The sequence below is a fragment of the Streptomyces sp. NPDC059477 genome, assembly GCF_042749375.1.
Lineage (GTDB): Bacteria > Actinomycetota > Actinomycetes > Streptomycetales > Streptomycetaceae > Streptomyces.
Window position 1 is genome coordinate 71,977 of sequence record NZ_JBHYUG010000012.1, and the last position, 44,559, is coordinate 116,535.

Consider the following 44,559-nt stretch of genomic DNA (forward strand, 5'->3'; position numbering starts at 1 on the left):
GGTCCAGGAACGAGTCGACCAGCGCGGACTCGTACTCCTCACCCAGCTCCCGGCGTGCCTGGAGGGTGGCGTTGAGTTCCTTCTTCAGGTCGGCGTCCTGCGCGTCCATTCCGGTCATGCGGACCACCGTAAGGAGCCGGGGGTCCCGGCCGCACTGGGGTTAGCCCCCGTTTTCCCCCGACCCGCCCCTGATGGCCCCCGACGGCCTCTGATGGCCCCCGGTGGCCCCCGATGGTGATGATGGGGTCATGACCGCCACATCGTTCAGCCCGCGTGCCCTGCTCGCCGAGAGCCGGCTCGGTGTCCTCGCCACGATCAAGTCGGACGGCCGCCCCCAGCTCTCACCTGTCATGCCCTCCTACGACCCGCGGACCGAGATCCTCTACGTCTCCACCACCGAGGCGACGGCCAAGACCGCCAACCTGCGGCGGGACCCGCGTGCCGCGCTGGAGGTGACCGGCCCCGACGGCAGGTCCTGGGCCACCGCCGAGGGCACGGTACGCCTCACCGGGCCCGGGACCGACCCCGAAGGCCCCGAGGTGGAGGCGCTCGTCGACTACTACCGGCGCGCAGCCGGGGAGCATCCGGACTGGGACGAGTACCGGTCGGTGATGGTGTCCGAACGCAGGGTGCTGATCGTCATGACGGTGGAGCGGGTGTACGGCGCCAGCATCGGCTGACAAGACATCGGCTGACGGCGGTCGCTCCTCCGGTCCCTCCTCCAGCCCTTCCTGTGCCCCCTTCTCCAGCGCTTCCTCCGCCCCCTTGTCCAGCCCTTCCTCCAGCCCTTCCTCCGGTCCTTCCGCCGTCCGCCCTTGCCCCGCTGTATAGCGTCATGCAGAGTTCTCGGTGCGTGAATACGTTGAGACCGTGCGGGCGTGCGAGCCCGCGCGCCCGGGTGGGTGAGGAGAGCGGGGCGTGGTGATGGCGTCGTCGAGCGGTGGGCCCGTGGGCGGGATCGTCGTGCTGGACGGGATCGGTCTCGGGGTCGAGGACGTCGTACGGCTCGCCGACGGGAGTGCGCGGCCGGTGCCGGGGACCGACGGGATGAAACGCGTCGAGGTGTCCTGGGACGCGGCCCGGCGGATCGCCGCCACCGGGCGGGTCTACGGCCGCTCCACCGGCGTCGGCGCCAACCGCACCGAGGACGTGCCCACCGACTCCGCCGCCGGACACGGCCTGCGGCTGCTGCGCAGTCACGCCGGGGCGATCGGCGCCGAACTGCCCGCCCGGCAGGTGCGCGCGATGCTCGCCATACGGGCCAATCAGCTGCTCGCGGGCGGCGCCGGGCTGCGGCCCAGTGTCGTCGGCGCCCTGTGCGAGGCGCTGGAGAACGGCACCCATCCCGTCGTCAATGAATTCGGCTCCGTCGGCACCGGCGACCTCGCCGCCCTCGCCCAGCTCGGCCTCGCCCTCGCCGGCGAACACCCCTGGCACGGCACCGGCGCCCCCGCGCCCCAGCCCCTCGACAACAACGACGCCCTCGCCCTGATCAGCAGCAACGCCCTCACCCTCGGCCAGGCCGCGCTCGCCCTGCACGAACTGCGCGGGCTGATCGCCGCCACGCAGGTCGTCGCCGCGCTGTCCCTGATCGCCGTCGACGGCTCGCACGAGGCGTACGCCGCCCCCGTGCACGCCGCCCGCCCGCACAAGGGCTCCCTCGACGTCGCCCGGCGGATGCGCGAGCTGCTCGGCGCCGCCGACCGGCCCACCCCGCCGCTCGGCCGGATCCAGGACCCGTACGGCTTCCGGTGCCTGCCCCAGATACACGGGCCCGCCCATGACGCCGCCGACGCGCTGGACGACGTACTCGCCGTCGAGATCAACTCCGCCGCCGAGAACCCGCTGATCTCCGCCGACGACCTCGCCGCCTACCACCACGGCGGCTTCTACCAGGCCCAGCTCGCCCTCGCCCTCGACCACTTCCGGCTCGCCCTCACCCAGGTCGCCCGGCTCTCCACCTCCCGCCTGTCCACCCTCAACGAGCCCGCCTACACCCGCCTCAAGCCGTTCCTCGCCGACCCCGGGCCCGCCTCCTCCGGCGTGATGATCCTGGAGTACGCCGCCGGAGCCGCCCTCGGTGATCTGCGCGCCTTCTCCGCGCCCGCCTCTCTCGGCCACGCCGTGCTCTCCCGGGGCGTCGAGGAACAGGCCAGCTTCGCCTCCCTCGCCGCCCGGCAGAGCCTGCGCGCGTGCGGCGCCTTCCGGCTGGTCGTCGGCTGCGAACTGGTCGCCGCCGTACGGGCGTTGCGGATGCGCGATCTGCGCCCGGACCCGGCACTGCCCGCCGGGCGGGCACTGGAACTGGCCGAAACGGTGCTGGACGCGGACCTGGCCGACCGGCCGCTCACGGACGATGTGACGGCCGCCGCCACACTGCTGGACCGGTTCACCGACATCTGGAGGGGCACCACGCCATGAACGCCGCCGAGAGCCGACCGGCTGCCCAGGGCCGCCATACCGCCGAGGGCCCCCGCGCCGCCGAGAGCCGACCGGCCGACACCGCCGCCGCACGGCTGCAAGTCCTCTTCGAAGGGCACCGGCTGACCCCCACCCAGCGGCGCATCGCGCACAGCATGGTCCGCCGCGCCGCCGACGTACCGTTCCTGTCCAGCGTGGAACTCGCCGAACTCGCCGGGGTCAGCCAGCCCTCCGTCACCCGCTTCGCCGTCGCCCTCGGCTTCGACGGCTACCCGGCGCTGCGCCGCCATCTGCGCGAGGTCGCCCCCGCCGGACCCGCCCCGGAGGGCACCGCCCCCAACGAGTACCAGCAGGCGGTCCAGGCCGAGATCGAGAACCTCCGCCATCTCGCCGAGGCCCTCGCCGACCCGCGTCCCGTGCGCCGGGCGGGCCGGATGCTCGCCGCCTCCCGCCCACTGCCCGTCCTCGGGCTGCGCGCCGCCGCCGCCCAGGCCTACGGCTTCGCCTACTTCGCCGCCAAGGTCCATCCGGACGTACGGCTGCTGGACGAGGGCGGCACCATGCTCCAGGACCGGATCACCGCCGCCGTCGACGCGGGCGCCTCCGCCCTGCTGTGCTTCGCGCTGCCCCGGCATCCCCGCGAGGTCCTCGACACCCTCACCTACGCCAAGGAGGCCGGGCTGAGCGTGGTCACCGTCGCCGATTCCGCGTTCGCGCCGGTCGCCAAGGTCTCCGACCTGCTGCTGCCCGCCGCCGTCGGCACCGGGCTCGCCTTCGACACCGCCTGCGCGCCGATGCTGCTGGGGCGGGTGCTGCTGGAGGCGATGTGCGACGACCTGCCGCAGGCGCAGACGCGGCTGGAGGAGTTCGACGCGCGGGCGGCGGCCCGGGGGCTGTTCGTGGAATGAGCCATCCTGCGGGCCGGGTGTTCTCAGACTCGTCTCAGCTTGTTTCGTTATTCTGCGCCGCCCGGAGGCTGTAGGCCGGGAGCAGGCCGGATGCAGGGCCAGGAAACAGGCCGGAAGCAAGCCAGGAGGAGGCGGCAGCACATGGCACACGCGGATCGCAAGGGCCAGGGCAGGGCTCAGGGTCTGGCCCGGGTGGCCGTCGTCGTACGGGCCGGGTCGGTACCGATGTGGTGGGCCGGGGTGTTCGCGGCCGGCATCGGGGTGCTCGTCCCGGGGATCACCGGGCGGCGGATCGGAGTGATGGCGGGGGCCGCGCTGTTCATCGTCGCGCCGGCCGTGATCGCGCTGCGCGGGCGCAAGCGGTACGCCGCCCTCGCCCGCGGTGCCTCCCGCGCGGGCAAGCACGATGTGCTCCAGGACCGGGCGGTGACCACCCGCAACTGGCGGCGCGGCCATCGCTGGTGGCTGCTGCTGGCGTTCGCCGCCGCGCTGGGCAGTTCGTTCGCCGTGCCCGCGGCCGGCGGGATGCTGCTCGCCGGGTGCGGGGTGGGGCTGCGGCTGAAGGCGGCGTGGCTGGGCCGGCGCGAACGGGCCGAGGACGCGCTGCTGTGGGTGCGCGTCGACTGGCTCGCCAAGAACGGCGGCCGTCCGGCCGGCAAGGCGGTCAGGGGGTTCCGCAGCACCGGCATCGCGGCGGGCGACGCGGCCCCGGGCGGGGCCCGCCGCCGCACCGCGGCGCTGGTCTAGGGGTCTAGGGAAGGGTCGGGACCGAGGGGACCTCGGGGGTGTCGGTCAGACCTCCAGTTCCTCCTCGATCTTCTTCAGCTGGTGGCGGGCCATCGCCAGGTTGGCGCGGCTGGAGTCCAGCGCCAGATAGAGGAAGAGCCCGTTGCCGCCGCGGCCCTTGAGCAGCCGGATCAGGTGGTACTGGTCGGAGAGCGTGATCAGGATGTCCTCGATCTCGCTCTTCAGCCCCAGGTGCTCCATGGTGCGCATCTTGGAGCGCACCACGTCCGTGTTGCCCGCGGCGGCCACGTTCAGGTCGAAGCTCTTGCTGCCGCCCAGCGTGCCCAGGGCCATGCCGCTGGTGTAGTCGACCAGTGCGACTCCGGTGGCGCCCTCGATGGAGGCGAGTGCTTCCTTGAGGGCGGTTTCGGTGTTGGCCATGATGTGGTGTCCTCTCAACTTTCCTTGTTGTGTGCCGGGGTGACCGGGTCGACCGGGCTGATCCCGGTGACCGGGGTGACCGGGCTGGCAGTGGTCTGTGGAGTGCGGGGGGCCCGGACGGCGCGGGCCGTCCGGGGGCGCTCGATCGGTGTGGCGGGGAGCGGGGCGGGGGGTGCGGCGGCCTGCTCGGCGGCGGCCGTGCGCGGGGGTGCCGCGGCGTCCACGAGTTCGCCGATCCGGGCGGCGGCCCGGCGGCCCTCCAGGTGCAGCCGCCCGACGTTCGCCCGGTCCTCGGTGAGCAGCGTCAGGACGGCCGTACGGCCCGCCGCGTAGGTCGCCACATAGCCGCGGGTGCCGCGCAGCAGCAGCTCGCGCAGCTCGCCCCGGCCGGTGGCGTCCGTCGTGCGCACGGCGACACCGAGCGCGGCGGCGGTGAGCGCGGCGAGGCCCTCGGGTTCGACACCGGGGGTGTCATGCGCGATCACCAGGCCGTCGACCCCGGCCGCGAGGGCGCCGGTGAGCTGGGGCAGCAGGGCGCGCAACCGGTGGAGTTCGTCCAGGATGGGGGGCTCGGCCGTCAACGGGCCGCTCCTTTCGGCGTCTGCGTCATGCGGTCGTCGGCGTTCAAAGGGCCTCCAGCGCATCCCTGAGCCTTTTCAGCAGGGTGATGTCGGGATCGGCGGCCTGGGGCGCGGTGACCTCGGGTACGGCGCCCCAGGGCAGGGCACCTTCCGCCTCGGGCGGGGCCGCCGGGCCGCCTGATCCGGGCCAGTCGGGCAGGTCCGGCAGATCCGGCAGGCCCGGCAGGTCCGGCAGGGCGTGCGGGTCGGACCGGTCGTGCGGGTCGGGCAGGCCCGGGATGCCGGAGACGCCGGAGGCGCCGGGCGGTGGCTGCGGGTGGACCAGTCCGGCCGCCGCGAGCCGCCGTACGTCCACCAGCGTGTGGAACGCCTGCCGCCGCAGCTCCCGGGCGATCTCCGGGGCCGTCCGCACCCCGTCGACCCGGTCCAGTACGGCTCGCTGCCGCGCGGTGACCGAACGGACCGCACCCGGCGGGTCCCCGGCGCGCTCGGCCCGTACCAGCGGTGCGGTGTCGGCCCGCTCGTCCGGCCAGATCCGGTCCAGCAGCGCCCGCCGCCGCACCACCGACCGCTCCAGTACGGCGACCGGCACCGCGCGCGGGCCGACGGGCGGCGCGGCGGTCACGTACCGGAACCGGCCGGGCGCGCTGCTCGGCGCGAGCGCGAAGTACGCGGCGTCGTAGAGGGCGCCCAGGCGGCAGAGTTCCAGGGCGCCCTGGGGCACGGCGGGCGGGGCGGGGTCCCGGGCCGGGGGCGGGCCCGGGGCGGGCGGGTCGGCGGGGGCGGGCCGGTCCTGGGCGTTCCCGGCAACGCCCTCCCGCTCCCCCTCACCCCCACCCTCTCCGTCCAGGTCCGCCCCCAGCAGTTCCTCCGCCCCCGGTGCCGACGGGCTCTCCGCGTACACCACCGCGCCGTCGGTGAGGTGCAGGATGCCGCGCTCGCGGTGCAGGACGCCGGTGGCCTGTTCGGCGGCCAGGCGGGTGAGCATGGGGGAGAGGGCGCCCGGGGGCTGGTCGCCGGGGGCGGGGCGGTGGCGGACCGGCAGGGGCGGGGTGGTGTCGACGGGGGTCATCCCAGCATCAGCCGTCCGGCTATCTCGCCCAGCCGGATCCGGGCGAGCGCGAGATTGCCGTCCGCGCGGCCGAGCCACACGTGCAGGACGACCGTGCTGTCGAAGGACGCCGGCAGGAACCGCAGCACGTGGTAGGCGTCCCGGCTGGTGACGATCAGGTCCTCCACGGGGGGACCGGCGCCGTCCGGGTCGCCGTCCTGGGGCGCGAAGACCCTCAGCTCGGCGGCCGGGCGGGCCAGCTCCGCCGCCTCGGCCGCCGCCGCCTCCGCGTCACCGCCCGGGAACTCCCCGACGACCCCGAGCGCCAGCCCGCTCGTCCAGTCCACCAGCGCGGCGCCCCTGGCCCCGGGCAACCGCATCGTCTCCAGCAGACACTCGTCGATTCCGGGCACGCCCGTCTCCCCTCCCGCCTGTCGTACGCATGTGTGCGCTAAAAACTACGCACAGTACGGGAGAAGAGTGGGGGTTCCGGCATTTTCCAGTGGAACATGCTTCCGGCGTACTAGTGTTGGCCATCCGACGTGTGTTTTACGCCAGTCGACCCGCGCTGTCCACTATCAGATGCCCCGTTTTTGACCGTTTGCTCCCGGTCGTCTGCCTCAGGGTGTCCGTTGGAGGGCATCAGATTCAGGACAGCCGCTTCCGGGTGTCAACGGCGGCCCGGTGCGTGCAGGGTGGTGAGCGCGTCGGCGTGCGCCCCGCCCGACTCGGCGACGATCTCCGCCAGTTGCTGCGGCTCCCGTACGGTCGCGAAGCTCACGCCACCGCCCCGGCCGTCCGCACCGCCCCCCGCGCCCGGCGCCGTCCCCTCCGGTACGAAGCCGTACACCCCGGGCCGGGCCAGCGAGTTGTAGCCGTAGTGGTGGGCGAAGTAGTACGCGCCCGTGTCCAGCGCCGCCGCGTGGTCGCCCTGCTCCAGCAGCGGCAGCGCGCGCGCCTCGGCGAGCAGGTCGCCCGCGAAGCACGCCGGTCCCGCCACGTCCTGCACCACCTCCGGCCCGCTCTTCGCCCGCCCCTTCGCGTCGTACGCGGCGATCCGCAGCGGCCACGAATCGGGCGCGTACACCGTCCGCGTCGCCACCTGCACGCCCGCGTGCGTCACCGCCACCGGACGGCCGCCCGCGCTCTTGGCGTACTCCACCCGCGCCACCACCGTCCCGTGCTTGGCCAGCAGCGACCGCCCGAACTCCGTCACCAGCCCGTACCGCCCGTCGAACAGCCCCGGCACCGCCCGCGCCAGCAGCCGCGCGTAGTCCCCGTACGTCGGGGTCTCGTCGTCCGAGCCGAAGTTCACCGGCAGCCCGCCGCCGATGTCGAGGGTGTCGATCTGCGGCCGGCCGATCCGCGCGTTGATCTCCTCGGCCAGTGCGTAGGTCTGGGCCACCCCGTGCGCCAGCAGCTCCAGCGGGATGCCCTGCGACCCGGTGTGCGCGTGCAGCCGGGTCAGCCACGGCCGCTCCCGGTAGGCCCGTACGACCCACTCCCGCGCGCCCTCGTCCCGCAGCGCCACGCCGAACTTCGAGGTCGCCGTCGCCGTGGACGTCGACCCGATCGAACCGCCCCCGACCTGCGGATTCACCCGGATGCCGAGCGGTGAGCGGCTGGGCGCCGAGGCCATGAGGGCGTCGATGCGGTCCAGCTCCTGCGGATTGTCGGCGTTCACCGCGATGCCCAGCGCCAGCGCCTCGCGCAGCTCGGCCGGGGTCTTCGCGGGGGAGTCCAGCACCGTCCGCTCCGGTGGCAGCCCCGCCGCCCGTGCCAGCGCCAGCTCACCCGGGCTCGCCACCTCCGCGCCGATGCCCTCCTCGCGCAGCAGCCGCAGCACCGGCACCAGCGGGGCCGCCTTCACCGCGAAGGCGTGCAGCACCGGCGTGCCCGGCGCGGTGACCTCGGCGAACGCCGCCCGCAGCGCCGCCGCCGACTCCCGGATGCCGATGACGTCCAGCAGCCCGACGATGGGGGAGCCGGGGCCGAGCAGCCCCTGTTCCACGGCCGCCCGCACGGCGTCGTCCCGCCGGGCCGCCCGCCCGCCGCCCCGATCACCCTCGTACGCCACGCCCGTGCCCGCGCCTATGCCTGCGTTCGTGTCCGTGCCCATGCCGTCCCCCGTCCCCCCGGTCCCGTCCCGTCCGATGTGCGAACCCATGCATCCAGCCAAACACGCCCGCGACGGGCCGCCTCCGGAGCCCCACCTATTGACTAGGGTTATTCATCGGATCAGGATGTGAATAATCGAATGTGGACGGGCGTCGCGCACGGCGGGCGGCCGTCCGTCCACGGGAGCGATCAGCCAGAGCGATCAGCCAGAGCGATCAGCCAGAGCGAACCGTCAGAGCGATCAGTCAGAGCGAACCGTCAGAGTGAACAGTCAGAGCGACCAGCCCAGGAGGCAGACCATGTCAGGACCCCGGCCCGTCCGAGCCCCGCGCGGCACGGAACTGAGCGCCCTGGGATGGCAGCAGGAGGCCGCCCTGCGGATGCTCCAGAACAACCTCGATCCCGAGGTCGCCGAGCACCCCGACAAGCTCGTCGTCTACGGCGGCACCGGCAAGGCCGCCCGCGACTGGCGCTCCTTCGACGCCATGGTCCGTACGCTGCGGACCCTCAAGCAGGACGAGACCATGCTGGTCCAGTCCGGCCGCCCGGTCGGTGTCATGCAGACCCACGAGTGGGCCCCGCGTGTCCTCATCGCCAACTCCAACCTCGTCGGCGACTGGGCGAACTGGGAGGAGTTCCGCCGCCTGGAGGCCCTAGGCCTGACCATGTACGGCCAGATGACCGCCGGGTCCTGGATCTACATCGGCACCCAGGGCATCCTCCAGGGCACCTACGAGACCTTCGCCGCGGTCGCCGCCAAGCGGTTCGGCGGCACGCTCGCCGGGACGATCACCCTCACCGCCGGGCTCGGCGGCATGGGCGGCGCCCAGCCCCTCGCGGTCACCATGAACGACGGTGTGGCCATCTGTATCGACTGCGACCCGCGTGCCATCGACCGCCGGATCGAGCACCGCTACCTGGACGTACGGGCCGACAGCGTCGACCATGCCCTGCGGCTCGCCGTTCAGGCCCGTGACGCCCGCCGCCCGCTGTCCATCGGCGTCCTGGGCAACGCCGCCGAACTCCTCCCCCAACTGCTCGCCATGGGCGCCCCCGTCGACATCGTCACCGACCAGACCTCCGCCCACGACCCGCTCGCCTATCTGCCCCTCGGCGTCGCCTTCGAGGACATGGCGGACGCCGCCGCCAAGGACCCCGCCGGGTTCACCACCAAGGCGCGCGAGTCCATGGCCCGGCACGTCGAGGCGATGGTCGGCTTCCAGGACGCCGGGGCGGAGGTCTTCGACTACGGCAACTCGATCCGCGGCGAGGCCCAGCTCGCCGGTTACGCGCGGGCGTTCGCCTTCCCCGGGTTCGTCCCCGCGTACATCCGTCCGCTGTTCTGCGAGGGCAAGGGCCCCTTCCGCTGGGCCGCGCTCTCCGGCGACCCCACCGACATCGCCAAGACCGACCGGGCGGTCCTGGACCTCTTCCCCGAGAACGAGTCCCTCGCCCGCTGGATCAAGCTCGCCGGTGAACGCGTCCACTTCCAGGGCCTCCCGGCCCGGATCTGCTGGCTCGGCCACGGCGAGCGCGACAAGGCCGGTGAACGCTTCAACGACATGGTCGCGAGCGGCGAGCTGGCCGCCCCCCTGGCCATCGGCCGCGACCACCTCGACTGCGGCTCCGTCGCCTCCCCCTACCGCGAGACCGAGGCGATGCTCGACGGCTCCGACGCCATCGCCGACTGGCCGATCCTGAACGCCATGGTCAACGTAGCCTCCGGTGCCTCCTGGGTCTCCCTGCACCATGGCGGCGGCGTCGGCATGGGCCGCTCCATCCACGCCGGCCAGGTGACCGTGGCCGACGGCACCGAGCTGGCCGGCGAGAAGATCCGCCGCGTGCTCACCAACGACCCCGGCATGGGCGTCATCCGGCACGTGGACGCCGGCTACGACATCGCCGAGTCCGTCGCCGGGGAGCGCGGCGTACGGGTCCCGATGCGGGAGGGCGACGACGCGTGACCCTGCGAACCGACTCCTTCCACGCCATGTGGCGGGACCTGCTCCCCCTCGGCCGCCACCCCGGCTCGGGCGGCTACCGGCGCTACGCCTGGACCCCCGCCGACGCCGACTGCCGGGCCTGGTTCCGGGCCCAGGCCGAGACACGCGGGCTCACCTACGAGGCCGACCGCAACGGCAACCAGTGGGCCTGGCTCGGCGACCCCGCCCAGGGCGACGCCGTGGTCACCGGCTCCCACCTGGACTCGGTCCCCGACGGCGGCGCCTTCGACGGCCCCCTCGGTGTGGTGTCCGCCTTCGCCGCCCTGGACGAGGTGCGACGCCGGGACGTGCCCCTCACCAAGCCCCTGGGCATCGTCAACTTCGGCGACGAGGAAGGCGCCCGCTTCGGCCTCGCCTGCGTCGGCTCCCGGCTCACCGCCGGGCACCTCACCCGCGACGCGGCCCACCGGCTCACCGACGGGGACGGCGTCACCCTGCCCCGGGCCATGGAGGCCGCCGGTCACGACCCGGACGGCATCGGCGCCGACCCCGAACGGCTGGCCCGCATCGGCGCCTTCGTCGAACTCCACGTCGAACAGGGCCGGGCGCTCGACCTCAGCGGCGACCCGGTGGGCATCGCCAGCGCCATCTGGCCGCACGGCCGCTGGCGGTTCGACTTCCGCGGCGAGGCCAACCACGCGGGCACCACCCGCCTGGACGACCGGCGCGACCCGATGCTGCCCTACGCCGAGACGGTGCTCGCCGCCCGCCGCGAGGCCCGCCTCGCCCGAGCCGTCGCCACCTTCGGCAAGGTCGCCGTCGAACCCAACGGCGTCAACGCCATCCCCTCCCTGGTGCGCGGCTGGCTCGACTCCCGCGCCCCCGGCCAGGACGACCTGGACACCGTCGTCGGGGCGGTGGAGAAGGCCGCCCGCGAGTACGCCGACGCCCACGGCGTCGACCTCGACGTCGTCCGGGAGTCCTTCACCCCCGTCGTGGAGTTCGACCACGCCCTGCGGGAGCGGCTCGGCCGCATCCTCGGCAAGGGAGACACCATCGAGAAGACCCCTCTCACCGTCCCCGTCCTCGGCACCGGCGCCGGACACGACGCCGGGATCCTCTCCGGCACCGTCCCGACCGCCATGCTGTTCGTGCGCAACCCGACCGGCGTCTCCCACTCCCCGGCCGAGTCCGCCACCGAGGACGACTGCGTGGCCGGCGTCCTCGCCCTCGCCGATGTCCTGGAAGGGCTGATCCGCACGTGAGCGGCACCTACGACGGCACCTACTGGCTGGAGCACGCCTGGCTCGGCACCCATGTCGAGCCGGGCGTCCTCGTCACCGTCGACAACGGGCTCCTGCACACCGTCACCCCCGGCACCGCCGCACCGCCGCCCGGTGCCGAACCCCTGCGCGGCCTCACCCTCCCCGGCCTCGCCAACACCCACTCGCACGCCTTCCACCGCGCCCTGCGCGGCACCGTCCAGGTCGGCTCCGGGACCTTCTGGACCTGGCGCGAGGTCATGTACTCCGTCGCCGACCGGCTGACCCCGGAGACCTACCACGCCCTCGCCCGTGCCGTGTACGCCGAGATGGCGCTGGCCGGGATCACCGCAGTCGGTGAGTTCCACTACGTCCATCACGCGCCCGGCGGCACCCGGTACACGGACCCCAACGCCATGGGCGAGGCCCTCATCGCGGCGGCGTCCGACGCCGGTATCCGCATCACCCTCCTCGACACCTGCTATCTCTCCTCCGGCTTCGGACAGCCGCCCACCCCCCACCAGTTGCGCTTCTCCGACGGCACCGCCGACGCCTGGGCGGAACGCTCTTCACTTCTCAAGGATCGCGATCACGTGCGGATCGGGGCCGCCGTGCACTCCGTACGGGCCGTGCCCGCGCGGCAGCTGGGGACCGTCGCAGACTGGGCCGAGCGGCGGCGGGCCCCGCTGCATGTGCATCTGTCCGAGCAGACCGCCGAGAACGACGCCTGCCTCGCCACCCACGGCCGCACCCCCGCCCGGCTGCTCGCCGACCACGGGGTCCTGGGCCCCCGCACCACCGGCGTCCACAACACCCATCTCACGGACGCCGACATCGCCCTCATCGGCGGCTCCGGCACCGGCACCTGCATGTGCCCCACCACCGAACGCGACCTCGCCGACGGCATCGGACCCGCCCCCGCCCTCCAGCGGGCCGGATCCCCGCTCTCCCTCGGCTCCGACAGCCACGCCGTGATCGATCTGCTCGAAGAGGCACGGGCGATGGAGCTGAACGAGCGGCTGCGCACCCGCGCCCGGGGCCACTGGACCGCCGCCGCACTGCTGCGCGCCGCCACCGCCGACGGCCACGCCGCCCTCGGCTGGGACCGGGCTGGCAGCATCGAACCCGGCGCGCTCGCCGACCTCACCACCCTCGCCCTGGACACCGTCAGAACGGCCGGGCCCCTGCCCAGGCTGGGCGCGGAGACCGCCGTCTTCGCCGCGACGGCAGCGGACGTACGGCACACGATCGTGGGCGGCCGACACGTCGTACGGGACGGGGCCCATGCCCTTGTCCCCGACGCGGCCCGCGCCTTGTCCACGGCCGTGGACGCCCTCCGAGGCTGACCCGCTCCCCCCACCACGAGGACACGATGAGCAGCACCACTACCGTCATCACCAACATCGCCACGCTGGTCACCAACGACCCCTCCCTGGGTGACGGGACCCCCCTCGGTCTGATCCAGGACGCGGCCGTCGTCATCGACGGCGACCGGGTCGTCTGGACCGGTGGGTCAAGCAAAGCACCCGCCACTGACAATCGGGTCGACGCGGGCGGCCGGGCGGTGCTCCCCGGCTTCGTGGACTCCCACTCCCACCTGGTCTTCGCGGGCGACCGCACCGCCGAGTTCAACGCCCGGATGTCCGGCCGCTCCTACAGCGCGGGCGGCATCCGCACCACCGTCGCCGCCACCCGCGCCGCCACCGACGCCCAGCTCGAAGCGAACCTCGTCCGCCACCTCCGCGAGGCCCTGCGCCAGGGCACCACCACCATGGAGACCAAGTCCGGCTACGGCCTCACCGTCGCCGACGAGGCCCGCGCCCTGCGGATCGCCGCCGCGCACACCGACGAGGTCACCTACCTCGGCGCCCATGTCGTCGCCCCCGAACTGACCGACGACCCGGCCGCCTATGTCGCCCTGGTCACCGGAGAGATGCTCGACGCCTGCGCCCCGTACGCCCGCTGGGTGGACGTCTTCTGCGAGCGGGGCGCCTTTGACGGGGACCAGGCCCGAGCGATCCTCACGGCGGGCAAGGCAAAGGGGCTCACCCCCCGCGTCCACGCCAACCAGCTCACCCACGGCCCCGGCGTGCAGCTCGCCGTGGAACTCGACGCCGCCAGCGCCGACCACTGCACCCACCTCACCGACGCGGACGTGGACGCCCTCGCGCACAGCCGTACGGTCGCGACCCTGCTGCCCGGCGCCGAGTTCTCCACCCGCGCCCCGTGGCCCGACGCCCGGCGCCTCCTCGACGCGGGCGTCACCGTCGCGCTGTCCACCGACTGCAACCCCGGCTCGTCGTACACCTCGTCCGTGCCGTTCTGCGTCGCGCTCGCCGTACGGGACATGGGCATGACCCCCGACGAGGCCCTCTGGTCCGCCACGGCGGGCGGTGCCGCCGCCCTGCGCCGCACGGACGTGGGCCGGATCGCCCCGGGCGCGTACGCGGACCTCGCGATCCTGGACGCCCCCAGCCACGTCCACCTCGCCTACCGCCCCGGCGTCCCGCTGGTGACGGAGGTCTGGCGCAGGGGCGTACGAGCCGCCTGACCGGCGTGCCACCGCCGCTCAGTCCTCGACGGTCAGTCCTCGCCGCTCAGTCCTCGACGGTCAGCCCCCGCCGCAGCCGCCCCAGCGTGCGGGACAGCAGCCGTGATACATGCATCTGCGAGATGCCCAGCTCGTCACCGATCTCGGACTGGGTCATGTTGGCGACGAACCGCAGGGAGAGGATCTTCCGGTCCCGGGAGGGCAGCTCGGCGATCAGCGGCTTCAGCGACTCGACGTACTCGATGCCTTCGAGCCCGTGGTCCTCGTAGCCGATCCGGTCGGCCAGCGAACCTTCCGAGTCGTCCTCCTCCGGCTGGGCGTCCAGCGAGGAGGCGGTGTACGCGTTAGCGGCGGCCATGCCCTCCACCACCTCGTCGGCGGAGAGGCCCAGATGCCCGGCGAGTTCGGCGACGGTGGGCGCCCGGTCCAGCCGCTGGGCCAGCTCGTCCCCGGCCTTGGCGAGGTCGATCCGCAGCTCCTGGAGGCGCCGGGGTACCCGTACCGACCATGACGTGTCCCGGAAGAAGCGCTTGATCTCGCCGACGATGGTCGGCATCGCGAAGGTGGGGAACTCGACGCCACGGGCCAGTTCGAACCGCTCGATCGCCTTGATCAGGCCGATGGTGCCGACCTGGATGATGTCCTCCATGGGCTCGCTGCGGGAGCGGAACCGGGAGGCGGCGAACTTGACCAGGGCGAGATTCAGCTCGACGAGCGTGTTACGGACATAGGCGTAGTCGTGGGTGCCTTCCTCAAGGCACTCCAGCCGCTCGAACAGGGTCTTGGACAGGGCGCGCGCGTCGACCGGCCCGATCTCGGCGAAGGGCGGGATCTCGGGGAGCCCGGCCAGGGGATCGGCCGGTGGATCGGCCAGTGGATCGGCCCTCGGGTCGGTCTCGTACGTCGACGGCGACGTCGATGTCGTCGCCGTCGGGGTATGCGATCCGTCGAGCCGGGGTGACATGGTCTCCTCCATCGTTCACGGCATATGGCTGCCGGTGCCGTCAGGTGCACTGCGGTGTGCGGCGCCTCCGAAGCCGGCCGTGTCGGTTACGTGTCCTTACTAGCCCTACCCGCTCCGCCATGCCGACTGCAAGTGTCATTCGTTGGCAAATGTCAATGTATGTCCGATTGTTCGGGTGTCGAAGGGCGTAGCGAGGGCGTAGGGTTTCGAGGGCGTACATCACATCGCGTCACATCAGTCAGCGGCCACGACCTCCAGGGGAGAGACGGCATGGACCACGGGATGCTCGGCAGCGCACAGTCGGGCCGGCTTCTGGTGGAGGTGCGCCAGCAGGGCGCGAGCGCCGTCGTGACTCCGGCGGGTGAGCTGGATCACCACACGGCCGATCTGCTCCGCGAACCGCTGGAGCAATGCCTCGCGCGGGGGCTGAGCCGACTGGTGGTCGACTGCGTCCGGCTGGACTTCTGTGACTCCACGGGCCTCAATGTGCTGCTCGGCGCCCGGCTGAAGGCCGAGGCGGCCGGTGGCGGCGTCCATCTGGCGGGCATGCGGCCCGTGGTGGCCCGGGTCTTCGAGATCACCGGCGCGGAGGCGGTCTTCACCCTCCATGACTCGGTCGAGGCCGCCCTGGCCGACGAGTCCACCTGAGGGGTGTTCCTCCCGAATCGTCGGGCAGAAGAGATCGTGGCGCCGGTACGAATGTTCGATGCGGATGTTCGTTCGATATGGATGTGCGGACCTCCGGCACCACGGAGAATGACCCTTGAATCATGAACTGGTGAATCGGTGAGGTGAAGCGCTGATGAGCACCACCCGGCCCTTCTCGCCGGGCTCTCCTGAGCCCAGTGGCGCTTCCGGCGTGTCCGAATCGGATAGGCCCGATGTATCCGATATGTCCGATACGGCTGAACCCTCCGGGCTGTCCGGTGGGCCGGAGGGTCCGGACCCGGCCGCCGTACGGCAGCAGCAGCCCGGCGTCGGCACGGTCCGCAGACTGACCTTCGAGGGACAGAGCGGGGTCGTGCCGCTGGCCCGTGACTTCGCCCGGCAGGCCCTCTACGCCTGGGGCTGGCTGCCCGCCACCGCCGCCGACCGGCGGGCCGCAGCCGAGGACGTCCTGCTGGTCGTCTCCGAACTGGTCACCAACGCCTGTCTGCACGCCGAGGGCCCGGACGAGATGGCGATCGCCTGCGACCGCAAGGTGATCCGCATCGAGGTCGCCGACCGGGGCACCGGCCAGCCGTCCCCCCGTACGCCCCACCGCGCGGGCCGCCCCGGCGGCCACGGCATGTTCATCGTGCAGAGGCTCTGCCTGGACTGGGGTGTCGTACGGACGCCGGGGGTGGCGGGCAAGACGGTCTGGGCGGAACTGGGCGCGCCGGCGTAGGGACCGCCTGCGCGCGAGCGTCCCGACCCGCAGTCGTGGACGTGGAGCGCGCGTGCGGGACACCGGTTGGCGACAGGGGGTGCTGTCCCGCCCATCGACATCAAGGGCGCTCCGGGAGCGGCGACCGCTACGAGATCACCATGTCCTGGCAGCAGGGCGTCTCCTCCAGCCCGGTCGAGCCGGACGAGGGGACGATGACGCCGAGCGTGACCATCGAGATCGGCGGCGCCCGTACTCGCAGTACGAGCCCGTCCGGCCATCAGTCCAGCGACGCCAGCGCGTCGGCGATGAGGGTGCGTGCTGCCGCTCCCCGTACGGCCTGCCGTGAGAGACGTCCGAAGGCACGGGCGTACAACTCGACCTGGCTCGGCTGGGTGAGCGTGGAGGCGGCTTCCAGGGTGTCGGCGTGCACCCGTCGGCTGTCGAAGATCGTGAAGGTCGGCATCGGCCACACAGTCCGCTGGACCGAGAACGGAACGATGCCCACGGCGACGTTCTGACGGTCCATGACTTCGAGCAGGTGGCCGAGTTGCGCCGCCATGGCCCCGGTGCCGCACAGCCGGTACCGCAGTACCGGTTCCTCCAGCACGAAGGAGAACCGGCGCCCGCCCTTGCCGAGCACCTCGTTGCGTTTCATGCGGGCTGCCACGGCGTCGCGCAGGTCATCGGGGGTCCCCCGGAGATCCGCGATGGAAGACAGCAGCGCCGAGGCGTACCCCGCGGTTTGGAGGAATCCTGGAATCACATCGGATACGTAGACCTGGAAGACCTCGGTTTGCCGGTACAGGTCGCCGGTGCTCTCTTGCAGGCGCCGCAGGCCGGTCCGTTGGAGCCGCTTCCACTCCACGTGGGCTTCGAAGGACTGTCTGTTGGCCGCGATCAGGTCGGGCGCCTGGTCGTCGGCGGCGCAAGCATGGCACCACGCCCGAATGTCCGCGTCGGAGGGTGGAGTCCTCGCGTTCTCGATCCGAGATGACTTCGACTCCGACCACCTGCATCTGACGGCCAGCTCCCGACCGCTGATCCCCGCGTTCAGCCGGACCTCGCGCAGACGGCCCGCAAGTCTCTCTCGGGCCTTCTGAACAGGTGACGAGGGGTGCGGAGGCATGAAGCTGGCTTTTCGCCCCTCAGATCTTGTATCGGTGGTGGGGGACTGCCCGCTCCCACACGGCTTCAAAGGCGGCGGAGCACAGCTTCACGGCTTGCGGATCCGTCGTGATCTCATCTTCCACCACCACGCCGTCACCCGAAAAGTGGTGGACCCGGAGCAGGGCGTCATCGAACAGCCAGAAGTCGTTGCCCGGCAGGGCGATGGTCGTGGCTCGCCTCCGGGGCAGCCAGCGGACCTGCTCCCCAGCCGTCACATTGGCGTGGGTGACGTAGTGCTCCCACCGGATGTAGTCCGACACCGGCTCGGAGACCACCCGGGCTCTGCGGACCACCACACCCCTGGCCACGGTGTCAGCGATCAACTGGTCATAGGGGTGCCACCAGGACTCGCGATCCTCCCAGTTGATCCGATCCCCGCGCTGCCACGCCTCGAACCGGTCCGTGGCGGCGTACGAGTCGCGCAGCTCCAGGTGGACGGCGGATCGCTCGCACTGGCCAAGCAGCTCAGCGAAGCCGGGCACGCTCGACGGCATCGCATGCCTCTCTGATCATCGGAATCATCCGGGCGGGAATCCTGACGATGGCCTCGCCGAGCGGTACCTGACCGTTCGCGGGGCTGGTTCCCTCGCACTCCGCCTGAGTCTCGGGGGTCGGCTTCCAACCCTGCAACAAGATCTCCTGAGCTTCCGGGTCCGCCCACACTGTGGGGCAGTGGTCACGGTCCGTGTCGGGGTCGATCCCGACGAACTCCACGGCCATGGCAGGCTCCTTGGGTTCACGTCCTTGCTCGGGTTTGCACCAGCGTTCCTGATCTGGTGAGGGGTCGTCAATATCGCAATGAGCCAAGCGAAATGGCGTGCAATCTCATGCAAGCCAGTGGAGCCTGAAGCTCCCCGATCTCTACGGTCACCACATCGACACGGAAACGATCCGGGGGCCCACATGCACGATGTACACGCATTGCTCACGCCTGCCGCGTTCGAGAGCGTCATCGCAACAGTCGTCGGCAACAACCCCGGGATGGAGGAGGCGACGGCCCGGCGGATTGTGGTGGAGACGCTCAAGTTCGTGGACACAGCCGCACAGTTCCCCACCATCAAGATCACCCCCTCCACTGTGGTGGACGAGGGATGGCACGCGCTGATTCTGCATACGAACCTGTACGACAGGCTGTGTGGACGCCTGGGGCGTTTCGTGCATCACTGGCCCGAGCGTCCCGATGCCGCGCGCCACGATGCTCACGCGCTCACCCGTACGGTGGCCACCATCGAGCAGGCGGGGCACACCGTGGACGGTGAGCTGTGGACGGGTCCGGGCAACGCCCTGGTGCCGGTGGCGGCCAGTTGCTCCCACACTCCTAAGCCGGGCGGCTGTGGTCCCATCAATCCGGGCAACTGTGCCTCGCACTGCTCGGGCGGTGATGGTGAATAGCCTGGCCTTGGTCGGAAGGGCGGAAAGGCGGCATCGTGGACGCTGAACAGGCTCGGCAGGTGGATGCTGTGTTGAGGCGGTTGGGGCTGCCGGGGGTGGTCGCCCCGGAGGACCCCGAGAACCCGGCCGGGGAATGGCGGGTGTACGACGTGGCCGACCCTGTCGCGCGTCGGGATGTGACCGCTGACGCGTTGGCATCCGTGGCTGCCAAGTTACCTGGGGAGGAAACGGGGTCGGGGCCGACGAGAGGGTTTGTCATCCCGCCCAAGGGCGAGTGACCGTCCGTCGGAGCCGACGCATGGATGCCCCTGCCGTGATCGGCGGGGGCTTTCCTTGCGCCGTCACAGGCAGCGCCAGATCGTCACGATGAGCGCGCTCACGCTGCACACCGTCAGGACCCCGCTCCAGAAGGCGTCGTCGAGCGGGGTCCGCCGCTTCACGGCCGGTGATCCAGGCGCAGATGCCGACGCATGAGTACGTTCGCGTCGACCAGCGCGCTCTCGTCCCCCTTGGCCCGTGCCGCCGCTCGCCGGGCCGCCAGCTCCGAGCAGGCCGGGCAGCCTTCCACGGCGGTGGGCGGATAGATGGGCGGGAACGGGTCGCAAGGAACCTGGGTCGTCCGACCCTCCTCGTGAGCGTCGGCCTTGGAGATCGGCATGGCCGTACTCCTCCTGTCAGTCGGATTCTGGTTCTCGCACCAGCAGTTCGTCACCGGCCGGGAAGCGTGCGCTGCCGCCCTCCTCCCAGACGACGACCACGGCCAGCCCGCCCATCGGGCCCCGGTCGGTGCTCGCCGCCTTCACCGTGCGCCACTCGCCCGCGTAGCCGATCACGTCTCCCCTGGTGAGGAGGGCTGCGCGTTTGGTGGGATGGTTCAACTGCTCTCGTCCACGGGACGGATGAGAGTCAAAGGGGCTTCCCATTCGAGGCCACCCCCCTTCGGCCGGAGGTAGGCGGTTCGGGTGAGGACCCTTCCGGTGTCCCTGAATCGTTCCTCGATCACGTCTTGCAGTTCGCCCTGACGATTCGTCCTGGTGTCCGCCATGAGCGTGCCGCGCGGATACGGCAATCTGCCGTGGCCGAGCATCGTCGGTGGCATGGCGTGTGTGCGTGTCATGGCACTCGTCACCTCTCGTCCCGCCTGGGCGTACGCGTCTCACCCAAGAGAACTGCCGCTGTGCGGGGGGAGCTTGCACACCCCATGCACAGCCCCGGGCACATGAGGTGCGTGAGTGCCACCATGGGACGTAACGGAAAGTCGAGCGGGGAAGACGCACAGATATGAGCGTGACCAGGAATCCCGGACCCGGTGCCAATGTGGCCCTCCGCCGTAAGACGCGCGGCTTGAGCCAGGTCGCCCTCGCCCGGCGGGCAGGCGTGTCGGTCTCGTTGCTGAGCAAGATCGAGGTGGGCGACCGAGCGCTGACCCAGGGCATCGCCGCCGCTCTCGCCCAAGCCATGGGCCTGACCCTGGACGAACTGCTCGGCACGGCTCCGGTCGGGCGGGCCGACGAGAGCAGCCTCACCGACCTCAACTACGTCGTCCGGCGGTTCGAGATCCCGGGCCCGCCACCACCGCACCCGGAGGATCTGCCGTACGCGCTGGCTGAACTGAACGCACACCGCCACCGCACCGAGCTGTCGGCCGTCCTGCGGAAGCTGCCGGGTGTGCTGGCCGACGTGACCCACCACGCGCACGCCACCCAGTCCCCCGACGCCTGGACCCGCGTCGCCGACACCTACAGCGTGGTCTACTGGCTCGCCGCCCGGCACCGCTGGATGCACCTCGCCGAACTCGCCGTCATGAAGCAGCGGTCGGCCGCCGAGCGCGCCCACCCGATCGCGGCCACCGTCGCGGCCCGTGACGAAGCCGGGGCCTTTCTCAACTCGGGTGACTTCGCCGGTGGGCTGGCCGTGGTGGACCGGGCGATCGTGGAGGCGCAGTCGGTGCTGCGGGGCCGCGAGCGCGCGTACGGCCTGGGCATCCTGCATCTGCGCGGGCTGACGCTGGCTGGACGGGTCAAGGACAAGGCGACTGCGGGACAGCACATCGACGCGGCATGGCGGGTGGCCGAGGAGTTCCCCGAGGACATCGAGGACCACGGCATCCACTTCGGACCCGAGAACACCGCCGTGCATGTCATCTCGACGGCCTCCGACATGGAGGACTACCGCGAGTCCCTCGACACGGCCGCTGATCTGATCCGGGGCGGGCTGACCCTCCCGGCCACCCGGGTCGCCCCGCTGCACATGAACATCAGCCGGTCGAAGCTCGCCCTGGGGGACCGTGACGGCGCCCTCGCCTCGCTCGAAGAGGCGTGGGACGTCGCCCCGGAGATGGCCAGGGTGCACCCGACGAGCCAGGAGCTGATGCGCGTCCTGACCTCCCTGCACCAACGCAGCAACCCCCGCCTCACCCGCCTCGCCATTCGCGCCGGGGTGCCCTTCTGACATCCGTCGGGCCGATGGCCGAGTGGCCACGATGCGGTGTGCGTGCCCTCGCCCCTCACCCCGTTCAAGTCACCGCTGACGGACCGCACAATGGCCACGCCACCCATCAGGAGCACCCTCACCCCATGAGCGACGCCACTTTTCGAGTCCGCGAACTGCACCTCTAGCGCCAGTACTTCGACCTCGTCACCGCAGGCACCAAGACCATCGAGGTACGGGTGAGATACCCGCACCTCGCCGACCTCGCCGTCGGCGACATCATCCGCTTCCGCATCAAGGGCACCGACGAGACGTACGAGGTCAAGGTCAAGCGCGTCACGGAGTACCCGGACTTCGAGGCCCTGCTCGACACGGAAGGGCCGGCCAAGGTGAACCCGACCGCCACCCGGGAGCACCAGCTCGCCAGCATCCGTGCCATCTACCCGCCCGAGAAGGAAGCCCTCGGCGCCCTCGCGATCGAGATCGGGCCTCTCAGCGTCGTACGCCGGAGCACAACCGGCCTCTGAGGGGTGCGGGGAACTGTGCGATCAAGCCCCACTCACCCGCACCCGGCCATCAACCCGCCGCCGCCCCCCGCGACCGACGAGGACGCGAAAGAGGACGCGAAAGAGGGCGCGAAAGAGGGCGCGAAAGAGCACGCGAAAGGGGGCCACCCCAGCACCACCAGGGCGACCTCCTCCCACGCCACCTACGCGGCAGCGTCAGCGCACCTCCCCCATCAACCCCTTCACCTTCCCCCGGTACATGAACACCGCCACCCCCGCCAACACGGCCAACGCCGCCTCCGCCGCCACCACACCCGTCTTGTTCAGGTCGACCCCGTACGTCGACAGCAGCCCCGTCACCGCGTCCCCCGCCGTCACCGCCAGGAACCACACGCCCATCATCTGCGAGGCGTACTTCGCGGGGGCCATCTTCGTCGTCACCGACAGGCCCACCGGGGACAGCATCAGCTCGCCCGTCGTCTGGCAGAAGTAGATCAGGACGATCCACCACGGCGAGACCGCGCCACCGTCGGCGGCGACCAGGGGGAGGAGGAAGACGAAGAACGAGATGCCCACCAGGACCAGACCCCCGGCGAACTTGACGATCGTGCTCGGCTCCCGGCCGCCGCGGGCCAGCGCCAGCCACACCGTCGCGAAGATCGGCGCCAGGGCCATCACCAGGACCGGGTTGACCGACTGGAACCAGGAGATCGGGAACTCCCAGCCGAAGACCTGGTTGTCGACATGCTTGTCGGCGAAGAGGGAGAGGGTCGAGCCGCCCTGGTCGTAGATCATCCAGAAGACGGCGGCGGCCACGAAGAACCAGATGTACCCCGACACACGGGACTGCTCGGCGTCGGTGAGGTCCTTGTCGCGCTTTATGCGGGCCAGGACCGCGATCGGGACGACCAGGCCGATGAGCATCAGCGGGACCATCACCCAGTTCAGGGTGTACGTACCCGTGCCGACCACGATCGCGTAGAAGACGACCGCGATCAGCAGCCAGATCATCGACTTGCGCAGCGTCGCGCTGCGCTCGGCGACATTCAGCGGCTTGGGGACGATGCTCGACTTCGCCGACAGATGGCGGCTGCCCAGCAGGAACTGGGCCAGGCCCAGCGCCATGCCCAGCGCGGCGAGCGCGAAGCCCAGATGCCAGTTGACCTTCTGGCCGACCGTGCCGATGACCAGCGGCGCGGCGAACGCGCCGAGGTTGATGCCCATGTAGAAGACCGTGAAGCCGCCGTCGCGGCGCGGGTCGGTGGGGCCGTCGTACAGCTGGCCCACCATCGTGGAGATGTTGGACTTCAGCAGCCCCGACCCTATGGCCACCAGCAGGAGGCCGAAGTAGAAGGTGCCGGCCGAGGGGAGGGCCAGGACCAAGTGGCCGGCCATGATGACCGACCCGGCGATGGCGACCGTCTTACGGGGGCCCCAGACCCGGTCGCCGAACCAGCCGCCCGGCATCGCCAGCAGGTACACCGTCGAGACGTAGACGGAGTAGATGGCGATCGCCGTACCGGCGTCCAGGCCGAGCCCGGCGGGGGCGACCAGGTAGAGGGGGAGCAGGGCCCTCATGCCGTAGTAGGAGAAGCGCTCCCACATCTCGGTCATGAAGAGCGTGGCCAGTCCGCGGGGGTGGCCGAAGAAGGTCTTCTCGGATCCGGATCCGGGGGTGCCCGGGAGGGCCGAGTCCTTCGTCAGGCTGGACGCCATGGGTCGTTCCTTGCTGTCGGGACGCGCCGAAGGAGCGGGGCGCGCCCGGTGGGGGAGCCGGCACCGGCCGGTCGGACCGTCCATCCCACGCCCACGGGAACTCCGCCCCGGGTCACGGGACGGCGGACGGCGACCACCGGGATCCACGCCTCTACGCGCGTCACTGCGCTATGAGGCCCGGCCACAGGTCATTCCTTTCGGGCCGGCGGTCAGCCGGCCCGCACACAAAAGAGACCTTCAGCGTCAAGTGCCGCAGAAGGTCCCTGTCGGTGCTACAGGCGTTCAATCACCATAAGGGAGCAGAATCTATGGTATGGGGGGACTTGAGACGCGTATCACAGGCTGTGCGTGTCACGGGGTTGTGTGTATCGCGGGTTGTGCGTATCACAGGCTGTGATGGAAACCGTAGCCAGCCATTCCGCTTGATGGTGCGTGACGTCACCGTTATGTCCGCCATGTGCCTCAGTAAGAATCCGTCCAGGCGATCTCACCTCGGTGTCGTGGCCTGCGGGACTACCATCACCACATGACCCGTGTACTGCTCGCCGAGGACGACTCCTCCATTTCGGAGCCCCTGGCCCGCGCACTGCGCCGAGAGGGATACGAGGTCGAGGTGCGGGAGGACGGACCCACCGCACTCGACGCGGGCATGCAGGGCGGCGTCGATCTGGTCGTACTGGATCTCGGCCTGCCCGGCATGGACGGTCTGGAGGTGGCCCGCCGACTGCGTGCCGAAGGCCACACCGTGCCCATCCTGATCCTGACCGCCCGCGCGGACGAGGTCGACACGGTCGTCGGCCTCGACGCCGGTGCCGACGACTACGTCACCAAGCCCTTCCGGCTCGCCGAACTGCTCGCGCGGGTGCGCGCGCTGCTGCGTCGCGGCGCCGCCGAGCCCCAGCAGCCCCCGGCCACCCACGGCGTACGGATCGACGTCGAGTCGCACCGCGCCTGGATGGGCGAGGAGGAGCTCCAGCTCACCGCCAAGGAGTTCGACCTGCTGCGGGTGCTGGTGCGCGACGCGGGCCGGGTCGTCACCCGTGACCAGCTGATGCGCGAGGTCTGGGACACCACCTGGTGGTCCTCCACCAAGACCCTGGACATGCACATCTCCTGGCTGCGCAAGAAGCTCGGCGACGACGCGGCCAACCCCCGCTACATCGCGACCGTGCGCGGCGTCGGCTTCCGGTTCGAGAAGAGCTGACCCCCACCGCACATGCGCCGCCGACTGATCCAATCCACGCTCGCCGTCGTGCTCGTCGTGATCGCCGTCTTCGGTGTCTCGCTCGTCATCGTCGAGACCCGGACCATCAGCGAAGCCGCCCAGGACCGGGTGGAGTCCGAGTCCGTGCGGCTGGCCAGCATCGTGGACAGCCGCATCCTCGGCCATGAGGAGATCTCCGCCGCGATACTGGGCGACCAGGTCGGTGAGGGACAGTACGCCGTCGTACGACTGCCCGGCCGGGCGCCCATCGAGATCGGTGAGCGGCCCACCGGCGACGTCATCGAGCACACCGCCCGCGGCGAGGAGGGCGAGACGGTCACCTTCCAGGAGCCGCGCTCCTCGGTGACCGACGAGGTCGGCCGTACGCTGCTGATCATCGGCCTGGTCGCCCTGCTCGCCGTCATCGCCGCCGTCCTGCTCGCCGTCCGCCAGGCCAGCCGGCTCGCCTCCCCGCTCACCGACCTCGCCGAGACCGCCGAACGCCTCGGCTCCGGCGACCCGCGCCCCCGCCACAAGCGCTACGGCGTCCCCGAGCTGGACCGGGTCGCCGATGTGCTGGACGCCTCCGCCGAGCGGATCGGGCGGATGCTCACCGCCGAGCGTCGGCTCGCCGCCGACGCCTCCCACCAGCTGCGCACCCCGCTGACCGCGCTGTCCATGCGGCTGGAGGAGATCACCCTCACCGACGACCCGGACACGGTGAAGGAGGAGGCCACGATCGCGATCGCGCAGGTGGAGCGGCTCACGGACGTCGTCGAGCGGCTGCTCACCAACTCTCGCGACCCCCGCACCGGCTCCGCCGTCTCCTTCGACCTGGACGAGGTCATCCAGCAGCAGCTCGCCGAGTGGCGCCCCGCCTACCGGCAGGCCGGACGGGCCATCGTCAGCTCCGGCAAACGGCACCTCCAGGCGGTCGGCACCCCCGGCGCGGTCGCCCAGGTGCTGGCCGCGCTGATCGAGAACTCCCTCATGCACGGCGGCGGCACCGTCGCCCTGCGCACCCGCGTCATCGGCAACCAGGCCGTCATCGAGGTCACCGACGAGGGACCCGGCGTCCCCGCCGACCTCGGGGCACGGATCTTCGAGCGCGCGATCAGCGGCCGGAACTCCACCGGGATCGGGCTCGCCGTGGCCCGCGACCTCGCGGAGGCGGACGGCGGACGACTGGAGATGCTCCAGGCACAGCCGCCGATTTTCGGCCTCTTCCTGTCCCGGAACGCACTGAAGAAGGCGTCGGGGGACGAGGGGCGGACGGTCCGCTAGGCCGTCCCTCCGGGGGAGCAGAAGGGGTCTGGGTCCGCTGGCCCGTCCCTCCGGGGGATCGACGGATCCCCTCCAGGAAGGATCCGATCCCCTTCAAGGGGTCGCCCGCCAGTCCCTACGGTCTCCCCGATCCCCCCCGGTACGCCGGATCACACCCGGGCGCGCGCCCGCTGCTGCCGTGCCCGCTGCCGCTGTCGTACCGTCTGCGGCTTCTCCAGGAACGATTCCGCGCCGCCCACCGCCTCCACCGTCCCGGCCGTTCCCACCGCACCCTGGGGCCCCCGCGCGGGCAGCGCCCGGAACACCCAGGAGCGGTACGACCAGAACCGGAACAGCGTGGCGATCCCGATGCCGAGGAACTTGAAGACGTTGTTCTGCATCGGGGTGTCCCAGCCGAGCCCGTACGTCGCCAGGTACAGCACGCCGTTCTCGATCACCAGCCCCACCGCGCTGAACAGCAGGAACAGGGACATCTCACGGGTACGGCGATTCTTGTCCCGGTCACGGTAGGTGAAGTACCGGAACCCGATGTAGTTGAAGACGATGGCCACGACCGTCGCGATCACGCTCGCGCGCACGACCTGGAGGTCGGTGACCGCCCGGACCAGGTTGAAGACCAGCAGATTGACCAGGAGGCCGACCCCGCCGACCGCGCCGAACTTGGCGACCTCGCGACTCAGCCGCCGCAGGCGCGGACGGAAACCGCTGGTGGGCGTCGTGCGGAGCCCTGAGGAACCACGTGCCATGGCGGAGAAGGCTCCTGTCGGGTCGAAGGCGCCTGTCGGGATGCCGAAGGCGTCTGTCGGGGTGGAGGCGTCAGTCGGGGTTCAGGTGTCTGTCGGGTCGAAGGCGTCAACTCCGCCATGCTAACCAGCCCCCTTCCGTGATCGCCCCCGGACTAGCTCACCGGTTCGGAAAGAAACGGTGAGAACGGGCGGATCCGGGTGGCCGATATCCTGTGGGTGTGACGTTCCCGGTAGTCGGCATGGTCGGCGGTGGCCAGCTCGCTCGTATGACACACGAGGCAGGCATCCCGCTCGGCATCAGGTTCAAGCTCCTCAGCGAGACCCCCCAGGAGTCCGCGGCGCAGGTCGTGAGCGAGGTCGTCATCGGCGACCACCGCGATCTGGAGACGCTGCGCGCCTTCGCGCGGGGCTGCGATGTGATCACCTTCGATCACGAACACGTCCCCATCGAGCATCTGCGCGCCCTCGAAGCGGACGGGATCCCGGTCCGGCCCGGCCCGGACGCCCTGGTGCACGCCCAGGACAAGGGCGTGATGCGGGCCCGGCTGGACGCGCTCGGCGTGCCCTGCCCGCGCCACCGGATCGTGGCCGACCCGGCGGACGTGGTGCGCTTCGCCGCCGAGGGGGCAGCCGAGAGGGCTGCGGAGGCAGGCGGGCAGGACGACGGCTTCCCCGTCATCCTCAAGACCGTCCGCGGCGGCTACGACGGCAAGGGCGTGTGGGTCGTCCACAACGCCCGGGAGGCCGCCGAGCCCTTCCGCGCGGGCGTCCCCGTGCTGGCCGAGGAGAAGGTCGACTTCGTCCGGGAGCTGGCCGCCAACGTCGTACGGTCCCCGCACGGCCAGGCCGTCGCCTACCCGGTGGTCGAGTCCCGGCAGGTCGACGGCGTCTGCGACACCGTGATCGCGCCCGCGCCCGAACTGCCCGAGGCACGGGCGCTGGCGGCCGAGGAGATGGCCCTGCGGATCGCCAAGGAACTCGGCGTGGTCGGACACCTCGCCGTCGAGCTGTTCGAGACCCGCGACGGCCGCATCCTCGTCAACGAACTGGCGATGCGCCCGCACAACTCCGGCCACTGGACCCAGGACGGCGCGATCACCTCCCAGTTCGCCAACCACGTCCGGGCCGTCCTGGACCTGCCCCTGGGCGACCCCCGCCCGCGCGCCAAGTGGACCGTCATGGCCAATGTCCTGGGCGGCGACTACCCCGACATGTACTCCGCGTACCTGCACTGCATGGCCCGCGACCCCCAGCTGAAGATCCACATGTACGGCAAGGACGTGAAGCCCGGCCGCAAGGTCGGCCATGTCAACACCTACGGCGACGACCTCGGCGACGTGCTGGAGCGCGCCCGTCACGCAGCCGGCTACCTGAGAGGCACGATCACCGAATGAGCCCTGTCGTTGGCATCGTCATGGGGTCCGACTCCGACTGGCCCGTCATGGAGGCCGCCGCCCAGGCCCTCGCCGAGTTCGAGATCGGCTACGAGGTCGATGTCGTCTCCGCGCACCGGATGCCGCGCGAGATGATCACGTACGGTGAGCGCGCCGACGGCCGCGGACTGAAGGTGATCATCGCGGGCGCGGGCGGCGCCGCCCATCTGCCCGGGATGCTCGCCTCGGTGACCCCGCTGCCGGTGATCGGCGTACCGGTGCCGCTGAAGTACCTGGACGGCATGGACTCCCTGCTGTCGATCGTGCAGATGCCGGCCGGCGTGCCGGTGGCCACGGTGTCCGTCGCGGGCGCGCGCAACGCGGGCCTGCTGGCCGCCCGCATCCTGGCCACGCACGACGCGGAACTCCTCGGCCGGATGCGGGACTTCCAGCAGGAGCTGAACGACCAGGCGACCGAGAAGGGCAAGCGGCTGCGCGCGAAGGCCGACCACTCCACCGGCTTCGGCTTCGGGAAGTGACGGAGATGACGGCGCCCTCGCAGTCCTCCTCCTCGCAGTCCTCCCCCTCGCTGCCGGAGGCCAGGGCCCTGCTCGCCGAGTTCCCCGTGGTGGACGGTCACAACGACCTCCCCTGGGCGCTGCGCGCGCAGGTCCGCTACGACCTCGCGGCCCGGGACATCGCCGCCGACCAGTCGGCCCACCTGCACACCGACCTGCCCCGGCTGCGCGCGGGCGGGGTCGGCGCCCAGTACTGGTCGGTGTACGTCCGCGCGGACCTGCCCGACCCGGTGCCCGCGACGCTCGAACAGATCGACTGCGTACGGCAGTTGCTGGCCCGGTACCCCGAGGACCTGGCCCCCGCGCTGACGGCGGCGGACATGGAGGCGGCCCGGCGCCAGGGCCGTATCGCCTCCCTGATGGGCGCGGAGGGCGGCCACTCGATCGCGTGCTCGCTGGCGACGCTGCGCGGCCTGTACGCCCTCGGCGTCCGCTACCTGACCCTCACCCACAACGACAACATCCCCTGGGCGGACTCCGCGACGGACGAGCCGGGGGTGGGCGGCCTGTCCGCGTTCGGCCGTGAGGTCGTCCGGGAGATGAACCGCACCGGCATGCTGGTGGACCTCTCCCATGTGGCCGCGACGACCATGCGGGACGCGCTGGACACCTCCGAGGCGCCGGTGATCTTCTCGCACTCCTCGGCGCGCGCGGTGTGCGACCACCCGCGCAACATCCCCGACGACATCCTCGAACGCCTCCCGGCGAACGGCGGGATGGCGATGGTGACCTTCGTCCCGAAGTTCGTCCTCCAGGCGGCCGTGGACTGGACGGCGGCGGCCGACGACAACATGCGCGCCCACGGCTTCCACCCACTGGACGGCACGGCCGAGGCGATGAAGATCCAGCGCGCGTACGAGGCGGCCCACCCGCGCCCGGTCGCCACGGTCGCCACGGTCGCGGACCACCTGGACCACATGCGCGAGGTGGCGGGCATCGACCACCTGGGCATCGGCGGCGACTACGACGGCACCCCCTTCACCCCCGACGGCCTCACCGATGTCTCCGGCTACCCCCACCTGATCGCGGAACTCCTGGACCGCGGCTGGTCCCGCCCCGACCTGGCCAAGCTCACCTGGCAGAACGCGGTACGGGTACTGGGCGCGGCGGAGGACGTGGCCCGGGACGCGCAGGCCCGCCGCGGCCCGTCGAACGCGACGCTGGAGTCCCTGGACACGCCCGAGCCGGCGGACGCCTGACGCACACCCGAACGACGTAGTCCCTAGTCCCTAGTCCGTAGTCCGTAGGACGTAAGCCGTAGTACGCACCTCGTGTCTCGTACTACGGCTTACGGGCTTACGGGCCTATGCGCTGCGGCCCCATGGGGCTTACGGGCCTATGGGCTTGCGGGGCTACGGGCTTACGGCAGGTTCCTCGCCATCACGATCCGCTGCACTTGATTCGTGCCCTCATAAATCTGCGTGCTCTACAGGCGACACGGCGTTGATCTGCACGAATACCCCTCTTGGGAGGGGCTTCCCCAGCATTCCCCCATGATCACCTTCCGTCCGTTGGACTGCTTGGGCACGTGGCCAAGTGGCTCTGAGTAGTGAGAAGCCCCCGCCCTGCGCACTCAGCAACGCAAGACGGGGGTTCTCTCTTCTCTCAGCGGGTGGTGTGGGCCGACCCGCTGAGAGGGCCTACGGGGCGTGCGGATGGAACCTGATCACCCGTGCCGCTTCGAACCTGGCCCATGTATCGCCGGTCCCCTCGGCTTTCTTCCTGAGTACTGCCGCTTCCCGGCATGTGGGGCAGTCGGCAACCGGCTTGGCCTCAAACAACCAGCCGTCTAAGGGGAGTTCGATGGGCGGTTCCGGGTAGCGTTTCGGCTCAAGTGTCACGCCCACCGCCTTGTGCGGGACTCAGACTGTTCGGCGGGGCCGTCCACTCGCAGCCGCCGTTTACGGGCCTCACGAACGCTGTGGCGACTTCCCTGCGTTCCTCGGGGAGCTTGGCAGGATCGCCCCATCGGGGGTCAATCTCCATGAGTACGCCCGTGCGCTGTCCGTCGGTGACGCGCTGGCCGATCATGCGCCTAGTGACCACCTTGATCACCCCCGAGACGTGCGCGCCACTTTGTGAAGGTGCCGCGTAACCCGACTGGCTTCAGCGCTGCAATCAGTTGGTCGACCTGAGCCCGCAACGCGATGTCGAAGGGGTTGAATTGCGCCCACTCGCAGGCGCCCGGGTGGTCACGGTAGATCGTGCAGATGTCGCCGGTCGGGTCCTCGCTCTCGCATACGGGGAGATCTTCGGCCCACTGGCCGGGCATGTCCTGGTGCCAGTGCAGGAACACGTCAGTGCTTGGTTCGCGCTGTGCGCCGTCCCGGAGAAAGGCGACATGGAACACGTGCGGCGCATCGTCGCTGACCTGGCACTGTACGGCGTCGACCTCGGCCCAATCCGGATCGTCAACGCGGGATTCGATCTTGATCGCTTGGGCGAGAGCGTCAGTGTCGGCAACGGTCGTGGCATCGCATCGCCCGATCATGTCGCCTCCCTGCTGCGGGCACAGTCGGCACAGCCGGGCACAGGGCATGGCGGGAGCGCGGTAGGCGGAGGGAAGGAGATCATGCCGGATGCAGGGTCGAGCCGTCCGCCGTACTCCTCCCACCAAGGGTCTTGGACTGTCGGCTGAGGGCCTGCCGGGGCGTCGCTGAGGCTGACTAGCTCCGGATCCGGTAGCACGCTCAGACGGGCGCTCACGCGCTTGGCGGGGGTCGTCATGACTCACGCTCCGTCAGACTCCGGTATAGCGCTACCTGTTCGACCACTGCGGCGCAGAGCTTGGTCCACGTCGGCGCATCCACGGTGGGGGCGAGATTCCATGCGGGTTGGTCTTTGTCGCTGGCCCCGTACTTCTCGCGCATGGCCAGGACCCGACCGCTGTACGGCGCGGTTGCGTACCAGTGCGAGGGCTCCTTGCTACCGGGCGCTGACTGGAAGGATGTCCAGCCCTCGGGGAGTTCGGCACTCATCTCACACCCCACCGCCCCACCGCACGCACAGGCGGTCTGCCGGATGGCTGGCTGTAGCTTTCGGCACTGTCGTCAACCCCTTGGTGGTTGGTGGCCACGCCCCCGGACGTTCGCCCGTCGCGGGGGTTCCTGCCGTCTCAAGAGCCTCAACCGCCTACGACGCATCCGGGAACGTCGAACGGGGAACCCCGCAAGCCCATTTGGGGAACCCCGCTGGGGTGTACGCGGATACCCTGGGAGGAGATCACTCCCCTTCTCACCAGGTGGCGTCCATGGTCGATCGAATGGCGAGCCGCACCGGCTACGTACTGACGATCCCTGATGGTTTGTTAGACAGTGATGCAATGCGCAGGGCCTGTGCGGCCCGTGACTTCCAAGAGATCTTCCGCCTCGTCAACCGGCGTACCGGCTCCAGCTATGCGGTAATTTCTTCGGCTGTTGGCAAGATGACCAGTGGTCGCGTAAGTGACATTGTTCGAGGCGTCCGGCGCATTCGCGGACAAGAAGTGATCGAGCGGGTGTGTGATGGCTTCGGAATCCCTGGGGAGATGCTGGGAGTTTCCGAGCGATCATGGGAGTCCATTCCAGCCCACGACTACACCTTGCAGGACAAGAAATGGAGTTCAGCTAAGAAATCAGAAAGCCTTGATCTGGTCACCGTGGCCAACCTTCGGCAGCAGATTCAAACTCTAGACTCACGGTACGCAACTGAGCCTTCCACTGTTCTGGTTGCCAGAACGGGAAGCCTCCTCGGGACGCTGGTTCAATGGCTCGATTACAGCGCACCGCACCCCGTGATCCGCGACTTGCAGGCTGCCGTGACCGAGGCTTCTACGCTCATGGGGCAATTGGTTTGGGACGCGTCGGGGAGAACCGACCACTCCACAGCACGGGGATATTTTGAACAAGCCGTCAGCGTTGCGCGAGAATTGGGAGATCCTGTTGCGGAAGGACTCGCGATGCTCCGCACATCGTTTGTGGCCCTCTACGGAGAGAAGAACCCATCCGAAGGGCTTCAGTTGACCCGGCAAGTAACGGCCAAGGTGGGAAAATCCAGCAGCGCCCTAAGTGGACTCGCTTTCCTTCATTCCGCCGAGGCTCACGCGATGCTTCGCCAGCGAAGCGAATGCGAGGAATCACTCCGAGATGCAGAGAGATTCTTCGACAGAGCTGGCGAAAATGATGCGGGGGCCTCCTTGCTTTCCCCAGGGCAGTTCGGTCGCCTAGCTGGTTCATGTTTCCTCTTCCTGGGTGACGCTCCTAGAGCCGAGACTCTTTTGCGAGAAACCGCTACCAGAGTTCTACAGGGGTCAAAATCTCAGGCGATCGTTCTAGCGAACCTGGCCTTGGCGCACATCCGGCAGGGAAAGATTGACGAAGCAGTCGGCGCAGTTCACAGGGCTATTGAGGTAGTTGAGGGTAACCGTGGGGGTGGGGGGTTCAGCCTGATCTTCAAGGCGGGGAAGGAATTGCAGAACTGGAATAGCTCTTCAGATGTGAAGAGCCTTAACAGTCGACTCTTCGGGCTGATCGCTGCCTGAGAAGGGAAGTGCTGAGTGAATTCCGACGCTATCCGAGAAGAAAAACAGAAGATCCGTGAGCGCGTATGGAGGCTACTCGAAAGCGAGAATGCAGTTTCGGCCAGCGTGACTGGTAGGATTCCTTCATTTGTTGGCTCCACTGCCGCTGCTTTCCGCCTCTCCGAGCATCCCGCATGGCGGGCATCCCGAATCATCAAGGCCGTTCCAGACAAGGCTCAGATGCCAGTGCGAGAGTTGGCGCTAAAGGAAGGGAAAGGGGTGTACATGGCTGCGCCGAAACTTGCCGCAAGCAAGCCCTTCTATTTCCTGGACCCTGAAGCTCTCACCATTACTCCCGGAGAGGCCGCAGAAAGACGTGCGGCGGAGGAGCACGCCTTGCCGGTAGATGTGCAAGAAATGCCGCCAGTGGATCTAGTTGTCTGCGGCAGTGTAGCCGTTAATGCCAAAGGTGCGAGATTGGGGAAAGGGGCTGGATATGCCGATATCGAGGTTGCCCTACTCCAAGAGGCTGGATTGATTGCACGAGATGTACTCATCGCGACTACGGTGCATGATCTGCAAGTAGTCGATTTCGAAATCCCGGAGTCTCCCCATGATTTTCGGGTCGATCTCATCGTCACTCCAGAGCGACTAATTGAGTGTCCGCCGCATGAGCGGCCTCAAGGAATTCTCTGGGAGTCCCTGAAGCCGGAAATGATCGCAGAAATCCCCGCGCTGGCGAATCGGAGGCCGTGAACTTACTCGCTATCCCCACAGCATGGAAAACCCCGGCTCTGTGGCCGGGGCTGTCCCAATTGTTTGTTAGAGGAGTGCGCGGAACGGGTTCTCTTGGAGTGGTGGGGGTTGCTTGGTCACGGGGGCCGGTGGCTGGACGGGTTTGAGTGGTTCGGGTGTGGTGGGTCGGTAGGCGTCCATGGCTACGACGTTGGCCGTGTTCTCGTCCGTTTCTGTCCGCTCGCCGGCTGCGTTGGTCTGCGGTTCCGGATACGGGGTGTGATCGGGACTGTCGGGGGCGAGTGAGAACACGACGGCCGGTCGGCCGATGCCCTGCCGTTCCTCGGTGACGACGATTCCGGGGAGTGCCTTGATCTGTGCGGCGGATGCTCCGACGTAGGGGAGGAGCTGGGAGGAGCGGGCGGAGCCGCCGAAGAGCTCCAGGCGGTTGCGTACCTTCTCAGCGAGGCTGAGCGGCTGTCGCCTGCTGGGCTTGCTGCGGCTGCCCGTTGCGATTGCTTCCACGGTGTCCATGGCATGGACCACCAGGGCGGAAGCCGCATGCAGATCATCGGCTGTGATGGCGGAGCGCAGATCGAACAGGGCGAGCAGTGCGGCGATCCGCCGTACCTGTTCGTTGCAGCGGGAGGCGAACGGCTTCAGTTCCGCCGACTCACGGGCCTTGTTCAGCAAGTCGTGCCGGATGGTGTCCGCCACGTCCAACGCGTCCTCGGTCAGGGTCACGGTGCCGACTCGCTGACCGAATCGGACGGCCCGCGCGAACAGTTCACCCGCTTCGGGGACCAGATGGGAGGGCATGCGCTCCCGTTCGCTGAGCCAGCGCACCTGAGAAACGGGCAGGGTGAGCAGCCGGTTGTAGGACCCTCCGTCACGGTCGGCACCCGACAGGTTCGCCGAGAACTCTTCCGGGGTGATGTGGCCCATGATCGCGACCCTTGGGGCGTCCACCTGAACGGGATCCTTGGCCCTGGACGTGGCCACCGGGGTGCCGTCCCACAGGTCCCGCAGTACCTGTGACAGGTTGGCCTGTCTGCGTCCCGCCCGCAGGACACGGGCGTATTCGGTGTCGATGATCAGGCCGTGTTCGCCGCAGTCGGCAACAGCCTGGATCAGTCCGGCCCCACCCACCACACCGTGGATGACGTTGCCTGTCATGAAGGCACGGTTGGCGTCCGTGGCAATGGCCTCGGCGATGCCCCAGGACTGGCCCTTGCCCTCCCCTGTTCCGCCGCACAGCAGCACGTGAAGCATGAGGGGCATGGAGCCGGAACCGCGCTGTACGCGGGTGTCGGGCAGCATGGCGGAGAATGCGCACAGCAGACCCCCGAGCAACCCGACAGGGGACCACTCCACATGGGGTGCCAGGGAGGCCACGACGGACCGGAGCCGTCCGGTGGCCAGGGCGGAAACGTCGGGGGTGGTCATGCTGCGTCTGCCTCCATGAGTGAGGGCTGGGCATGGTGCGGGACGAGTCGGCACCATCGCCCATTGATTTCTTTGACCAGGGTTTCCGGGCGGTTGGAGGTGGCCAGGGAAACGGGAAGTGCCTCCCCGCCATCGGCAGGGACCACCAGGGCCCGGCATGTCTTGCTGCCCGTGGGCACGGTGCGCAGGATCGCGGCCAGGGTGAACGGGTCACGGGAGATCACCCCGGTACGGGACCGGCCACCGGGACCGGTCCACTTCACCCATGAACCAGGGGCATAGTCCGCCCGTGAGGGGCGGGAATCCACCCCGTACCCCTTGGCACGCCTCCACAGACTGTGATCGGTGGGGCGGGGGTGCCGACCGCGCCGTACCAGGGGCGCGGTCGGCTGAGCCGTCAGGCTGCTGTGTGGGACTCCTCGGTACCGGACTCCCGCCCAACCTGGGCGAGTCGGTAGGCGTGCGAGACAGTCATGGGGATACGGCCACGGGCCGGAACGTCGTACCCGTTCGCCCGTGCCCACTCCCGCACGGCACGGTTGCGCTCACGATCAGTGAGCGGACGCGCTTCCGTCTCAACGGGCGCGGTCTGCCCCTGCTGCGGAGCCTTCCCCTTCATGGCGTCGGCGTAGGCCCGTGCCATGTGCGGGAAGTTCGACCACATGAACCCCCTGAACTCCACATGGGAGGCAGTCAGGGACGCGTCCCTGCCCTCAGTGGCACACCACTTCACGTAGTCGTCCCGCTCCTTGTCGGGGAGCGCTGCCAGACGGTCACGGTGCCTGGACCACTGAGCCTGTGCAGCCTGGGAACGGACGTCCAGCGGCTTGCCCTTACGGGCCTTGCGGCTGTCCGTGATCCGCTCGCAGTAGTCGGCAAGATCAGGGTCAGGAGAAGGCTCTTCAGCCTCCACAGCGGGCGGAGTGTCAGCCTGTGCGTCCGGTTCCGGGACAACGGGCGCGGGAACGGCCACAACCGGCTCAGCGCCGGTGGAGTCATCGGGCACACCGGCCCCCAGGGCATCCACCAGATACGCGGAGAACCGCGCGGAGTGCTCAGAGCACAGATCCCAGGAACGCTCACCCAGGCTCAGAGTCTCAGCAGCCTCGGTCTGTGAGCCGTCCTTGGACAGGCACCCGTCACACACGACCTTTTCGACGTAGCTCACGATCTGAACTGTCGTCCGCACGGCTTCCCCTTGGTTGATTGGGTGGATTGAGTCTCGGTCTGCCGGAGATTCGTTCTCTGCGGCTTCCCTGCCCGCCCCTGCGAGCGGGTTGATGAAACTCCACCCATCCCAACATCTGCGTATCACGGCATGATTTAGTTCAGATTTCGAAACGATAACTCAAATGCATTACGGGTGGGGGTAATATGTAAATTCATAAGTCGTGAGGACCGCAGGGGCGCCCCCCTTTCGTCGTGTACGGGTTCTGTTAATCCACGGTTTTGTGGGGCGATTCTCATAAAGAGGCTAGGGAGGGCTCTACAGGGTGCTCTACATGCCCCTTAAAGTGCAGAAATGAGCACTCTGGGCAGTGTCTCCGGTGGCACTGGTCACAGTTTCCGCTGTACGTGTCCCGGTTTCTCCACGAGGACACGTAGAAGGACATGATGTGTCACCGAGCTGCACCCAAAAAGCAAAGAAGGGGCCTCCATTATTTCGGTAGAGGCCCAACGGCTACATCAGACAGGCCACGTCACGGAAGCCTTTACAATTCCCTTCGTCGGCTTGCTCTCGTCCCAGGTGTTGTCAGGCTTCTTGGTGTCCATGCCGGGGTAGCGAAGTACCTTTCCGCCGTACAGGTGCAGGGTGTCCACGTAATCAGCCCTGTACTTCTCGCTCATCCCTTCGCGGAACTCGTTGAACTGGCTGGCGAACGTAGCGAAATCAGGATGGCCAGCAATGATGTCCACACCAACCGGCATTGCGGTCGTGGAAGCGACCGTGAACCCGGCAAGGCGAGCCACGACACCATTCGCTGTCACACCACCTTCGCCGTAGGCGGCGGCATTGGCCACCGCCGGGTGCTCGATCAGATACCGCTTCACCTTCGGGGACACCACGACATACCGGGTAGCCTCCGGCACATCGCTTTCGTCCAGGGCGAGCATCATGTCCAGGATCTCGCTATAGAGGCTGGCAGGGATTCCGCCTGCGGTGGGGGTGATGTCCGGGAAAGCAGTTGCGCTATCGGAAACGATATTTCCCATGAATGAATCCGCCTTGGCGGCGAGAGCACGGACCATCTGACGGTTGATAGGTGAGCCGAAGTTCCCCGCAGCCACCTGCACGCGTTCAGCGTTTTCAATCAAGAGTTGCAGGTAATCAGCCTCACTGATCGGGATTTCCTGGTCAACGGTCTCCGGGCGCTGAGCGGTCATCCCCTGAGCAATGGTGTACTCACCCACGGTGGGCCGGACAAGAGAGTTCACGTGAACCACGTCACCCCGGCTCCGGATGTGCCCCTCATAGTCCCTGTTGCTCACAAGTCGGGAGGCCCACACAAGCAGCGGGTCGAATTGCTGGAGCAGATCCCGGGCCCACTCCTCCGGGACGAAGGTATTTGTTCCGGCATGCTGATAAGCGAAAACCATATACTCTCCTTTTACTTTCTGCCTCGTGAATCGAGGGAAACGTGGGGCTTGAAGGGACCGCCGTCGCGGTTGTGCCCTGCACCGGCAAGCGGAGGAAGTTTCATGGACGGCCTGAATGTCTCAAGCACCCTGGATATCGCCTCGGCGGATGGGTTGCCGTCCTCCCCGATCAGCCGGGGCAGATTCAGGTAGCTGGTGAATTCCTCGGGGAGTGTGATCCCTGCCTTGGCAGCCTGAGCCTCCAGCTCGGCCTGAGCCAGCTTCGCGGCATACTCCCGGGAAACCTCAGCCCGGATAGCCTCGGCCGGATCCGGTGCCGCCTCGGCCTGGCCCTCGGGGGCGGTACTGCTTTCACTCATGAAACCTCACTAAAGTATTCCCACTTGGGGTGGGAAGGAGTGTTTTCTCCTATATCCGCCTTAAGGGCGGCTAGAGGACTTAGTCACTGTAGAGACTTACTTACTCTTAGATACTCACAACAGGACAACGAAGAGACAAGTACCCCCTTCCGTAGGTTTCCCCAGTGAACAGCACCGGTTCTGTTTCCTACTGGAAGGAGCTACTTCCCTCACCGTTGACCTGATTGCCTCACAGGCAGGTATCCGACGAGATCCCATGACGACTTGGATAGCACCCCGGACAGCATCCGTGGACTGTCCGTGCCAGCGGCACACCGCCGAGTGTGCATGGCCCCAGAGGGTTGCCCCTCCACTAGTTCTGAGTTAATGCGACACAGGCGGGATGCCACCTCTCACCTGCCTGCTCACGCTCGTAGCGTGTTCATCGGTCCCCATACCTCCCGGTAGGCGCTGAGATCCTGCTCCTTCAGGCCAGGGAATGTGTACACAAGGTTCTGGTTCTTCCCCACGGTGATTCCCTGATACCTGAGACGTCGTGTACGGGCCTTTGCGGCCCTCTGGTGAGCCCGGCAGTACTTCCGGGGCCGCCCGCCTTTACGGCGCGCTCCAGGGGCGTACAGGGGCTCACGGCAGCCCCACCATCGGCATACTTCCGGTGGGTTGGATATCCGCTCAACCTTGAACCCTGATCCCCGCTCAGGTGCGGAGCTGGAATCATTCCCGTAGTGCATCCTCAGCAGCTCCCCGTAATGGTCTGGTTCCTCGCCTCCCGGCCCCTGCTCCATGAGCGACCGCAGTTCTTCGAATTCGTCCATCTCGGGACATTGAACGTCGGTTGCTAGGTCGTGTTCACATGGGGTGATACGTGGAGGCCACGACTCGCATGACCCTCCTGGAGCCTGCTCTAGGAGCTTGTCCGCCTGCGCCTCCAGCCTGGCCTGTCCCCTCCGGTCGGTGGGCGGGATCGTCTTGGTCATACATCCTCTCGGCAAATAAAAAACCCCCGAATCGCCTCGGGGGAATCCAGCTCTGACGGTTCTTCAGTTCTGCTCATCCAGCCACTTATCAAGGTCGCCCGGTCGACACCGAAGAGCCTGGCCGACCTTCCGAAACGGGATCTTCTCTCGCTGCCAGTTCCCGTACACCCACGACCGAGGCTTGTTCAGGTACTCGGCCACGTCATCCACAGTCATCAGCGTTACTTTCATGCGTCTCCTATCAAAAAGAAGGGCCCCCAGATCCCTGGGGGCTCATTGTGGGTTGCTTCAGTGATAGTGGATTTCAGTCTGTGTTGTCATCGGATTTAGCGAAGGTCGCAAGTGCCTCCGTGGCTTTCTCGGTAAGTTCACCGCCAGCCTTGCCCGCAACGGTGGTCAAGTATCCCTCTCGCCGCGCTCGCTTGAGATGGTCTTTCACGGTCTCCGGGCGGCGGTCGATGAGCCGCGCCAGCCACGGAACAGGGGCCGGGGCGCCCGAGTCGGCCATGGTCTTGTAAGTCGCAGCCAGCAGGGCCAAGTAGGTCTCTGACACACCCTCGGTAGCCAGCAGCATGCCCGCTGACGATCCTGCTTCCTCAACCTTTGCCGTTACCTCCTTCATGCCCTGCTGGAGTTCGGGTGCGCTCTCCGCCAGCTTCATGGCTGCCGCCAGGTCGAGTCTCCGTAGAACCGTCGTGGAGATGCCGCGCGCCACGTCACGAGCTGCTGCACCCTGCGCTGACTCCACCGTGATCCGTTGAGGCCCTCCGGTGATTGGTCCGGTCGGCCACCACATACGGATCACCCAAGCCCCCTGCTCTTGGGTGATCTCGAACCCGCTCTCGTTTGCTTCCACACTTCAAGGTACCACACAGGGTGATCCACCCTGTGTTGACAACCCAGGGTGGATCATGTGCAGACTGAAGGAGGCCGGGCAACTGGCCCGGCGCCGGATGGTCCGCGTGTCATCAGTGGGAGGGGAAGCCCGTGGCAAGGGCATGGGTTACACGGTCCAAAGACGATCCGAAGAAGTGGACAGCGTTCTGGTATGACCCGGACGGCAAGCAGCGCCAGAAGAGCTTCGACACCAAGAAGCGAGCAGACGACCACCGCAAGCGCAAGGAACAGGAACTCGACGCTGGGACCTACCTGGACGACCGATTGGGCAAGCAGCCCGTGACGGCTGTCTGGGAGCAGTGGACGAATCAAAGGAAGCTGGAGAACAGCACCAAGAAGCAATATCGATCCATCCAGAGGACGACCCTTGAGCCGTTCTTCAAGGCCCGTTCCATCGTGTCCCTGAAGGCTGCAGATGTTGAGCAGTGGCTCTTGTGGATGGAGCAGGACCGGAAGCTGTCCGCCCGTACACGGCGTCAGCGGTTCTCGTTCTTCTCAGGGATGATGGACTGGGCTGTCGTCAACGAGATCATCGGCCGGAACCCGTGCAAGAAGGTCAAGGGCGCGGGCAGCCGAGCCAAAGAGATCCGGGAGCACAAGAGCACCGCGCGGCGACTCACGACGCGCGAAGTACTGGCGATGCTGGATGCCGCTCCTCCGCGATACCGCGCAATGCTGTGGCTCATGGCTGGGTGTGGCCTGCGGCTGGGTGAGGCCATGGCGGTGTCCCGCGATCAGATCGACTTCAAGGCCGAGACCCTTCGCGTCGACTTCCAGATTGCGGAGGACGGCGACACGGAGTCGGGCAAGAACAGTGCGATCCAACGTCGGCACATCAAGGCTCGGGACGAAGGCGAGCCAGGGCGTACCGTCCCCCTCCCGCCGAACGTCGCCTTCGAGCTTCGGCGGCACATCAAGAACCACGGCGTGTGGGGGCAGGAACGGCTTCTCTTCCCCAACGTGACACGGACCGGCTACCTCTACGCGTCGTACTTCTACCCGAAGATCTGGATGGAGGCTCTTGGCAAGGGACAGGTGAAGTACTGCAAGGCTCACTCACTCCGGCACTACTACGGGTCGCGGCTGCTGTACGCCAGAGTCCCCGAGAACGACGTGGCCGACTGGATGGGCCACGGCAGTACGGATGTACTGAGGGAGCACTACCACTACATCTTCGAAGGGGCCGAGCAGCGCGGCCGGGCCGCCATCGCAACGATGCTGACGCCCGGCGCCGACGACCCCACGGAGGCGGCAGCGGTCGCCTGATCCACGTGCGACAACAGCCCCCGGCGTCACGCCGGGGGCTGCGTTGTTTGTGCACGTCAGTGGCCGTTCTCAGCCCAACATCCGCCCAGGATTCCCCCAGCATGACGCCCAGGAACGGCCCTGATCGGGCCGCAGCGGACGGAAGGCCGAGGATGCCCATCCGGTCTGTGAAACGGCTTCTGACCTGCAAAAACCCTGCTACGGCAGGTTCCTCGCCATCACGATCCGCTGCACTTGATTCGTGCCCTCATAAATCTGCGTGATCTTCGCGTCCCGCATCATCCGCTCCACCGGGTAGTCGCGGGTGTAGCCGTAGCCGCCGAGGAGCTGGACGGCGTCCGTGGTGACCTCCATGGCGACGTCGGAGGCGAAGCACTTGGCCGCCGCGCCCTGGAAGGTGAGGTCGGCGTCGCCGCGCTGGGACTTGGCCGCCGCCGCGTAGGTCAGCTGGCGGGCGGCCTCGATCTTCATGGCCATGTCGGCGAGCATGAACTGGATGCCCTGGAAGTCGCCGATCGGCTTGCCGAACTGCTTGCGCTCCCTGACGTAGCCCTTGGCGTAGTCGAGGGCGCCCTGGGCGATACCGAGGGCCTGCGCGGCGATGGTGATGCGGGTGTGGTCCAGGGTCTTCATCGCGGTGGCGAAACCGGTGCCCTCGGCGCCGATCATGCGGTCCGCCGGGAGGCGGACGTTGTCGAGGTAGACCTCGCGGGTGGGGGAGCCCTTGATGCCGAGCTTCTTCTCCGGGGCGCCGAAGGAGACACCGGCGTCCGACTTCTCCACGACGAAGGCGGAGATGCCCTTGGAGCGCTTCTCCGGGTCGGTCACCGCCATCACGGTGTAGTACTCGGAGACGCCCGCGTTGGTGATCCAGCGCTTCACGCCGTTGAGGACGTAGTGGTCCCCGTCGCGTACCGCCTTCGTCTTCATCCCGGCCGCGTCGGAGCCCGCGTCCGGCTCGGACAGGCAGTACGAGAACATCCCGTCGCCTTTGGCCAGCGGGGTCATGTACCGCTTCTTCAGCGACTCGGAGCCGGACAGGATCACCGGCAGCGAGCCCAGCTTGTTGACGGCCGGGATCAGGGACGAGGACGCACAGACCCGGGCCACCTCCTCGATCACGATGACCGTCGCCAGCGCGTCGGCGCCCGCGCCCCCGTACTCCTCCGGTACGTGCACCGCGTGCAGGTCGTTCGCCACCAGGGCGTCCAGCGCCTCCTGCGGGAAGCGCGCCTCCTCGTCCACCACGGCGGCGTACGGCGCGATCTTCGCCTCGGCCAGTGAGCGGACGGCGTCGCGGAGCATGTCGTGCTCCTCGGACGGGCGGTACAGGTCGAATTCAGCCGATCCGGCCACGGTGTCTCACGCTCCAAAGACGGGGTGAAGCTGATGCTAATTACCGTTAAGTAACTCGAATATTAGGGGTCGGTCCAGCCGACGGGTACGTGAGCTAGGCGACAGCCGCAAAGTGCCCGTTGAAGCGGGGTGCGCACCCCCGACTATGCTCGGGCACCGCGCCCCGCGACGCATGTTCGACGAAGTTCCGGCTTCACTCCCGTCTTCTCCGTCTTCTCCGTCCTCTCCCGTCTTCTCTGGCTCTCTGGAGTACCGCATGGCCCTGAAGATCACCGTGATCGGCACCGGCTACCTCGGCGCGACCCACGCCGCGGCCATGGCGGAACTGGGCTTCGAGGTGCTCGGCCTGGACGTGGTCCCCGAGAAGATCGAGATGCTGCGCGCGGGCCGGGTCCCGATGTACGAGCCGGGCCTCGAAGAGCTGCTGCGCAAGCATGTCGCCGGGATCGAGGGCGCCACCGGACGGCTCCGCTTCACCACCGACTACGCCGAGGTCGCCGCGTTCGGCGATGTCCACTTCGTCTGTGTGAACACCCCGCAGAAGCACGGCGAGTACGCCTGCGACATGAGCTACGTCGACGCCGCCTTCGCCTCGCTCGCCCCCCACCTCACCGGCCCCGCCCTCGTCGTCGGCAAGTCCACCGTGCCCGTCGGCTCCGCCGACCGCCTCGCCGCCTACCTCGCCGCCCACGCGCCCGCCGGGCAGGACGCCGAACTCGCCTGGAACCCGGAGTTCCTGCGCGAGGGCTTCGCCGTCAACGACACCCTGCGCCCCGACCGGATCGTGGCCGGAGTGCGCAGCGAGCGCGCCGAGAAGCTGCTGCGCGAGGTGTACGCGGGCCCGCTCGCCGAGAACACCCCGTTCGTCGTCACCGACTTCCCCACCGCCGAACTGGTGAAGACCGCCGCGAACTCCTTCCTCGCCACCAAGATCTCCTTCATCAACGCGATGGCCGAGGTCTGCGAGGCCGCCGACGGCGATGTGCTCCGGCTCGCCGAGGCCATCGGGTACGACGACCGGATCGGCGCCAAGTTCCTGCGGGCCGGTATCGGCTTCGGCGGCGGCTGTCTGCCCAAGGACATCCGGGCCTTCATGGCGCGCGCCGGGGAACTGGGCGCCGACCAGGCGCTGACCTTCCTGCGCGAGATCGACTCGATCAACATGCGCCGCCGCGGCCAGATGGTGGAGATGGCCCGCGAGGCGCTCGGCGGCGGCTCCTTCCTGGGCCGCCGGGTCGCCGTCCTCGGCGCCGCGTTCAAGCCCGACTCCGACGACGTACGCGACTCCCCGGCCCTGAACGTCGCCGGGCAGATCCATCTCCAGGGCGGCCAGGTCACGGTGTACGACCCGAAGGGCATGGCCAACGCAAAGCGGCTGTTCCCGACCCTGGCCTACGCCGACACCGCGACGGAGGCGGTACGCGGCGCCCATGTCGTCCTGCATCTGACCGAGTGGCGGGAGTTCCGCGAGCTGGACCCGGCCGCGCTCGGCGAGGCCGCCGAGTCCCGGGTGATCCTGGACGGCCGCAACGCCCTCGACCCGGAGCGCTGGCGCCGGGCGGGCTGGACGTATCGCGCGATGGGGCGCCCGACCGCCTGAGCGGTTGACGGGAGCGACGGCGGGGGGGGGGGCGGCCGCCCCGCCCCCCACGCCGGCCGAGGGCCGGTCAAACACCCCGGGGGCCGCCGCGCCCCC

At 68.9% G+C, this 44,559-nt stretch carries 42 protein-coding genes and 1 pseudogene; 22 read left to right on the plus strand and 21 right to left on the minus strand.

Annotated elements, in window-relative coordinates; all coding sequences use genetic code 11:
- Positions 1 to 248: 248 nt before the first annotated feature.
- From ACFXAZ_RS08980 to ACFXAZ_RS08995, 4 genes are all read left to right on the plus strand, one after another.
- Positions 249 to 680: a PPOX class F420-dependent oxidoreductase gene (locus tag ACFXAZ_RS08980; RefSeq protein WP_384586848.1), complete on the plus strand. Its 432-nt coding sequence runs from the start codon at positions 249 to 251 to the stop codon at positions 678 to 680.
- 244 nt (positions 681 to 924) lie between these two features.
- A complete protein-coding gene (locus ACFXAZ_RS08985; RefSeq protein WP_384586850.1) occupies positions 925 to 2,421 on the plus strand; it encodes an aromatic amino acid ammonia-lyase in 1,497 nt (498 codons plus the stop codon).
- The gene (locus ACFXAZ_RS08990) at positions 2,418 to 3,329 is read left to right on the plus strand and encodes a MurR/RpiR family transcriptional regulator (RefSeq protein ID WP_384586852.1); all 912 of its coding nucleotides are present in this window, start codon (positions 2,418 to 2,420) and stop codon (positions 3,327 to 3,329) included. Before ACFXAZ_RS08985 ends, ACFXAZ_RS08990 begins: the two co-directional genes overlap by 4 nt.
- Positions 3,330 to 3,470: 141 nt before the next feature.
- Positions 3,471 to 4,076: a hypothetical protein gene (locus ACFXAZ_RS08995; protein ID WP_384586854.1), complete on the plus strand. Its 606-nt coding sequence runs from the start codon at positions 3,471 to 3,473 to the stop codon at positions 4,074 to 4,076.
- Positions 4,077 to 4,121: 45 nt separating this feature from the next.
- Here ACFXAZ_RS08995 and ACFXAZ_RS09000 read toward each other — a convergent pair whose 3' ends face one another.
- From ACFXAZ_RS09000 to ACFXAZ_RS09020, 5 genes are all read right to left on the minus strand, one after another.
- Positions 4,122 to 4,496 carry a hypothetical protein gene (locus tag ACFXAZ_RS09000; protein ID WP_384586856.1) on the minus strand — a complete coding sequence of 125 codons (375 nt, stop codon included), beginning with the start codon at positions 4,494 to 4,496 and terminating at the stop codon, positions 4,122 to 4,124.
- Positions 4,497 to 4,510: 14 nt separating this feature from the next.
- Positions 4,511 to 5,077, minus strand: coding sequence for a roadblock/LC7 domain-containing protein (locus tag ACFXAZ_RS09005; RefSeq protein ID WP_384586858.1), 567 nt, complete (start codon positions 5,075 to 5,077; stop codon positions 4,511 to 4,513).
- 43 nt (positions 5,078 to 5,120) lie between these two features.
- Complete coding sequence (locus ACFXAZ_RS09010; RefSeq protein WP_384586860.1) at positions 5,121 to 6,149, minus strand: hypothetical protein; 1,029 nt, start codon at positions 6,147 to 6,149, stop codon at positions 5,121 to 5,123.
- Positions 6,146 to 6,541: a hypothetical protein gene (locus tag ACFXAZ_RS09015; RefSeq protein ID WP_384586862.1), complete on the minus strand. Its 396-nt coding sequence runs from the start codon at positions 6,539 to 6,541 to the stop codon at positions 6,146 to 6,148. The genes ACFXAZ_RS09010 and ACFXAZ_RS09015 overlap by 4 nt, the downstream gene beginning before the upstream one ends.
- 257 nt (positions 6,542 to 6,798) lie before the next feature.
- Positions 6,799 to 8,247, minus strand: coding sequence for a diaminopimelate decarboxylase (locus tag ACFXAZ_RS09020; RefSeq protein ID WP_384586864.1), 1,449 nt, complete (start codon positions 8,245 to 8,247; stop codon positions 6,799 to 6,801).
- A 298-nt stretch (positions 8,248 to 8,545) separates the two neighbouring features.
- On the opposite strand from ACFXAZ_RS09020, the gene hutU reads away from it, so the two are divergent.
- From hutU to hutI, 4 genes are read left to right on the plus strand one after another with little or no spacing between them, the layout of a single operon-like run.
- Positions 8,546 to 10,210 carry a urocanate hydratase gene (gene hutU / locus ACFXAZ_RS09025; protein WP_384586866.1) on the plus strand — a complete coding sequence of 555 codons (1,665 nt, stop codon included), beginning with the start codon at positions 8,546 to 8,548 and terminating at the stop codon, positions 10,208 to 10,210.
- Between the two features lie 26 nt (positions 10,211 to 10,236).
- Positions 10,237 to 11,454: an allantoate amidohydrolase gene (locus tag ACFXAZ_RS09030; RefSeq protein WP_384586969.1), complete on the plus strand. Its 1,218-nt coding sequence runs from the start codon at positions 10,237 to 10,239 to the stop codon at positions 11,452 to 11,454.
- Positions 11,451 to 12,797, plus strand: coding sequence for a formimidoylglutamate deiminase (locus ACFXAZ_RS09035; RefSeq protein ID WP_384586868.1), 1,347 nt, complete (start codon positions 11,451 to 11,453; stop codon positions 12,795 to 12,797). Before ACFXAZ_RS09030 ends, ACFXAZ_RS09035 begins: the two co-directional genes overlap by 4 nt.
- Before the next feature lie 26 nt (positions 12,798 to 12,823).
- Positions 12,824 to 14,002: an imidazolonepropionase gene (gene hutI, locus ACFXAZ_RS09040; RefSeq protein WP_384586870.1), complete on the plus strand. Its 1,179-nt coding sequence runs from the start codon at positions 12,824 to 12,826 to the stop codon at positions 14,000 to 14,002.
- A gap of 46 nt (positions 14,003 to 14,048) precedes the next feature.
- Here hutI and ACFXAZ_RS09045 read toward each other — a convergent pair whose 3' ends face one another.
- Positions 14,049 to 14,978: an RNA polymerase sigma factor SigF gene (locus ACFXAZ_RS09045; protein WP_384586872.1), complete on the minus strand. Its 930-nt coding sequence runs from the start codon at positions 14,976 to 14,978 to the stop codon at positions 14,049 to 14,051.
- Positions 14,979 to 15,236: 258 nt separating this feature from the next.
- Here ACFXAZ_RS09045 and ACFXAZ_RS09050 point away from each other — a divergent pair, with 258 nt between their 5' ends.
- Positions 15,237 to 15,614, plus strand: coding sequence for an STAS domain-containing protein (locus tag ACFXAZ_RS09050; RefSeq protein ID WP_384586874.1), 378 nt, complete (start codon positions 15,237 to 15,239; stop codon positions 15,612 to 15,614).
- Between the two features lie 154 nt (positions 15,615 to 15,768).
- Complete coding sequence (locus ACFXAZ_RS09055) at positions 15,769 to 16,353, plus strand: ATP-binding protein (RefSeq protein WP_384586876.1); 585 nt, start codon at positions 15,769 to 15,771, stop codon at positions 16,351 to 16,353.
- 259 nt (positions 16,354 to 16,612) lie between these two features.
- Here the strand turns inward: ACFXAZ_RS09055 and ACFXAZ_RS09060 are convergent, their stop codons facing one another.
- The 3 genes from ACFXAZ_RS09060 to ACFXAZ_RS09070 are packed head-to-tail and all read right to left on the minus strand — an operon-like array spanning position 16,613 to position 18,222.
- Complete coding sequence (locus tag ACFXAZ_RS09060) at positions 16,613 to 17,461, minus strand: helix-turn-helix domain-containing protein (protein WP_384586878.1); 849 nt, start codon at positions 17,459 to 17,461, stop codon at positions 16,613 to 16,615.
- 19 nt (positions 17,462 to 17,480) lie between these two features.
- Positions 17,481 to 17,996 (minus strand): DUF6879 family protein, encoded by a 516-nt coding sequence (locus ACFXAZ_RS09065; protein ID WP_384586880.1) that lies wholly within the window; start codon positions 17,994 to 17,996, stop codon positions 17,481 to 17,483.
- Positions 17,968 to 18,222, minus strand: coding sequence for a hypothetical protein (locus ACFXAZ_RS09070; RefSeq protein ID WP_384586882.1), 255 nt, complete (start codon positions 18,220 to 18,222; stop codon positions 17,968 to 17,970). The genes ACFXAZ_RS09065 and ACFXAZ_RS09070 overlap by 29 nt, the downstream gene beginning before the upstream one ends.
- Before the next feature lie 183 nt (positions 18,223 to 18,405).
- Between ACFXAZ_RS09070 and ACFXAZ_RS09075 the strand changes: the two genes are divergently transcribed.
- Entirely contained in the window at positions 18,406 to 18,894 is a 489-nt protein-coding gene (locus tag ACFXAZ_RS09075) for a glycine-rich domain-containing protein (protein ID WP_384586884.1), read from the plus strand.
- A gap of 436 nt (positions 18,895 to 19,330) precedes the next feature.
- On the opposite strand, the gene ACFXAZ_RS09080 is transcribed toward ACFXAZ_RS09075, so the two are convergent.
- Both ACFXAZ_RS09080 and ACFXAZ_RS09085 read right to left on the minus strand, forming a co-directional pair.
- The gene (locus ACFXAZ_RS09080) at positions 19,331 to 19,552 is read right to left on the minus strand and encodes a hypothetical protein (RefSeq protein ID WP_384586885.1); all 222 of its coding nucleotides are present in this window, start codon (positions 19,550 to 19,552) and stop codon (positions 19,331 to 19,333) included.
- Positions 19,553 to 19,568: 16 nt separating this feature from the next.
- Positions 19,569 to 19,772 carry a hypothetical protein gene (locus tag ACFXAZ_RS09085; RefSeq protein ID WP_384586887.1) on the minus strand — a complete coding sequence of 68 codons (204 nt, stop codon included), beginning with the start codon at positions 19,770 to 19,772 and terminating at the stop codon, positions 19,569 to 19,571.
- 466 nt (positions 19,773 to 20,238) lie between these two features.
- On the opposite strand from ACFXAZ_RS09085, the gene ACFXAZ_RS09090 reads away from it, so the two are divergent.
- Entirely contained in the window at positions 20,239 to 21,345 is a 1,107-nt protein-coding gene (locus ACFXAZ_RS09090; protein ID WP_384586889.1) for a helix-turn-helix domain-containing protein, read from the plus strand.
- 125 nt (positions 21,346 to 21,470) lie between these two features.
- A pseudogene (locus ACFXAZ_RS09095) lies at positions 21,471 to 21,851 on the plus strand (ASCH domain-containing protein).
- A 195-nt stretch (positions 21,852 to 22,046) separates the two neighbouring features.
- Here the strand turns inward: ACFXAZ_RS09095 and ACFXAZ_RS09100 are convergent.
- A complete protein-coding gene (locus tag ACFXAZ_RS09100) occupies positions 22,047 to 23,546 on the minus strand; it encodes a peptide MFS transporter (protein WP_384586891.1) in 1,500 nt (499 codons plus the stop codon).
- 526 nt (positions 23,547 to 24,072) lie between these two features.
- Here ACFXAZ_RS09100 and ACFXAZ_RS09105 point away from each other — a divergent pair.
- Positions 24,073 to 24,750 (plus strand): response regulator transcription factor, encoded by a 678-nt coding sequence (locus ACFXAZ_RS09105; RefSeq protein WP_355739402.1) that lies wholly within the window; start codon positions 24,073 to 24,075, stop codon positions 24,748 to 24,750.
- Positions 24,751 to 24,762: 12 nt separating this feature from the next.
- On the plus strand, positions 24,763 to 26,034 hold the full coding sequence (locus ACFXAZ_RS09110) for an ATP-binding protein (RefSeq protein ID WP_384586894.1): 1,272 nt from the start codon (positions 24,763 to 24,765) through the stop codon (positions 26,032 to 26,034).
- Positions 26,035 to 26,183: 149 nt separating this feature from the next.
- On the opposite strand, the gene ACFXAZ_RS09115 is transcribed toward ACFXAZ_RS09110, so the two are convergent.
- Complete coding sequence (locus tag ACFXAZ_RS09115; RefSeq protein ID WP_384586896.1) at positions 26,184 to 26,780, minus strand: GtrA family protein; 597 nt, start codon at positions 26,778 to 26,780, stop codon at positions 26,184 to 26,186.
- Positions 26,781 to 26,998: 218 nt separating this feature from the next.
- On the opposite strand from ACFXAZ_RS09115, the gene ACFXAZ_RS09120 reads away from it, so the two are divergent.
- From ACFXAZ_RS09120 to ACFXAZ_RS09130, 3 genes are read left to right on the plus strand one after another with little or no spacing between them, the layout of a single operon-like run.
- Positions 26,999 to 28,174 carry a 5-(carboxyamino)imidazole ribonucleotide synthase gene (locus ACFXAZ_RS09120; RefSeq protein ID WP_384586898.1) on the plus strand — a complete coding sequence of 392 codons (1,176 nt, stop codon included), beginning with the start codon at positions 26,999 to 27,001 and terminating at the stop codon, positions 28,172 to 28,174.
- Positions 28,171 to 28,692, plus strand: a complete 522-nt coding sequence (gene purE, locus ACFXAZ_RS09125) for a 5-(carboxyamino)imidazole ribonucleotide mutase (RefSeq protein ID WP_382691881.1) — start codon at positions 28,171 to 28,173, stop codon at positions 28,690 to 28,692. The genes ACFXAZ_RS09120 and purE overlap by 4 nt, the downstream gene beginning before the upstream one ends.
- 5 nt (positions 28,693 to 28,697) lie before the next feature.
- Positions 28,698 to 29,930 (plus strand): dipeptidase, encoded by a 1,233-nt coding sequence (locus tag ACFXAZ_RS09130; protein ID WP_384586971.1) that lies wholly within the window; start codon positions 28,698 to 28,700, stop codon positions 29,928 to 29,930.
- 836 nt (positions 29,931 to 30,766) lie between these two features.
- Here ACFXAZ_RS09130 and ACFXAZ_RS09135 read toward each other — a convergent pair.
- The gene (locus ACFXAZ_RS09135) at positions 30,767 to 31,222 is read right to left on the minus strand and encodes a hypothetical protein (RefSeq protein ID WP_384586900.1); all 456 of its coding nucleotides are present in this window, start codon (positions 31,220 to 31,222) and stop codon (positions 30,767 to 30,769) included.
- 759 nt (positions 31,223 to 31,981) lie between these two features.
- Between ACFXAZ_RS09135 and ACFXAZ_RS09140 the strand changes: the two genes are divergently transcribed.
- Both ACFXAZ_RS09140 and ACFXAZ_RS09145 read left to right on the plus strand, forming a co-directional pair.
- Positions 31,982 to 33,250 carry a tetratricopeptide repeat protein gene (locus ACFXAZ_RS09140; protein ID WP_384586902.1) on the plus strand — a complete coding sequence of 423 codons (1,269 nt, stop codon included), beginning with the start codon at positions 31,982 to 31,984 and terminating at the stop codon, positions 33,248 to 33,250.
- 15 nt (positions 33,251 to 33,265) lie between these two features.
- Positions 33,266 to 33,985, plus strand: a complete 720-nt coding sequence (locus tag ACFXAZ_RS09145) for a 5-formyltetrahydrofolate cyclo-ligase (protein WP_384586904.1) — start codon at positions 33,266 to 33,268, stop codon at positions 33,983 to 33,985.
- A 66-nt stretch (positions 33,986 to 34,051) separates the two neighbouring features.
- Here the strand turns inward: ACFXAZ_RS09145 and ACFXAZ_RS09150 are convergent, their stop codons facing one another.
- The 6 genes from ACFXAZ_RS09150 to ACFXAZ_RS09175 all read right to left on the minus strand — a co-directional run bounded on the left by ACFXAZ_RS09150 (position 34,052) and on the right by ACFXAZ_RS09175 (position 40,200).
- Complete coding sequence (locus ACFXAZ_RS09150) at positions 34,052 to 35,410, minus strand: DUF3987 domain-containing protein (protein WP_384586906.1); 1,359 nt, start codon at positions 35,408 to 35,410, stop codon at positions 34,052 to 34,054.
- A gap of 397 nt (positions 35,411 to 35,807) precedes the next feature.
- Positions 35,808 to 36,578 carry a histone-like nucleoid-structuring protein Lsr2 gene (locus ACFXAZ_RS09155; protein WP_384586908.1) on the minus strand — a complete coding sequence of 257 codons (771 nt, stop codon included), beginning with the start codon at positions 36,576 to 36,578 and terminating at the stop codon, positions 35,808 to 35,810.
- A gap of 518 nt (positions 36,579 to 37,096) precedes the next feature.
- Complete coding sequence (locus ACFXAZ_RS09160; protein WP_384586910.1) at positions 37,097 to 38,008, minus strand: hypothetical protein; 912 nt, start codon at positions 38,006 to 38,008, stop codon at positions 37,097 to 37,099.
- Between the two features lie 11 nt (positions 38,009 to 38,019).
- Positions 38,020 to 38,367 carry a hypothetical protein gene (locus ACFXAZ_RS09165; protein ID WP_384586912.1) on the minus strand — a complete coding sequence of 116 codons (348 nt, stop codon included), beginning with the start codon at positions 38,365 to 38,367 and terminating at the stop codon, positions 38,020 to 38,022.
- 1,040 nt (positions 38,368 to 39,407) lie between these two features.
- Positions 39,408 to 39,575: a helix-turn-helix domain-containing protein gene (locus tag ACFXAZ_RS09170; RefSeq protein ID WP_384586914.1), complete on the minus strand. Its 168-nt coding sequence runs from the start codon at positions 39,573 to 39,575 to the stop codon at positions 39,408 to 39,410.
- A gap of 73 nt (positions 39,576 to 39,648) precedes the next feature.
- The gene (locus ACFXAZ_RS09175; RefSeq protein ID WP_384586916.1) at positions 39,649 to 40,200 is read right to left on the minus strand and encodes a hypothetical protein; all 552 of its coding nucleotides are present in this window, start codon (positions 40,198 to 40,200) and stop codon (positions 39,649 to 39,651) included.
- A gap of 131 nt (positions 40,201 to 40,331) precedes the next feature.
- Between ACFXAZ_RS09175 and ACFXAZ_RS09180 the strand changes: the two genes are divergently transcribed.
- Positions 40,332 to 41,507 (plus strand): tyrosine-type recombinase/integrase, encoded by a 1,176-nt coding sequence (locus ACFXAZ_RS09180; protein ID WP_384586918.1) that lies wholly within the window; start codon positions 40,332 to 40,334, stop codon positions 41,505 to 41,507.
- A gap of 198 nt (positions 41,508 to 41,705) precedes the next feature.
- On the opposite strand, the gene ACFXAZ_RS09185 is transcribed toward ACFXAZ_RS09180, so the two are convergent.
- Positions 41,706 to 42,863: an acyl-CoA dehydrogenase family protein gene (locus ACFXAZ_RS09185; RefSeq protein WP_384586920.1), complete on the minus strand. Its 1,158-nt coding sequence runs from the start codon at positions 42,861 to 42,863 to the stop codon at positions 41,706 to 41,708.
- Positions 42,864 to 43,119: 256 nt separating this feature from the next.
- Between ACFXAZ_RS09185 and ACFXAZ_RS09190 the strand changes: the two genes are divergently transcribed.
- A complete protein-coding gene (locus ACFXAZ_RS09190) occupies positions 43,120 to 44,463 on the plus strand; it encodes a UDP-glucose dehydrogenase family protein (RefSeq protein ID WP_384586922.1) in 1,344 nt (447 codons plus the stop codon).
- Positions 44,464 to 44,559: the final 96 nt, after the last annotated feature.

What these genes read in the sequence shown, in the direction of transcription:
- ACFXAZ_RS08980 (WP_384586848.1), top strand. Translation starts at nt 249, where the DNA reads ATGACCGCCACATCGTTCAGCCCGCGTGCCCTGCTCGCCGAGAGCCGG.
- ACFXAZ_RS08985 (WP_384586850.1), top strand. Translation starts at nt 925, where the DNA reads ATGGCGTCGTCGAGCGGTGGGCCCGTGGGCGGGATCGTCGTGCTGGAC.
- ACFXAZ_RS08990 (WP_384586852.1), top strand. Translation starts at nt 2,418, where the DNA reads ATGAACGCCGCCGAGAGCCGACCGGCTGCCCAGGGCCGCCATACCGCC.
- ACFXAZ_RS08995 (WP_384586854.1), top strand. Translation starts at nt 3,471, where the DNA reads ATGGCACACGCGGATCGCAAGGGCCAGGGCAGGGCTCAGGGTCTGGCC.
- ACFXAZ_RS09000 (WP_384586856.1), bottom strand. Translation starts at nt 4,496, where the DNA reads ATGGCCAACACCGAAACCGCCCTCAAGGAAGCACTCGCCTCCATCGAG.
- ACFXAZ_RS09010 (WP_384586860.1), bottom strand. Translation starts at nt 6,149, where the DNA reads ATGACCCCCGTCGACACCACCCCGCCCCTGCCGGTCCGCCACCGCCCC.
- ACFXAZ_RS09020 (WP_384586864.1), bottom strand. Translation starts at nt 8,247, where the DNA reads ATGGGCACGGACACGAACGCAGGCATAGGCGCGGGCACGGGCGTGGCG.
- hutU (WP_384586866.1), top strand. Translation starts at nt 8,546, where the DNA reads ATGTCAGGACCCCGGCCCGTCCGAGCCCCGCGCGGCACGGAACTGAGC.
- ACFXAZ_RS09030 (WP_384586969.1), top strand. Translation starts at nt 10,237, where the DNA reads ATGTGGCGGGACCTGCTCCCCCTCGGCCGCCACCCCGGCTCGGGCGGC.
- hutI (WP_384586870.1), top strand. Translation starts at nt 12,824, where the DNA reads ATGAGCAGCACCACTACCGTCATCACCAACATCGCCACGCTGGTCACC.
- ACFXAZ_RS09045 (WP_384586872.1), bottom strand. Translation starts at nt 14,978, where the DNA reads ATGGAGGAGACCATGTCACCCCGGCTCGACGGATCGCATACCCCGACG.
- ACFXAZ_RS09050 (WP_384586874.1), top strand. Translation starts at nt 15,237, where the DNA reads ATGGACCACGGGATGCTCGGCAGCGCACAGTCGGGCCGGCTTCTGGTG.
- ACFXAZ_RS09055 (WP_384586876.1), top strand. Translation starts at nt 15,769, where the DNA reads ATGAGCACCACCCGGCCCTTCTCGCCGGGCTCTCCTGAGCCCAGTGGC.
- ACFXAZ_RS09060 (WP_384586878.1), bottom strand. Translation starts at nt 17,461, where the DNA reads ATGCCTCCGCACCCCTCGTCACCTGTTCAGAAGGCCCGAGAGAGACTT.
- ACFXAZ_RS09065 (WP_384586880.1), bottom strand. Translation starts at nt 17,996, where the DNA reads ATGCCGTCGAGCGTGCCCGGCTTCGCTGAGCTGCTTGGCCAGTGCGAG.
- ACFXAZ_RS09070 (WP_384586882.1), bottom strand. Translation starts at nt 18,222, where the DNA reads ATGGCCGTGGAGTTCGTCGGGATCGACCCCGACACGGACCGTGACCAC.
- ACFXAZ_RS09075 (WP_384586884.1), top strand. Translation starts at nt 18,406, where the DNA reads ATGCACGATGTACACGCATTGCTCACGCCTGCCGCGTTCGAGAGCGTC.
- ACFXAZ_RS09080 (WP_384586885.1), bottom strand. Translation starts at nt 19,552, where the DNA reads ATGCCGATCTCCAAGGCCGACGCTCACGAGGAGGGTCGGACGACCCAG.
- ACFXAZ_RS09100 (WP_384586891.1), bottom strand. Translation starts at nt 23,546, where the DNA reads ATGGCGTCCAGCCTGACGAAGGACTCGGCCCTCCCGGGCACCCCCGGA.
- ACFXAZ_RS09105 (WP_355739402.1), top strand. Translation starts at nt 24,073, where the DNA reads ATGACCCGTGTACTGCTCGCCGAGGACGACTCCTCCATTTCGGAGCCC.
- ACFXAZ_RS09110 (WP_384586894.1), top strand. Translation starts at nt 24,763, where the DNA reads ATGCGCCGCCGACTGATCCAATCCACGCTCGCCGTCGTGCTCGTCGTG.
- ACFXAZ_RS09115 (WP_384586896.1), bottom strand. Translation starts at nt 26,780, where the DNA reads ATGGCACGTGGTTCCTCAGGGCTCCGCACGACGCCCACCAGCGGTTTC.
- purE (WP_382691881.1), top strand. Translation starts at nt 28,171, where the DNA reads ATGAGCCCTGTCGTTGGCATCGTCATGGGGTCCGACTCCGACTGGCCC.
- ACFXAZ_RS09130 (WP_384586971.1), top strand. Translation starts at nt 28,698, where the DNA reads ATGACGGCGCCCTCGCAGTCCTCCTCCTCGCAGTCCTCCCCCTCGCTG.
- ACFXAZ_RS09135 (WP_384586900.1), bottom strand. Translation starts at nt 31,222, where the DNA reads ATGATCGGGCGATGCGATGCCACGACCGTTGCCGACACTGACGCTCTC.
- ACFXAZ_RS09140 (WP_384586902.1), top strand. Translation starts at nt 31,982, where the DNA reads ATGGTCGATCGAATGGCGAGCCGCACCGGCTACGTACTGACGATCCCT.
- ACFXAZ_RS09150 (WP_384586906.1), bottom strand. Translation starts at nt 35,410, where the DNA reads ATGACCACCCCCGACGTTTCCGCCCTGGCCACCGGACGGCTCCGGTCC.
- ACFXAZ_RS09160 (WP_384586910.1), bottom strand. Translation starts at nt 38,008, where the DNA reads ATGGTTTTCGCTTATCAGCATGCCGGAACAAATACCTTCGTCCCGGAG.
- ACFXAZ_RS09165 (WP_384586912.1), bottom strand. Translation starts at nt 38,367, where the DNA reads ATGAGTGAAAGCAGTACCGCCCCCGAGGGCCAGGCCGAGGCGGCACCG.
- ACFXAZ_RS09170 (WP_384586914.1), bottom strand. Translation starts at nt 39,575, where the DNA reads ATGAAAGTAACGCTGATGACTGTGGATGACGTGGCCGAGTACCTGAAC.
- ACFXAZ_RS09190 (WP_384586922.1), top strand. Translation starts at nt 43,120, where the DNA reads ATGGCCCTGAAGATCACCGTGATCGGCACCGGCTACCTCGGCGCGACC.